Consider the following 54,852-nt stretch of genomic DNA (forward strand, 5'->3'; position numbering starts at 1 on the left):
CTATACGCCGCCCGGCCCGATGCCGGGCATGTTTGCCGTGGCTGGCAGCCTGTTCGGCCTGTGGCTGCAGCAGACGCGCTTCAAGCCCGAAGAACTGGAACTGGCGGCGTCCGAATCCGTACGCAGCCGCTTCATGCTCGCGCCTGTACGATATGAGGCCACCACGCGATTGACCGGCGCTGCTGCGATCTGCGGCGGTGGACTGGGCGGTTTCGCCGCGTTTCTCTCGCAGATTTATCGCCTGCATGATTTCCAGCTCGGCCGTCGCAACATGCAGCGTTTCCTGGCCGAGCATTTCACGCTCGATGCGGCCAATCCGGTCTTCGGTGACTGGATCAGAAACAACATTCAGGTTGCACAGGGCTGGCTCGACCGCGATGGCGAATTCCCGATCATCCCGCTCTGCGGAACGGCGCGGGAAGAAGTGCAGCCCTATCCTTGGCCGGCCGGCGTGCCGCTGGCCGAGGAATGCGCGCCGCTGATCCGCGGGCGGCTTGAGGTGATGGTGCCGATGCTGCTGTCGGAAGCCGTGGCCGGCATGGACAAGGCAGCCATCAGCCGCGGCGGCTGGTGGCGTGCGTTGCTCCGGCTGCTGATGCGTCTGATATTGATTCCGGTGCAGTGGATCGCGGCGCGCTGGCTGATCGCGCGCGGGCGGCGCATGGTCGATAACCAGATCGCGGCTTTCAGGAAGGACTGGAAGCTTTAGCGGGTTTGAGGATCAGGCCGAGTGCCAGCGCCACCAGCGCCAGCGCTGCGAATTCCGGCCATTGCGGCTGCTCGCCCAGCATCAGCATCGATGAGAAGACGCCGACCACCGGAATCATCAGCGTCGACAGACCGCTGATGCCGGCCGGCAGGATGCGCACCAGCACGTTCCAGGCCCAGTAGCAGAAGACGAAGCAGATGCTGGCGTTATACAGCGCCGCCAGCCAGGGACCGGCGGAATACATGAACCAGCGGTCCATCTCCAGAGTCGGCGCCATGATGAAGATCGGGATGCCGCCCAGCACCATCTGCCAGCCGACGAACGGCACGGCGGTCATTGGCACCTGCCACAGCTTGGTCAGCAGCGTGCCGATCGCCCAGCAGATCGCCGCCATCAGCACCAGCACCACGCCCAGCGGCGCGGTGGCCATCGCCTGCCATTCACCACCGATCAAAACTATAAGCCCGGTGAAGCCGATGCCCAGGCCAGCAAGTTTCCAGCCGGTCAGGCGCTCGTGCAGCACGAGCACGCTCATCGGTACCAGCCACAGCGGCATGGTGAAGGCGAGGATGGTGGTGCGGCCGGCCGGCAGCATGCTGAGGCCGTAGAGCACGAAGATGTTCCAGCCGGCGATGTTGAACAGGCTGATCCAGACCAGCTTCCACACATAACCCGTCGGAATGCGCATCGGCATGCGTTTCCAGATGGCGATGGCGAACAGGCCGAGTGCACCGCCGCCCAGGCAGAAGGCGCGGAAGGTGAAGACCGGCATTTCGGCCAGCGCGATCTTCATGATCGGCCAGTTGATGCCCCAGAAGAAGGTGAGCAGCGCCAGCAGGCCGAGCGAATAGGCGGAAATGCCTTGCTGCGCGACGCCGGTTTTGGCGTCGGTGGAATGATCGGTCATGGGCGAGGCGGCTATCCGTTTGTGTGCGGATGAGGCTAGCGTGCTCGCCTGTCCAAGACCAGCAGGCCAGGACCGGCAGGCTAGAGAATCCCCAACACCTTTTCCGGCGGGCGGCCCAGCACGGCCTTGCCGCCATGCACGAAGATCGGCCGTTCCAGCGCCTGTGGATGCGCGGCAATGGCCTTGACCAGGGCGGCATCGCTGGCATTCACGTCGATGCCGGCCTCGGCGGCTTCCTTGCGGCGCAGCACGTCCTTTGCGGTCAGGCCCATCAGCCCGAGCAGGCGCTGCAACTCGGCGGCGCTGGGCGGCGTTTCGAGATATTCGACCACCTTGGGCTCGATGCCGCTGGCCTTCAGGATTGCTAGGGCCTGGCGCGATTTGGAGCAGCGGGGATTGTGATAAAGGACACTGTCAGCCATGAGACCCGGCTCCTGTCGCCGTAATTTTGCCAAGAATGGTGTATTAACCGGCACTTAGCGAAAATGGCAAGAGTTGCAATTTGATGACTGCTTGTTAAATAGGATGGCATGACCGGTCACTGGACGCTCGACGATATCCCCTGGCAGCAGTTCGACCCTACCAAGGTCGATCCCGAACTGCTGCGCGCGGTCAAGGCCGCCGCCCTGGTCGAGCATAACGCCGACGACTATGTCACCTATCTCTGCAATGTCTTCGCCGATGATCCGGCCTTCTGCGCGCTGGTGCGGCAATGGGGCATCGAGGAACGCCAGCATGGCGCGGCTCTGGCGCGCTGGGCCCAGCTGGCCGATCCCGCCTTCGACCCGGCCGAGGCCATGCGCCGCTTCACCGATGGCTATCGCCTGCCGCTGGACACCACCAGTTCCGTGCGCGGCAGCCGCAACGGCGAACTGGTCGCACGCTGTGTGGTGGAATGCGGCACCTCCAGTTTCTATACGGCGATCCGCGATGTGACCGAGGAGCCGGTGCTGAAACAGGTGGCCGGCAAGATCGCGTCCGACGAATTCCGGCACTACAAGCTGTTTTACGACCACCTGCAGCGCTACCAGCAGCAGCATCCACTGTCGCGCCTGCGCCGGTTTTTCATCGCGCTTGGCCGCATGCAGGAGGCCAGCGACGATGAACTGGCCATGGCCTACTGGTGCGGCAATGGCTGCCAGGGCGAATACGACCGGCACAAGCAGAGTGCTGCCTATGAGCTGCGGGCCAGCCGTGTCTATCGTTTCGGTCATATCCAGCGCGGCCTGAGCATGGCGCTGAAGGCCTGTGACTTCGATCCGCAGTCGCGATTCAGCCGGTTGTTCGCCGGGGCGATCTGGCGAATCATGCAATGGCGACTGCGTCGCCTTGCGATTGCCGCCGCATAATCCGGGATCTGGCGGCTCCGTCCCTTGCCTGAACAACACATCAGGCTAGTATTTCCCGCATGACCGCTCCGGCTGACCTGCCGCCTCAGGGACCGATTTCGGAAGCCGATCTCGATCCCCGTCTTGCCGAGCTGCTGACTTACTGGCGCGCTAGACGCGCCATACGCGGCAGCGGCCGCCGCTTTCCCGCACGCGCCGATCTCGATCCGCTCGACATGCGCGGCATGCTGGGCAACATCAACCTGATCGATGTCGTGCGTGAGGAAGGACGGCCGGCGCCGCGCTTCCGCTATCGCCTGTTCGGCAGCGAATTCGTTTTCTATCATGGCGGCGATCTCACCGGCGTTTGGGTCGACGAGATTCCGAACCCGGTCTACCGCGAGCAGCTCAGCGGGCTCTACATGCATGTGGTGCTGACTGGCTCGACTCCGATGGTATCCTACGACTATCTGCTCGAAAGCCGGCGGCACCGTTTCCAGGCCGTGATCCTGCCACTGGCCACCGATGGTGAGACAGTGGACATGATCCTTAGCAGCGGCTTGCCGGTTGGCGTGTACTAGGCGCGACGGCTACTGGGGCGGCAGATCGTCGAGCCAGCCGGCGATCAGTCCGATGACATCCGCCTCGCGCGGCTCTCCGAAAATAAAATGGCTCAGGTCCGGAATCTCGCGATAGACGGCGCGGCCGGGATAGCGTGCCGCCACCGCGCGGCAGGCCGCCGGCGGTGTCACCTTGTCGTCGCTGCCGGCGACGACCAGCATCGGCCCCTGCACGCGATGACTGGGCACATGACTGCTCGCATGCCAGTCCAGCCACCATAGCATCGTCTCGCCCAGCACGCGGCCGGACTCGGGCACCAGGCGGGCGAAGATGTCGCGCTGCAACGCTGGCGGAATACGATCCATCGACTGCGCGGCGGCGATCTTGAAATCCGGCGGGATGCCTTTGCGCCAGACATCCATGCCGCCCTTCCACAACAGGCCGGCGGCATTGTCGATCTGGCTCCGGCTGCGCGGCATGCTGCCCCAGGGTGCGACCGGTGCCAGCAGCACGGCAGCACGCACCAGATTTCTGGCGGCGAGCTGCTGCGCCAGCAGGCCGCCCAGCGAATGGCCGATCACCACCGGCGGTCCATGCGGACCGGGCACGAGGCCATGAATTTCGTCTTCGAGGAAGCGGCGATAGTCGGCCAGACCCTGACGGGCCAGGTCGGAGTGCGGATCAGCGCCGGCATACTCAGTGCCATGGAAGGGCAGGTCGGGCGCGTGGGTCTTCCAGCCGCGGCGGTTGAGCTCGGTACGCAGCCGCTCGAACATCCATCCGCCGGCAAAGGCTCCATGCACCAGCAGGATATCGCCCTTGCTCATGCCCGCCGCCTTTCTGCTGCGTCAGGTGCGGACCCGATCGGCGAATTCAGCGACGATCAGTTCATAGATCGGTCGCTTGAACGGCACGATCAGGTCGGGCAACTGGCGGAATGGCAGCCAGCGCCACTGGTTAAACTCTGGATGCGCGGTCTGGATGTTGATGTCGCTGTCCTGACCCTTGAAGCGGGCGAGATACCATTTCTGGCGCTGGCCGCGATACTTGCCCTTCCACACCTTGTCTACCAAGTCGGGCGGCAGGTCGTAGGATAGCCAGCCGCGGCTTTCGGCGATCACCTCGGCCAGATGCTGCGGCACGCCGATCTCTTCTTCCATCTCGCGCAGCGCGGCCTGCAGCGGGTCCTCGCCCGCATCAATACCGCCCTGCGGCATCTGCCAGGCTTCGGCGGTCTGGTCGATGCGCTGGCCGACGAAGACCATATCCTGCGCATTCAGTAGCGCGATGCCCACGCCGTCGCGATAGGGCCGTGCCTCGATGGTCATGAACTCACTCTGGTGTCTGGCGATTGGCGATGGCAGAGATGGGTGCGAGCGCGATGCCACGGGCATCCAGCTTTTCCGACCAGGCCAGCAGGCGGTCGAGGCTGATCGGATAGGGCAGGGCAGCGCCGATGGCGACGCCGCTGGCCTTTGCCGTGCGCTCCAGTTCTTCCAGGCGCGCATCGATCAGCAGCGCGGTCGGTTGCACGTCGATCTGGCGGTTGACGAAGGCATAGACGCCGCCGCCCTCGCGCACCACACGAGCCGCGACGCTGCGTGGGGCCACGCGGGTATCGACGAACATCAGGCCGCGATCCTTCAGCCGCAATGCGATGCCGCGCATATGATCGGGCGAGGAGGTGTATTTGCCACCCATCAGATTAGTGAAGCCGATATAGCCGGTGGCGCGCGCCAGCAGCCAGTCGATGCGACGGTCGTTTTCCTGATCGCTCAAGGAAGTCAGCAACGTGTAGGGGCCGGGATCGCTGGCCGGATAATCGAAGGGTTCCATCGGCAGGCCGAGCAGGACTTCGTGGCCGCTGATGCGAGCCTTTTCCACCTGGGCGGCCAGATCGGGCGCGTAAGGGTTGAAGGCGAAGCTGATCGCCGGCGGCAGGCGCTCGGCTGCGAGTGCGGTGAGCTGCGCGTTCAGGCCCATGTCATGCAGCACGATGGCCAGTCGCGGACGGTTCGCCGGCTCGGCATAGGGGCGCGCATAGGCGCTCCAGGGCTGACGGCCGTCGCTGCCGATCCTGGGGATGGGCCCGCGCGGCGACATCTCTGTCAGTGTCGGATCAGGGGCAACGAGAAGGCCGCTGGGCAGGCGGCCGACATCCGGCGGCGGCGCGACGGCGGCAGCCTTCTGGTCGGGCGCGAGGCGTGCTTCGGGTGGTAGCGCCATGCGGGCGACAGCGATGATGACTTCCGACCCCGGCAGCGAGGTGAACTTGTCGCTGGTGGTGACCAGCCAGCCGCCGGCGGCAGCCAGCACGAACAACACCATGGTCCAGGCCGCCAGCAGCAGGCGGCGGTTCACGGTCTTGAGGTCGCCACGCAGGAAGGGCGGCCACAGGATCAGGCCGAGGATGTGGAAGAGGCCGGCGATCTTGTGCTTCATGCCGCGCCGACGCGGCGGCGGATGATGCGCGTCTTCGTCGGTGCCGGTTATGGTCTGCAGCAGGTCGGCGTCGTCATGCTCGGCAGCGACCGGCACGACGGGCTTCTTGCGGAACAGACGGCCGAACAGGCCGGGCTTCGGCGGGTCAGCCGCCGTGCGATCGTCGGGATCGGCGTGAAGTTTGGCCATTGCGGTGTCTCAGCCTTCTGCTGATCCGGACCGCAGGGTCACTTGCGAGCGGACGGCTTGGGCGGCGCGCGCAGCGCTTCCATCGCAGCCTGCAGCACCAGGTCCGGACCGTCCTGTCCCGGCGTCGGCACGGCGGCCGGCGGCGTGACGGTGTTGGTCGGGGCGGTCTGCGGCTTGTCTTCCTCGGTCTCGCGCGTGCCGGTCATCTGGCGGCGCTCTTTCAGTGCCGCGGCGATCTGGCGGTCGCGCTCGTTCCAGGCTTCGACATCGGCGCTGATGCCGACCTTGTCGATCGACCGGCCCGACGGCGTGAAATAGCCCGCGGTGGTCAGCTTCATGCCGCCGAACTCGCCCAGCGGAATCATGGTCTGCACCAGGCCCTTGCCGAAGGTGGTATTGCCCACCAGCACGGCGCGGTGATGATCCTGCAGCGCGCCGGCGACGATTTCAGAGGCCGAGGCCGAGCCGCCGTTGATCAGCACGGCCATCGGCTTGCCATCGGCGACATCGCCGCGCTTGGCGTTGTAGCGCTGGCCTTCATCGGCCGTGGCGCGCAGCGCGCGGGTGGAGACGATCTCGCCCTGGTTCAGGAAGCTGTCCGAGACCGAGATGGCCTGATCCAGCAGGCCGCCCGGATTGTCGCGCAGGTCGACGATATAGCCCTTCAGTTCGGGGCCCATCTCGCTCTTCAGCTTGTCGATGGCGGCGACCAGGTCCTGGGTGGTGTGTTCGTTGAAGGACGAGATGCGCAGGTAGGCGAACTCGCCCTCGCGGCGCGAGCGCACCACGCGGGTCTTGATCACCGCACGGGTGATCTTGATGTCGAAGTTCTTGGCCGCGTTGTCGGCGCCACGGCGCACGGTCAGCACGATGTTGGTGTTCGGCGCGCCGCGCATCTTCTCGATCGATTCCTGCAGCGACTTGCCCATCACCGGCTCGCCATCGAGATGGGTGATCAGATCGCCCGGCAGTACGCCAGCCTTCTGCGCCGGCGTGTCGTCGATCGGCGACACCACCTTGATCAGGCCGCTTTCCTGCGTGACCTCGATGCCCAGCCCGCCGAATTCACCACGGGTCTGCACGCGCGCTTCCTGGAAGCTGCGCGGCGGCATGTAAACCGAATAGGGGTCGAGCGAGGTGAGCATGCCGTTGATGGCGTGCTCCATCAGCTCCTCGTCCTTGGTTTCCTTGTAGTAGTCGTTGCGGACGCGCTCGAAAATCTCGCCGAAGAGATTCAGCTGCCGATACGTTTCATTGGCCTGCAGGTTGCCCACCTTGCTGGGGGCCGCGAACAGCGCGACTGATCCCATCAATGCAAAAGCACAGACGCCACCGAGGAGGAAATTGCGCATCAGCCGCTTACCTTTCTGTCGCCCGAGGCCAGCCAGGGCAGGGGGTTTACAGTTTCACCCTTGCGCCTCAGTTCGAGATATAGGACGGGTTTGTCGCCTGGGGAGTTGCTTAGCAGGCCAACCGGCTCTCCGGCGAGAACCCATTGACCGACCGCGCGGTCGATCCGTCCAAATCCCGCCAATAAGCTATGGTATCCACCGCCATGGGCGATAATCAAGAGTTGCCCGTAACCGCGGAACGGTCCGGCAAACATCACTTTGCCGTCAGCCGGGGCGATCACCTGGGCGCCGGGGCGGGCTTCGATGCGCAATCCGCGTAGCGGGACACCGTTTTCGTCCGACTGACCGAAGCGTCCGGTGATGCGTCCGCGGGCCGGCAGGGCGGCGCTGCCCTCCAGGGCGGCATAGGCCTCCGGCGGGTCGGGACTGGTGCTGCCGCCGCCTTTGGCGGAGGGAATCTTGCGGGCCGCCTCGGCTGCCCGGCGCTCGGCATCCCGGCGTTCCTGCTCCAGCAGGCGGTCGACCAGGGCGCGCAGATCCTTGGCCTGGGCGGCCAACTGGCCCGCCTTTTCCCGCTCGGAATCGCGCTCTTCCGCCGTTTGTGCGGCAGCGGCATGGGTTTCGGCCTGCAGGAATTCCAGGTCCCGGCGCTCATGGTCGAGCTGGGTTATGGCGCGGCCCAGGCGTTCCTGCTCGGCCGCCACCCCCTGGCGCAGGCGGGCCAGCCGGGTCAGTTCGGTCTTCAGGCTGGCGGCCCGGTTTTCGATCTCCGGCACCAGGGCGGCCATCAGCTGGCTGGCCCGGACCATGTCGAGTGCGGACCCGGGTGCCAGGACCATCGCCTCGGGCGGCTGACGGCTGAGCTGCGCTAGGCTGGCCAGCGTCTGCGCCAATTCGCCGCGGCGGGTTTCCAGGGCTTCGCCGGCCGCTTTCTCGTCCTGAAGCAGCCCGGCCAGCTTGTCCTCGCTCTGGGAGACCAGGTCTTCCTGGGTCTGCAGCTTGCGGGCAGCCGTCACCAGCTTCTTCTGAAGGTCGCGCTGCTTCTGCGCCAGCTTGGCCGCTTCCTGGCCCAGCTCGCGTTCACGGTCGCGGCTTTCCTGCAGGCGCTTCTGCACGTCCTGCAACTGCTGCTGCGGGGCATTTGTCTGGGCAAAGCTGCTCGCCGGCGCGCTCAGCGCCAGGCCGGTGAGCAGGAGAAGCAGTTTACGCAAGGCGGCGGGCAGTCTGCTGGTTGTTGGCGGAAGCGGAAGACGGCGTGGCGAGGATGCGGCCGGTCATGTCTTTGGGTTGCGGCAGCCCGAGGAAATGCAGCAGCGTCGGCGCGATGTCGCACAGGCGGCCATCGCTCAAGGCATAAGCATCCGTGCGCGCGCCACCGGTCAGCAGCAGCGGCACCGGATTGGTGGTGTGCTGCGTATGCTGCTGGCCGCTGCTGCGATCCATCATCTGTTCCAGGTTGCCGTGATCGGCGGTGATCAGCAGCACGCCGTCCATCTGCTTCACGGCGGCTTCCACCTTGGCGATGCAGGCATCGATGGTTTCGGCCGCCTTGATCGCCGCCGGCATCGAACCGGTATGGCCCACCATGTCGGGGTTGGCGTAGTTCACGATCACCAGATCGTATTTGCCCGATGTAATGGCGGCGCAGAGCTTGTCGGTCAGTTCCGGCGCCGACATCTCGGGCTGCAGGTCATAGGTCTTCACCTTGGGCGATGGTACCAGGATGCGGTCCTCGCCCTTGAAAGGCTGCTCTTCGCCGCCATTCATGAAGAAGGTGACATGCGCGTATTTCTCGGTCTCGGCGATGCGCAGCTGGGTCTTGTCGGCCTGCGCCAACACTTCACCAATCGTGTTGGGATAGCGCATCGGCGCATAGGCCGTGGCCAGAAACGCATTCAGCGCGGTCGAATATTCAGTGAGGCCGACCGCGCCGGCAAACTTGACGACGCGATTGCGATTGAAGCCGTCGAAATGCGGATCGAGCAAAGCGGTAAGGATTTCGCGCGCGCGGTCGGCGCGGAAATTCGCCATCAGCACGCCGTCGCCGTCCTTCATGCCGGCATAGCCGACGAGTGCCGTGGGGCTGATGAACTCGTCATTCTCATCGGCCGTATAGCCCTGGTCGACAGCAGCTTCCGCCGTCTGTGCGCTCTTGCCTTTGGCATCAACGACGGCGTCGTAAGCCTGGCTCACGCGCTCCCAGCGCTTGTCGCGATCCATCGCGAAGAAGCGGCCCGACACGGTGGCGAATGCAATGCCATCCACGCCGTCGATCAGCTTGCGGAAAGCGCTGAGAAAACCCAGTGCGCTTTTCGGCGGCGTGTCGCGGCCGTCGGCGAACATGTGAATCTTCACCGGCACGCCGGCCTTGGCGAAAATCTTCGCCACCGCGGCCATGTGATCCTGATGCGAATGCACGCCGCCATCCGACAGCAGGCCGAGCAGATGCAGTGCGCCCTTGCTTGCCTTCAGGGTCGCGATGAGTCCGGTCAGTGCCGCGTTCTGTGCCAGTGAGCCATCTGCCACGGCATTGTCGAGGCGGCCGAGATCGGGCACCGCGATGCGGCCGGCGCCGATATTCATATGGCCGACTTCGGAATTGCCCATCTGGCCATCGGGCAGACCGACATCGCGGCCGGACGTACCGACCTTGGCGAACGGGCGGGTTTCCAGCATGCGGCGGTAATTGGGCAGGTTGGCCTGGGCCAGGGCATTGTCGGCCGGATCGTCGCGCAGGCCCCAGCCGTCGAGGATGCACAGGACGACGGGCTTACGGTTGCTATCGGTGCTCTGGGTCATGGCGGATTTTAGCGATTCTTCAGGGTATTGAGGGCTTGCGTCTTACATAGCGCAGACCGGCTCGTCCGTCACGCCGGCCTTTCCGAAATCACGCCCCTAATCGCGGTGATAAGGATGGCCGGTCTGCAGGCTCCAGGCGCGGTAGAGCTGTTCCAGCAGCATGACCCTGGCCAGCAAATGCGGCCAGGTCATGGCGGAGAGCGACAGCGCCAGCCGGGCCTTGGCCACCAGGGTGGCATCCAGCCCGTCGGCGCCGCCGATCACGAAGGCCACATCCTGTTCGTCATGGTCGCGCCACTGGGTCAGCAGCTCGGCGAAATGGCGACTGGAGAGGCTTTTGCCGCGTTCATCCAGCGCGACGATCACAGCGCCCTTGGGCAAGGCGGCCAGCAGCAGGTCGGCCTCGCGACTTTTACGGTCGGCCACGCTGCCGCCCTGCTTGCGGTCTTCGACTTCGCGGATGGTGACGGGCCAGGGCAGCCGCTCACGATAGCCCTCGATCAGGCTCTGGGCGGCATCATGCTTGGCGCGGCCGGCCTTGCCGACGCAGGCAATGGTGATTTTCATGGCGTGATTATCATGCCGCCAGCCTGACGCGCCGGCGGCATGGTTTCAGTCTTCAGGCCGCAGCCGGTTCGGGGATCGTCGCACCGCCCCACATCTTTTCCAGATTGTAGAAGCTGCGCACTTCCGGGCGGAAGATATGCACCACGATGTCGCCGGTATCGATCAGTACCCAGTCACCCACCGCCTTGCCCTCGGCGCGTACCTTGCGGCCGGTTTCCTTGGTGATGCGCTCGACCAGATGTTCGGCGATGGCGCCGACCTGGCGCGAGGAGCGGCCCGAGGCGACCACCAGGTAATCCGCGATCGAGGATTTGCCGGTCAGGTCGATCGAGACGATGTTCTCGGCCTTGTCGTCGTCCAGCGATTTCAGGATCGCCTGATGCAGTTTCAGCACGGCAGGCGGGATGGTGCTCTTCTTCGCTGCCGGCTTGGATGCAGCCTTTTGGGTTGCGGCCTTAGACGCAGCTTTGGGAGCGGCGGTCTTTTTTGCGGTTTTCGGTTTGGGGGCCGCGTTCTTTGCGGCGGTTGCCATCGCGGCCTGGGTGACCTTGGTCATCACCGTCTTCTTGGCCGGGGCGCGCTTCGGGGCCGATTTTGACTTGCTGGCAGCGGCCGGCTTCTTGGTGCCGGTCTTTGGGGCCCCGGTCTTTTGAGCGGCTGTGGTGCTCTTGGATTTAGTGCCGGCCTTGGGCTTGGACCCGGCGGCCGCAGCAGCGCCTTTGCGCGTCGTCTTGGTTGCGATGGCTCGATCCTCCTGAACAACACCCGTGATCAGGCGGCCGGACTGCCGCCCGAATCGGTGACAGTCTATCGCGACTCGGGTTATCCGACAATGAAAGTCCTGTGACCGCCCGCTAGATATCAGAAATAGCGCAGCCAAAGATAGACATGGCTGATCGCGATGCTGACCAGCATCATCGGGAAGGCATAAAGCGTGTAGGTCAGGAACCGGAAGGGGATGCCGTTGCGTTCAGCGATGCCGGCCACAGTCAGATTGGCCGAGGCGCCGATCAGCGTGCCGTTGCCGCCCAGGCAGGCGCCCAGCGACAGCGACCACCACAGTGGCCCGATCATCTCCGGGCCGCCAAACGACGGCGCCATGCTCTTGATCAGCGGGATCATGGTGGCGACGAAGGGGATATTGTCGACCACGGCCGACAGGATGGCCGAGGCCCAGAGGATCGCATAGGCGGTAAGGTTCATCTTGCCGTCGGTGGCATGCACCAGCCAGTCGGCCATCAGATGCAGCAGACCACCGACTTCGACGCCGTGCACCACCATGAACAGGCCGATGAAGAAGAAGATGGTCACCCATTCGACTTCATTGAAAGTCTCGACGGCCTTTTCCTGCTGGGTCGACGGTGGATGGCCATAGTGATCCAGCATCATCAGCACGGCGGCACCCAGCATGGCAATGCTGCCCGGTTCCAGATGCAGCGGCCGGGCCAGCACGAACGTCACCATCACGGCGCCGATCACCACCAGCGACTGCTTCAGGAGCGGCCAGTCCTTGATGCAGTCGCGTGGCGTCATCGCCATCACCTTGGCCTTGTCGCCGGCCACGGCCTGCATCTTGCGGCCCCAGACCATGTGGGTCATCACCAGCTGCGCCGCCATGACCACGACGACGACCGGCGCCAGGTTGATGACGAAATCATTGAAGCTGAGGTCGACCAGCGATCCGATCAGGATGTTCGGCGGATCGCCGATCAGCGTTGCGGTGCCGCCGATATTGGAGGCGAAGATCTCGGCAAACAGGAAGGGGTACGGCTCGATCTTCAGTTCGCGCGTGATCGCGAGCGTCACCGGCACGATCAGCAGCACGGTGGTGACGTTGTCGAGGAAGGCCGACAGCACGGCCGTGGTGACCGACAGCATCAGCAGCATCAGCCAGGGTTCGGCCTTGGCGCGCTGGGCCGACCAGACGCCGAGATATTCGAACATGCCGGATTTGCGCGAGATCGCCACCAGGATCATCATGCCGGTGAGCAGGAAGATGGTGTTGAAGTCGACACCGCGAATCGCCTCGGCCTGATCCAGCACGCCGACCACGATCATGATGAAGCCACCCAGCAGGGCCAGCACGGCGCGGTTCATGCGCTCGCTGATGATCAGGGCGTAGACCACCAGCAGGATGCCGGTCGAGACCCACATCGGATTCAGGCCGAACAGGACATTCGGCACGAAGGTTGCGGCGTCGGAACCGTGCATTGCTTCCCCCCTGAGGAATGCTTGATTGTGGATCGTTTATGCCGGGCCATGCCGCTGAAGGCAAGGCGGTCCCCATCAGGACCGTTTCACATAGTCGGCCACCGGCTCGTCATGGCCGGCTGGGTCCTGGTGGATGATCACCTGTGCGCCGGGAAACAGCTGCAGCACTGCAGTTTCGATCTCGTCGGAAATCTTGTGCGCTGCACGCAAGGTGATGTCGGGGTCGAGTTCCAGATGGAACTGGATGAAGGCCTGGTTGCCGGCCAGCCGCGTGCGCAGGTCATGCGCCGCGCGCGCCTGCGGGTGAGCGCGCACGACACTCAGGATGCGGTCGCGATCCGCATCGGCCATCTCACGGTCCATCAGGATGTCGAAGGCGCCGCGCAGGATGTCGACGGCGCTTTTCGCGATGACCGCCGCTACGACCAGCGCGCCGGCGGCGTCGATCCAGGCAAGGTCTGGCTGGCTGGCCAGCAGCAGGGCGGCGATCACCGTGATGTTGGTGGCGAGATCGCCAGTGTAATGCAGGCGGTCGGCGGCGACGGCGACCGACCCGGTGCGCTGCATCACGCTGCGCTGATAGATCACCAGTGCAGCTGTCAGCAGGATCGAGAAGACCATCACCGCGATACCGGCAGGCGCCGCTTCCACCGGTTGCGGATGGCGCAGGCGGCCGACGGCTTTGACAATGAGGAAGGCGGCCGATCCGGCGATCAGCAGTCCCTGCGCCAGGCCGGCCAGCGCCTCCGCCTTGCCATGACCGAAGCGATGCTCGTCATCGGCCGGCGTCAGCGCGTGACGCACCGCCAGCATGTTGACCAGCGAGGCCAGTCCGTCGATGGCGCTGTCGAACAGCGAGGCGAGCAGTGCGAGTGAGGGCGTGTGCAGCCAGGCCGCCAGCTTGGCCGCGATCAGCAGCAGCGCGACGATGACAGACGCGAGCGTCGCCCGTCGCATCAGCCGTGCTTTCTCGGCGGGATCGGTGGCGATAAAAGCCTGCGTCGCCACGGCCCGGCTCAGGGATAGAGATGCGCGGTGGTCCAGGGCGCATCCACGTTGCTGCGCCGGTAGACCAGACGATCATGCAGGCGGAACGGCTTGTCGGCCCAGAACTCGACATAGGTCGGCGCGATGCGGAAGCCCGACCAGTAAGCCGGGCGCGGCACCTCGCCGATGGCGTATTTCGCCGCGTATTTGGCGACGGCGGCCTCGAGCGCGAAGCGGCCTTCCAGCGGCCGCGACTGCTGCGAGGCCCAGGCGCCGATGCGGCTGTCGCGCGGCCGCGAGGCAAAATAGGCATCGGCCTCTGCCTCGGTCACCACGCTCACCTGGCCGCGGATGCGGATCTGGCGGCGCAGGCTTTTCCAGTGGAAGACGGCAGCGGCCTGCTTGTTGGCCAGCAGCTCGGTGCCCTTCTGGCTTTCGAAATTGGTGTAGAAGACAAAGCCCTGCTCGCCATGATCCTTGAGCAGCACCATGCGCACGTTCGGCAGGCCATCGGCATCGGATGTGGCCAGCGCCATGGCGGTGGGATCATTCGGCTCGGCCTTGGTGGCTTCATCCAGCCAGGCGGCGAATTGTGCGAAGGGCGCGGCGTCGGTCATCGGTGCGTCTCATCCTCAGGCGCAGGAAACAGCCGGAGCGGCCGTGAACCCTGACGCAATGATACCTAAACCCTGCCGCAATCCCGCCGCAATCCCCGGCCAGATTTTCCCTGTGCCGGATTATCGGCATATCTCAGGGGTCCAACCATCCATGAACGCCATTTCCCTCCGCCCGTCGAAGCCTGTCCGGCCCCGCCGCCTTGCGTCGATTGTCGCCGCTGTCGGCATCCTCGGCATGCTGGCCGCCTGCGCCAATGACAGCGGCCCGAAGCAGAATGTCGGCACCGTGCTCGGTGGCGTCGGCGGCGCTGTCGCCGGTTCGGCTTTCGGCAAAGGCTCTGGCCAGCTGGTCGGCGTTGCTGCCGGTACGCTGATCGGCGCGCTGCTCGGCTCGGAAGTCGGCAAGTCGCTCGACAAGGCCGACCGCACCTATATGGAGCGCGCCAACCAGCGCGCCCTCGAAACCACGCCGTCCGGCACCCAGGTCTCCTGGCGCAATCCCGATAGCGGCAATGCCGGTACCATCGTACCGCAGCCGGCCTACCAGGCTCCGGGCGGTGAATACTGCCGCGAGTTCCAGCAGACCATCCAGGTCGGCGGCGAGACCAAGCAGGGTTACGGCACCGCCTGCCGCCAGCCCGACGGCAGCTGGAAGATCATGCACTAATTTCCCCCGGCGCCCCCCCCCCCCCGCCGGGATTGAGTAGTCGCGTATTTCTTTTTCCTTCCCCCCAGACTCAGCGGCGTGTTCCCCCGAACACGCCGTCTTTTTTATGGCGCATTAACCGTTCCGGCCTAAAATGGCCCGGTCCGGACCGCAGAAGCGGGGCCGGCGTGATGTTGCAGGAGGAGACCAAGAATGGTCGCCGATATTGCCAGCGCAGGCGCATCGCCTGCCGCTCTCCAATCGCTCATGGCCGCGCGCGACGCGCTGGCCAGTTTCGCCGCTCCCCGCCAGAAGACCGAGGCCGAACAGAATCTCGACCGGATTCTGACCGACCTGAAATCCAGCAAGGGCAAGGCGGCCAAGGAAGCGGCGCGCCGCAAGCTCGAACAGCTCAAGGCCAAACTGGAGGCGCTCAAGCTCGCCGCCGGTTCGGCTGCCGCCACCGGTGATGCCAAGCTGGCGCGCAAGGTCGCGAAGGATATCCGCGATGCCGCGCGCGAACTCGGTCGCGCCCTGGCTGCCGCCGGCGAAGGTGCGGGCGCAGGGGCTGGCATCGCCATGGTGTCGGCAGCCGGAGGCGCCGCCGCCGCTCCGAAGGCCGATGCCACTGCCGCGCCGGGTACTGATCCCGCCGTCGATCCGGCCGCGAAAGCCGCCGGCGAGCAGGCCAAGGCCAACCCAAGTGGCAGCACTGGCGGCGATGACGATCTCGCCTCGCTGAAAAGCGAAGCCGCCGCCCTGGCCAGGGAATTGAAGAAGATCATGCGCAAGCTGCGCGAGACCGGATTCCACCCGCTTGACCCGAAACAGCGGGCAGACATGGAAAAGATGTTCCGCGAGGCCGATGGCGAAATCGGCGGCCTGATAGCGGCTTCCGCCCCCACGCCGGGCATGACGGTGGACGTAAACGCCTGAGATGTGTCGATTTATTAATTAACCACGTTGGGCCCGATCGGGGGTAAAGTGCCTCCATCGATCCTCCAGGAGGCCAGAATGGTCGCCGAAATCTCCGGGAAAACTGTTCCCACCGCCCTGGCGGCCGCGCAGACGACGACGGCCAAGCCCGCACGCCCGAAAACCCAGGCCGAACTGACTCTCGATCAGGTGCTGACCGACCTGAAGGGCAGCGATGGCCGTTTGGCCGAAGCCGCTGCGCAGAACAAGCTGGCACAGGCGAAAGTGAAGCTGGAAGGGCTGAAGCTCGCTGCCGGTTCGGTGGCGGCAAGCGGCGACGGCCGCTGGGCGCGCCAGGTGGCCAAGGACATCCGGGATACCGCCCGCGACATCACCCGCACGCTTTCTGGCCTGCGCGGTGCGGCTGAAAAGCCGGCCACCGATGCGACGACAGCAACCCCCGAAGTACGCGAGACCGCGGCCCAGTCGGCGGCACGCCAGATCCGCGCCCTCGAGGGCCTCGATGGTCCGGGTGGCGCGGGTCAGGTCAGCATCGACAGCGCCGATCTCGCCGACCTGAAAAGCGCGGCTGCCGATGTGGCACGCGACCTGAAGGCCGTGATGAAAAAGCTGCGCGTGACCTCGCAGAATCCCTTTGTCGAGGATCGCGACCGCGGCGAGATGGAAAGAATGTTCGGCGCCGCCGACCGTGAACTGGCAAGCCTGCGCAGCGCCTCTGCGCCCATCGCCGGCATGAAGATCAATATCCGCGCCTGAAATCTGGGCCTTCAGGCTTTCCCGACGATCACCGCCGCATTGACGCCGCCAAAGCCGAAGGCATTCGACATCGCATAGTCGATGCTCTTGCGTTGCGCCTTGTGCGGCACCAGGTCGATACCGGCGCAATGCTCGTCCACCGCATCCAGGTTGCGCGTCGGCGGCAGCAGGCCGGTGCGCACAGCGAGCGTGGCATAGATCGCCTCCACGGCGCCGGCTGCGCCCAGCAGGTGGCCGATGGCGGATTTGGTCGACGACATCGCCACGCTGTTCAGGGCTTTGGCGAACACCGTCTTCACCGCGCTGATCTCGGCAGCGTCGCCCACTGGCGTCGCCGTGGCATGGGCATTGATGTAGCCGATCTGTGACGGCTCCAGCCCGGCCTGTGCCAGTGCGATCTGCATGGCGCGCCGTGCACCGGCACCGTCATCGGGCGGTGCCGTGATGTGATGCGCATCCGCAGACGTACCGTAGCCGACGATGCGCCCCAGAATCTCTGCGCCGCGGGCTCGTGCATGCTCTTCCGACTCCAGCACCAGGATGCCGGCGCCTTCGCCCATGACAAAGCCGTCGCGCGCGGCGTCGAATGGTCGCGAGGCTTTTTCCGGCTCGTCGTTATGAGCGGTGGCGAGCGCGCGTGCCGCGCCGAAGCCGGCCAGACTGACGCGGTCGATGCAGGCCTCCGCCCCGCCGGCGATCATCACATCGGCATCGCCGGCGCGGATCAGTCGCGCGGCGTCCCCAATGGCCTGCGCGCCGGCCGCGCAGGCCGTGACCGGACAGCCGAGCGGCCCCTGCAGGCCGAAGCGGATGGAGACCTGACCGGCCGCCAGGTTGCCGAGGAAGGAGGGGATGACGAAGGGTGACAGTTTGCGCGGGCCGGCGCGTTCCACCGTGCGGGTCGCCTCGGCAATGGCCGGGAAGCCGCCGATGCCGGTGGCGATGATGCAGCCGGCACGATCGCGCGCGGCTTCATCCTGCGGCTGCCAGCCCGACTGCGTGACGGCCTCGGCGGCGGCGGCCAGCGCGAAATGGATGAAGCGGTCCATCTTGCGACGGTCTTTGGGCGGCGCGGCCGTTTCCGGATCGAAGCCGCCCTCGGCGTCATCGCCGATGTCGGGCACGATGCCGGCGACTTTGACGTTGAGATCAGACGTATCGAAGGCGGTGATGCGGCGCAGGCCGGATTGCCCGGCCGTCAACCGGGCCCAGTTGATGTCGACGCCAGCGCCCAGCGGCGTGACCAGCCCCATTCCGGTAATGACGACGTCGCGCATGGTTTCCGGGTCTCCAAAAATGATGTATATACATATAATGGTGCTACAGCTAATATCGCCCTCACCTGTTTGCAAGAGGCGTGGAACGGGTTATTCAATTGGGTATGACCCGCAGCAGACGCGCCGATACCGCCGAGACTGCCTTCCAGCAACTGCTGGATCAGGGCTGCACCGTGCTGCGCCTGCAGAACACGGCCAGGCTCGCGGCTCAGCTCTATGCCGGCTATTTCGCCCAGGTCGATCTCACCGCGCCGCAATTCGGCACGCTGGCCTATCTTCATCGCGACGGCGTCCATTCGGTCGGCACGCTGGCCGAGGCGGTGCATGCCGACCAGACCACGCTGACGCGCAACCTGCGGCTTCTGGAACAGCGCGGCCTGATCACGCAGACAGTGGCTGCTAATGATCGCCGCCGCCGGGAAATCCGCCTGACGCCGGAGGGGCGGCGGGTGTTGCAGAGGGCGCTGTTGCAATGGCAGAAGGCGCAGGCGGCGCTGATCGAAAAGATCGGCAAAAGCCAGACGGCGGATTTGCATCGCCGGCTGGACGACATTCTGCCCAGGATAAAGTGACCCGCATCAAATAGGGAGCCGCCGATGCTGACACCCGTCTTCGACCTGGAAGTGCATGTGGCTGCCCCGCAGAGCATCGGTCGCGATGCCGCCGGCGAGAAGCGCTGCGTGCCCATCACCGGCGGCAAGGTCAGCGGCCAGATCAGTGGTGCGGTGCTGCCCGGCGGCGCGGACTGGCAGGTGCTGCGTTACGATGGCCTCGCCGATCTCGATGCGCGCTACATGCTCAAACTGAACGCCGGTGCACAGGTGGAAGTCTGGAGTCGCGGCCTGCGTATCGGCCCGGCCGAGGTGATGGCGAAGTTGGCGCGCGGTGAAGCAGTCGATCCATCGGCCTATTATATGCGCACCGCGATGCGCTTCGAGACGGCAGCGCCCGATCTGCAGTGGCTGGTGCAGAGGCTTTACATCGGCATCGGCGAGCGTCGTCCGGACGCCGTGCTGCTGAAAGTCTTGTCTGTCGACTAGGCTGCGGCGCGCAGGATGCCGCGGATGCGCAGCAGCAGGCCGTGCTCGTCGGTCACCGCCTGCGCGATGGCCTCGCGCCGTGTTTCACCATCCAGCAGGCGGAACTGCACCTCGCCGGCGACCGCACCATAGCGCAGCCGGTGATAATGGTTGCGCACCGCTTCGCGGTCGTCGGGATGCACCTGGTCGAGCCAGGCAGCTAGCGCCGCCGGACAGGATTGCGGCGGCAGGCCCAGCAGGCGGTAAGTCTCATCCGACCAGGAAACATGGCCGGTCCCCGCATCCCAGTTCCAGAAGCCCAGGCCGATCAGCTGCTGCACGGCGGTGAAGTCGGCCGATTGATTCCGGTATTCGCGCTCCATTTCACGATAGCTGGTTTCGGCGGCGGTGCGGGCGCGATCCAGATCGCCGATCAGCTCGGCATGGCGCAGCCGCAGCACGACGCTTATGCGTTCGCGCTTGTTGTTGATCTGCGCGCAGAAGCACATGGCCACCAGCAGGATGACGCCGAAGAAGGCCATGATGATGGTGCTGGGTTCGCCGAACAGGAAGCCGCGCGCAAAAAACGGCGCCGACATGGCGATCATGAAGGCATAGAAGGACGGCAGGTGCACGGCGCGCGTGTTCAGCGTGCTGGTGGCAAGCCCGGCCCAGGCCACCGACAGCGCGGCCTGCAGGGCGAAGTCGCCCGGCGGATAGGCGAACCAGCCCAGCAGGCCCCAGGTGCTGCCGGTCAGCGCGCAGCCGATGGCAAAGCGCAGGCCCCAGTCCGGCCGCATGGTATCGGCGCGCAGGTCGAAGGCGTTATGGCTCTCGGTAAAGGCGTCGCGCAGGCGATCCATGTACAGCGTGGTGCCGAGATACAGCACGGTCAGGCCGGCGATCTGCCACCAGGCCAGATAGTCACGATAGATGACGAAGGCGCCGAACAGCATCGGGATCGGCGCATAGCGGGTAGCGAAGCTGTTCTGGTACAGCCGTTCGATCAGGACGACATCAACCTTGGGGTCACTGCTCTCGAGCAGAGACTCATCGTCTTCCAGCAGCCGTTGCAACAGCCCGGCCGGCACGCTTGATGATTGATCCTGCACCCACGCCCCCATGCGCGGCATGCCCGATCCGCGCGGCGGGCACACGCTATCACCCGCAGAACGGCACAGGCCAGCACGAAGCTGGCCTGTGGGACGAATGTCTTGTGGAAAACCGGCCATTCCGTGGTGCGGAATGGCCGGATGATTGGTTCAGTTGTTCAGCGGTGCCGGGATCAGTTCGGCGCGCAGTTTCTGGCGCAGCACGTCGATCGGTACCAGCTTGCCTTCCACCTGCATGTGCCAGAACACCCAGCCGTTGCAGGCGCTGGCGCCCATCACATGCGCGCCCATCTTGTGGATGGAGCCGCTGGCATCACCGGTGCTGAGGCTGCCGTCGGCGCGTACCTTGGCGGAAAACCGCCGCGAAGGATCGACCAGCACGGTGCCGGGTTGCAGCAGGCCGCGTTCGACCACCCAGCCGAACGGGATGCGCGGTTCTTCCTTCTTGGACCGGGTTACATCCACATCATCGGCGGCCGCAGGCTGCACGGTGGCGATGCGGCGCTCGGCTGCCTTGGCATAGGCGACCTCGCGTTCGATGCCGATGAAGCGGCGGCCCAGACGGCGCGCCACGGCGCCCGTGGTGCCGGAGCCGAAGAAGGGATCGAGGATCACATCGCCCGGTTTGGTCGAGGCGACGATCACCCGATGCAGCAGGGCTTCGGGCTTCTGGGTCGGATGGGTCTTGGTGCCGTTCTCGCCGCGCAGGCGCTCGCCGCCCGAGCAGATCGGGATCAGCCAGTCAGAGCGCATCTGCAGGTCTTCGTTCAGCGCCTTCATGGCGTCGTAGTTGAACGTGTAGCCGCGCGCATTCTGGTCCTTCGAACACCAGATCAGCGTCTCATGCGCGTTGGTGAAGCGCTTGCCGCGGAAATTCGGCATCGGGTTGGTCTTGCGCCACACCACGTCGTTGAGCATCCAGAACCCCAGGTCCTGCAGCTGCGACCCGAGGCGGAAGATGTTGTGATAGCTGCCGATCACCCAGATGGTGCCGTTCGGCTTCAGCAGGCGCTGGGCGGCCTGCAGCCAGGCCTTGGAGAATTTGTCGTATTCGGCAAAGGACGCGAACTTGTCCCAGTCGTCGTCGACCGCATCCACCACGCTGTCATTCGGCCGGCGCAGTTCGCCGGTGAGCTGCAGGTTGTAGGGCGGGTCGGCAAAGATGCAGTCGATCGATTCCGCCGGCAGGGCGTTCATCTGCGCGATGCATTCGCCCAACAGGATCTTGTCCAGCGGCAGGTCGGGATGCGGCACGTTCTGGGCCAGTTCGGCCTTGGGCGCCTTTGCCAGCAGCGGGCGGGTAATCGCAGCCTTGGCGCGGCTTACGGTCGCGGTGCGCTTCGCATCCGGACTGGTGCCGACGAGCCTTAGGTGACCCTTGCGAAGCCCGGCCTTGTTGCGGGACTTGCTGGTCGGATCGGTAAACGTCGGCGCCATGTGCGGATCATCCCCCTAAAACGATCCGCAAGTCATTAGATTCTTTAGGTGTTTAATTGGTTAATACTAAATCTAGAGTCAGTTGATCCCTGACAGGCGCAAAACCTAGTCTGTGGTGTTTTGTGACACCGGCGGTTTTCAGTCCGGCCTGATGCGCAGCGGTGCCGTAGCCCATGTTGCGGTCCCAGCCATACTGGGGATAGCGCAGGTGCAGCTTGGCCATGGCGCGGTCGCGCGTGACCTTGGCGATGATCGAGGCGGCGGCGATCGACATGCTCAGGGCATCGCCACCGACCACCGCGGTGGCAGGGCAGCCGATGGTCTTCGGGCAGTGGTTGCCATCGATCAGCGCATGATGCGGCGTGATGCGCAGCGCGGTCACCGCGCGGCACATCGCCAGCATGGTGGCATGGAAGATGTTGAGGCTGCCGATCTCGGCCACGCTGGCGGCGCCGATGCCGATATGGGCATGGCCGGCGCGGGTGCCGTCCATCAGCGTCTCGAACAGCAGGTCGCGTTTCGCGGTGCTCAGTTTCTTGGAATCGTCCAGGCCGCCCCAAAGTGCCTTGCGGCGGCGATCCAGAATGACGGCGGCAGCGACCACGGGTCCGGCCAGCGGGCCGCGCCCGGCCTCGTCCACGCCGCAGACCAGCCCGCCAGCGGGATCGGCCACCTTCAGCTCTATCGCGAAATCCGGCATTCCAGCCGCTCCCCCGGCGCCCTGCCAAGCTTCTGCCACGAAGCGGCAGTATAGAATGGCCGGGATGAATGAACTAGGCCGGCCGTCTTGCCCCGCTCCACGGGCCTGTGAAAAACTCTGGAAAATCGCGCGAGGAACCCAGACATCATGAGCGCCCTGCCGCAGGCTGCCCCGCCCAAGGATTCCGATGGTGAAATCCTCACCCGGCGCGAGGGCGCCATCTTCCTGATCGGCCTGAACCGGCCGGCCAAGATGAACGGCTTCACGCCGAAGATGCTGACCGAGCTCGCTGCAGCCTATACCGCCTTCGAGCATGACGCGGACGCGCGCGTCGCCGTGCTCTATGCGGAAGGACCGCATTTCACCGGCGGCCTCGACCTGCCCAAGGTCGCGCCGCTGATGAGCAAGGCTGACAACGACCTGCTGGTCGGTGCCGACCAGATCGATCCCTGCAACAACCGCGCGCCGTTTCGCAGCAAGCCGGTGATCGCGGCGGTGCAAGGCATTACATTCACCATTGGCATCGAATTGATGCTGGCCGCTGATCTGGTGATCGCCAGCAGCGACTGCCGTTTCAGCCAGCTGGAAGTGAAGCGCGGCATCATGGCGACAGGCGGTGCCACCATCCGCATGGTCGAGCGCGCCGGTTGGGGCAATGCGATGCGCTACCTGCTCACGGGTGACGAATTCGATGTCGCCACCGCCGTGCGGTTCGGCTTCGTGCAGGAGGTGACCGAACCCGGCGCGCAGCTGGCCCATGCGATGAAACTGGCGCAACATATCGCCGACCAGGCGCCGCTCGCCGTTTTGGCCACCCTGCGGAATGCGCGGCTGGCCGTCGAGGAAGGCCCGGATGCGGCCGTGAGGGATTTCCGGCCGACCCAGCGCGCACTGATGGCCAGCGAAGACGTTAAGGAAGGGGTCGCCAGCTTCGTCGAGCGCCGGCCCGCGACATTCAAGGGAAAATAGTCATGCATCATTTCATCCTCGCTCTCACCGCCATTGTCGCGCTCGGTGCAGCCGCGCCTGCACCGGCACAGATTTTCATGTCACCCGAGGATGCCAAGAAGCTGGGTACCCAGGAGCATCCGAAAATCCTCAAGGAGTTCGGCGGTGTCTACGAGGATCCCAATATCGGTGCCTATGTCGCCGGCATCGCGGGGCGGATTGCGGGCCAGTCGGGCCAGCCGGCCTCGAGTTTCACCTTCACGGTGCTGAATTCGCCGGTCGTCAATGCCTTCGCGCTGCCCGGCGGCTATGTCTACATCACGCGCGGCACGCTCGGCCTTGCCAACAACGAGGCGGAAGCCGCCGGCGTGCTGGGTCATGAAATCGGCCATGTGATCGCGCAGCATTCGGAAAAGCGTTACGACAAATCGATCTTCACCAATCTGGGCGTCGCCGGTGCCTCCATTCTCGGTTCGATCTTCCTCGGCTCGGGCGCGGGCGATCTGATTGGCCAGGCCGGTCAGGTCGGGGGTGGCGCGTATCTCGCCAGCTTCAGCCGCGAGAACGAACTGGAAGCCGATACGCTGGGCGTGAAGATGCTGGCGCGCGTCGGTTATGCACCCGATGCGCAAGCGGCTTTCCTGCAATCGCTCAGCAACTACAGCGGCCTGGAAAGCAAGAAGGCAGGCCAGGCCGGCAAGGATCGCATGAACGATCTGTTCGCCACCCATCCCGGTGGGCCGCAGCGCGTGAAGGAAGCGATGGCGGCGGCGAAAGAGTATCCCAACAGCCCGGTCTATCGCCGTGACGAGTATCTGGATCGCATCGACGGCATGATCTACGGCGACGATCCGAAGGAAGGCGTGGTGCGTGGCAATACCTTCACGCATCCCGACCTGCGGCTCAGCTTCTCGGTTCCCAACGGCTGGCGCATCGCCAATACCAGCAATGCAGTGGTGGCCATCGGGTCGGGCGGTCGCCTGCAGTTCGATATCGAAGGCGACAAGAAAAAGGTGCAGGCTTCGCGCAACGCGCTGGATTACATGACCCGCATCTGGGTGCCGAACCTGCGGTTGAGCAATGCGCAGGCGACCACGGTCAATGGCATGCCGGCAGCGACGGGTTCGGCTCGCATCCAGCAGAAGAGCGGCTCGGTTGATGCCCGCTTCTATGCCGTTGGTTTTCCGACCGATGACATCCTGCGCTTCGTCATCATGGCGCCGGCCGGCAGCCTGGGAAAAATCGAGCAGGCCGCGATCAGCAGCATCAATACGCTCAGGCATCTGAGCGAGTCAGAGGCCAAGGCGACCAAGCCGGTGCGGCTGAAGGTGGTGAGGGTCGGCAGCGGCGATACGGTGGAGAATTACGCCAAGAGCGCGCCGCTGGGGCAGTATGCGGTCGAGGAACTGCGCCTGTTGAATGCCCTGGGCCCCAACGAGCAGCCCAAGCCGGGTGAGCGCTTCAAGACAGTCGAATAAGGCTTACTGCGGCACGCCGCGAAAGGCGTGCTGCAGGTGCGGACTGTCGCCGAGCTGCCGGCGCAGGCGCGACAGCGCCTGGTTCTCGAGCTGGCGCACGCGTTCTTTTGAAATGCCCATATGCGCGCCGATCCGCTCCAGCGTGATCGTGTGATCGGTGAAGAAGCGTGCTTCCAGGATGCGACGTTCGCGTTCAGGTAGCGCGGCCAGCGCCTCGCCCAGCCAGCGGCGCTTCAGCGCGGCATCGCGGCGGGTGATCGATATCGCTTCGGGATCGGGACGGTCGTCCACCAACAGGTCCTGCCAGCTGCTTTCGCCATCCTCGCCGATCACGGCATTCAGAGAGCGGTCGCTTGCCGCGAGCCGGCTTTCCATATGCACGATGTCGCCCTCGCTGATCTTGAGCTGCCGCGCCAGACGGCTGCGGCCTTCGGCGGTCAGCGTTTCGCGGCCGCCCTGCTCGATGCGGGCGCGCAGGCGGCGCAGGTTGAAGAACAGTGATTTATGCGCAGCCGTCGTGCCGGTGCGCACGATCGACCAGTTGCGCAGCACGAAATCCTGGATGGCGGCGCGGATCCACCAGCCGGCATAGGTGGAGAAGCGCACGGCGCGCGACGGCTCGAACCGGTTGGCCGCCTGCAGCAGGCCGAGATTGCCTTCCTGGATCAGATCACCCATCGGCAGGCCGTAATGGCGGAAGCGCACGGCGGCCGCGATCACCAGCCGCATATGCGGCGCGACCAGGCGCTGCATGGCGGTGTGATCGCCTTGCTCGCGCCAGCGCTGGGCCAGGCTGATTTCCTCGTCCACGCTTAGCAGCGGCAGCCGCATCGCATGCCGCACGAAGGCGCGGTCGCCGGACTCGGTGCTGCGGCTGGTGCCGCTCCTGACAGAATGGCGGGTCGTACTGGCGGCGGAAACGCTGTCTGGTGTCATGGCAGCCTCGCGAGGTCTGCCCTTTCTACGTCGGCCACAGACGGCCGGATCACCGGAATCCCGGCGATAAAGCGCTCGTTACTGAAGCGGGATGCCCTGGCTTTGCTGCACCGGCGGACGCCAGGGGCCGGCGATGTTGCAGGCCAGGAAACGGGCGATCCCGCCATCTGCGCCGGCCAGCGGCAGGGCGATGCGCTGCCAGGATTCCACCGCCACATGGGGCGGCGGGAAATGATGGGTAAAGAAGGGCTTCTTCTGCAGCCAGGCAGCGCGGTAGAGCGCGCGGAAAAACACCGACACGTAATTGCCGCCATCGATTTCGGAAATGCGCCGGCCGGTCATGTCGCGGCCATAGGTCTCGGCCACCTTGGTGCCATAGACGCGGAAGCGGCCGTCCCAGCCGTCATCCAGCACATCGATCAGCACCACATGGCCCAACGCCGGCTTCAGGTCGAACGGCGACACCGCCTCGGCCAGCGGCACTTCCGTCTGGCCCTGTTCGCGCAGGCGATCCCAATATTCGATTATAAAGCGCATCGGTGCGCTCTCGGTAACCGCTGTGGTTGGGGACCAGATCAGGCTTTCAAGCCGCGCCTCATGGGCGGCGAAATAGGCTTTCAGATCCGGTTGCCGGTCTGCCAGCAGCAGATCGACCAGCTGCTCCATGGCGGGCGAAGACATGCGCGCATGGTAGCGGCGTCGGGGGGGCGTGCAACCGTCAAAGGGTTACCAGAGGCGGAAATCCGCCTCAGATCGCAAAACTTTCAATGACCGCGCCATCCAGGGAGAAGCAGGCGACGTTGAGCGGGCCGCCGAATCCGGCGCCGCCGTCCAGACAGCAGGTAAAGGCGTCCAGATGGGCGCCTTCGCCGCGCGGGTTGCCGCCGCTGATCACCCGCCGGAAGCCGGCATAGGGTTGGCTCAAGGCCCGGAAGCCCGGCGATCCCCACCACAGATGATCGGCCTGGGCCGGCAGCGGCACGGTCGGATCGATGCCGGCATGCACGAACAGCAGCTCGCCGCCCTTCGTATATGCCGCCCGGCGGAAGGCGCCGAACAGGTCGTCATGGCCGGGATGTTTGCGGATTGCAGCCCGGAGCGAATTGGTCCAGCGGCTGATGCCCAGCGCACCCTCGCGCAGGATGCCCGACACCTGGCGCGGATCGACGCCATAGCCGCGCAGCACCGGCTCCAGCCCGTGACGCAGCATCCAGTCGAATACCTCGCCCGGTCCGGGCGCGAACTGGATCTGCAAAAGCTTGCGCCACATCTCTTCCTGCGCGCCGCGCAGATAGGCGATGTCTTCGGGGATGGCGCCCGGCATGCAGAGGAAGTCGCGGCGGAAGCTCAACAGTTCGTCCAGCGTCTCCACCACGGCACCGCCATGGCCGATCATGTTGCCGAGATAGACGAGGCGGTCGCCGGGCAGCAGCCGGGCCGCCAGTTCGTTATGGGCCTCGCGCAGCTTGGCGGCTTCGGCATGGATGGCGGCAATGGCCCAGACGCGACGCGCCTGGCCCAGCACGGCAAAGGCTTCGGTGCCGGAGGCAGCGGGCTGCGTCACCGCGGGCGCGGCTTTTGGTGTGGGTTGCGTGCTGAGATGCGGCGCGGACAAAAGCGATTCCGAATCGGCCAATGAAAAACGGGTCCGGCAACCGAGGCTACCGGACCCGACTCGTAAAGCGAAGTCAAAACAGCAACGAAAAGACGAAAAGCCCCGTGACCTTTTCGCGCCGGCCTGAATGACCGCCAGTCTGAAGAGGAACCTGTCAGGCGACCTTCAGAATCTTTTCCAGCTTCTTCACGGCTGAATCCTCGTCGATGCGCTCGACGGCGGCCAGCTCGCGGATCAGGCGGTCCATGGCGGATTCATAAATCTGCCGCTCGGAATAGCTCTGGTCGGGCTGGCCGGCATTGCGATGCAGGTCGCGCACGACTTCGGCGATCGAGACCGGATCGCCGGAATTGATCTTGGCCTCGTATTCCTGGGCGCGGCGGCTCCACATGGCGCGCTTGATGCGGGCGCGACCCTTCAGGGTATCCAGTGCGGTGCGCATCTTCTGCGGCGAACTGAGCTTGCGGATGCCGACCGAGTTCACCTTGGTCAGCGGCACGCGCACAGTCATCTTGTCGCGCTCGAATTCCACCACCATCAGGTCCAGCTCGAAGCCGGCGATCATCTGGCGCTCGATGCGCAGAATCTTGCCCACGCCATGGGTCGGATAGACCACATGGTCGCCGGCGGCGAAGTCGACCTTCACCTTCGACGGCACCGGTTTCAGCGGCATCATCTTGTTGGACTGCGGCGGCTGCTTGGGCTCGGCGCTGGCCGGACGCACCGGCTGCGGCAGCGGACGTGTCGGCGGCGCAGACACCGCCATCACCCGGACCGGACCGGTCGGCTTGGGCGGCGCGACGGGCGCGGCGGCAGCCTTGCCCTTGCCACCCTTGACGGGCACGGCAGGCGCCGCAGCTTTCGCGGCGGGCTTGGTTTCGGCCTTCTTGGGCGCAGGCGCGGGGGCCTTGGCGGCGGACTTCGCCGGCGCGGCCGCCTTCGGTGCCGGCTTCACGGGCGCGACAGGCTTCTTGGCCGGCGCGGCCTTGGGTGCAGGCTTCGGCGCGGGCTTGGCCTTGGCCACCGGCTTGACCGGGGCTTTCGCCTTCACCGGCTGTTTCTTGACGCTGGCGGCCTTGGCGGCCGGCTTGCCCGCTTTCGCGGGCGCAGCCTTCGCAGTCGTCTTCTTTTTCACTGGGGCCTTGGTCACTGAACCACCCTCGCTAGATCTCATAACAATCCGAACCCGCGGCGGCCCCCGAACCGAATACGCTTCCGTCAGGCCCGCGAGGGTCCTTGCGAATACTTAGCGTTGGTCGAAACCCGATACGCGAACGCAACCCAAAGCTGTAAAGTGCCTTCCTCACCAAGACACTCATGCAGTCCGGAAGCCGTTCGTCCGGCCGCCTATGTTTGGCAACCGTGGTTATTGTTCCGTTACGAATATACCACAGCGCAGGCCCGAATGACAGCGCGGATAGGGTCTTACGGGCAGTTCAGGTTGCCCGCGCCAGTGGAAAAGGCCTGATTTTTCGCGCTGAAGCCGCCGGGCGGCTTCCGGGACGGACCGGCGTTTACTTATTGCCGGCGCCGGGGTTCGGGCTGAAATGCTCTTTGAACTTGTTCTCGACGCCCTTCCAGGCATCGGCATCGGCGGGGGCGTCACCCTTGCGCGTGATGTTGGGCCACTGGGCGGCATACTCCCGGTTCATCTCGACCCACTGCTCGGCCCGGCTGTCGGTATCGGGCAGGATGGCCTCGGCGGGGCATTCCGGTTCGCAGACGCCGCAGTCGATGCATTCATCGGGATTGATGACCAGCATGTTCTCGCCGACATAGAAGCAGTCGACGGGGCAAACCTCGACGCAGTCCATGTACTTGCACTTGATGCAACTCTCATTCACGACGTAGGTCATCGGCGGAACCCTGAGGGAAGCTGGTTGGTCTCGAAATACGCGGGCCGCTTAATATGGGGCAGCGGCGGCGCGTCGGGTAGCATAGGCACTCGCCACGGTCAATTGTTCGTATACTAACGATAGTCCGTCAACCGAATTCTGCTGCTGAATCAGCCCTCCAAATTCTACGGAATGAGTTCGTAGGTTGCCTGCGCTTCGGGCGCCGGTCCGCGCCGTTGTGGCAGATGCAGCACCTTCACGACTTTCACGGCATCCGGCAGCGGCAGGGTGACGACATCGTTCACCCGCACCAGGGCATGCGGCTTGTCGACCGCGCGGCCGTTGATGCGGATGCGGCCCTTGCTGGCCAGCTTCTGCGCGATCGCCCGCGTCTTGCAGAAGCGGGTGAGCCACAGCCATTTGTCCAGCCGTAGGGCATCGGGTGACTCAGTGTCGTGGTCGGTCATGCGGCGCGACTATAGCGCGGGCGGATCGCCGATCCAGAGGCAGGCTATGCCGCGACCGCCGTGGTCGTCTCCGACAGCCAGCCGATCACCTGCCGCAGCGCCTCGATGCGCGTGGCACCATCGCCGCGCGCCTGGCGATACAGCGTCATCTGCTGTGCCGCCGATGTGCCGCGCGTGAGGATGGTGCGCGCATGCTGCACTTCCTTCACGCAGTCCAGGGCCTCGGCATCCTCGGCGATCAATGTCAGCAGGTTGTCGATCACATCGGCAAACGGCACCAGCCGCTTTTCATTGAAGTCGATCAGGCCTTCGGTGGTACCGTAACGTTGGGCGCGCCAGCGGTTTTCCTCGATCAGCAGGCGTGTATGGTTGCGCCAGATGCCATTCAGCTCTGGCACGCGCTGCAGCGCGCGGATCAGGCAGCGATAGAGCGCGGCGATGCATAGCGTGTCTTCCATATGCGTGCAGGAATCGCCGATGCGCAGTTCCAGCGTGGGGAAACGCACGCTCGGGCGGATCGCCCACCACACGTGACTGGCGTCTTCAATGACGCCGGCCGTCACCATGGTGTCGATCAGCTCGTTGTAGTCGGCCAGGTTGACGAAAAAATCCGGAATGCCGGTGCGCGGCAGTTCGTCATAGGCGGCGAGGCGATAGCCCATCAGGCCGGTCGGCCGCTTGCGCCAGAAGGGCGACGAGGTGCTGAGCGCCAGCAGCGTGGGCAGAAAGGGCAGCACGCGGTTCATGATGTCGATGCGCACATGCGGGTCGGTGACCTCGACATGGATATGCATGCCGCACATCATGTTGCGCATGGCGAGAAATTTCAGGTCGTTGGCCAGCTTGGCATAGCGCGGCTTGTCGGTCGGCGTCTGCTCGGACCATTCCGCCATCGGATGCGTGCCGGCGGCAAACACCTGCAGGCCGAATTCGGCGCAGGTCTGCTTCAGCGCGCTGCGATACTGGGTCAGGTACTGACGGGCGTCCTGCAGCGACTGGCAGACCGGAGTCACGACTTCAATCTGCGACTGCAGCAGCTCAGGCGTCACCTGCTCGCCCAGCAGGCCGCGGGCGCGACGGATCAGCGCCTTGGGCATCCGCGAGATGGCATTCTTGCTGTCTTGCTCGGCCAGGAAATACTCTTCTTCGATGCCGAGGGTGTAAGCGGCGCTCATACGCGCTCCTTGTTCTTGCACTAGGTTGTGATCAGGCGGACGGGTCTGCTAAACGCCCCAGAGTGCAAAAAATCCCCGAAGACTGCCGCGCTGCAGCAACGGATTGCGGCGGCTTTGTGGCATTTGTGCTGGCTCTCGCCCGCACCGACCTTGTAAAAACGAGGGCAGGCGGGGAGATAAAAATGCTGCAGGCCATGGTGGGCGTGGATACGCGACGTGCGACTTTTCTGGCGCTTTGCGCGGCCTTCTTTTTGTCCGGCTTTGCCGCCCTGATCGACCAGATCGTCTGGCAGCGCATGCTGGGGCTGTTCGCCGGTTCCGATGCGGTCACTGCCGCGCTGGTGGTCGGCGCTTTCCTGCTGGGTCTCGGACTGGGCAGTCTCGCATCTGGCGCTGTCACAGATCGGCTGGGCATGCGCACGGCGCTGATCGGCTTCGTGCTCTGCGAGATCGGCATCGGGCTGTTTGGCCTGGCCAGCCGCGCCTTCATCTATGATTTTGTCGTGCAGGTGGTTGGCCCGCTGGTGCCGCATCGCTGGGGCATCTTCGCCGTCTGCTTCGCCGGCATCCTGATTCCCACCATGCTGATGGGCGCGTCGCTGCCGCTCTTGGCCAAGGCCGCCGTGCATTCGCTCGATGATGCTGCCGCTCGCATCGGCTGGCTCTATGGCCTCAACACTTTGGGCGCGGGCCTGGGTGCGCTGCTCGGCGGCTGGTGGCTGATCGGCACGCTGGGCTATGAGAACTCTTTACGCGTCGCCGCCGCTTTCAACCTGGTGGCGGCGCTGATCGGCCTGCTGCTGTGGCGTGGCGAGACTGTTGCGGCGCCGAAGCCGCGTGATGTCATGGCGCCGGCAACGGCCGCCACCGGCTTCGGCTTCGCCACCTGGGCGATCCTGGTCTTCGTGTCGGGCTTCGCCATCGTCGCGCTGGAAATCCTGTGGGTGCGCGTCGCCGGCGTGATCGCGCAATACACCGCCTACAGCTTCGCCACCATCCTCGGCAGCTTCCTGCTCGCCGATGGCCTTGGCATGGTGATCGGCGCGGTCTGGCTTAAAAAACTGAAAGACACGCGCGCCGCCTTCTTTGCCGTGCAGGCCTTCGCCACGCTCTATGCGCTGGCGTCGATCTACGGCGTCTATGCGCTGGCCGGCGCCGACTGGTGGGAAAGCCTGCTGGCAGCCGAGACCACGCGTCATTACGGCTGGCCGCTCGCCATCGCGCTGCTTGTCACCGTGCTGCTGGTGGCGCCGCCGTCCTTGCTGCTCGGGATTTCCTTCCCGCTGGCGCAGCAGGCCGTGCAGACCGATCTCAGCCGTCTGGGCTGGCGTGTTGCGGCTGTGCAAGTGGCGAATATCCTTGGCAACGCGGCCGGCAGTCTCGCCACCGGCCTCGCGGCGCTGCACTGGCTCGGCACGGCCGGCACGTTGAAGCTGGTGGCCTTGCTGGCCGTGGCGCTGCTGCTCTACTGGAGCTATGCCGCCTGGCGCGAACAGCAGTCGAGCGCCTGGCGCGGTGCGGCCTCGCTCGCGGCCGTGCTCACCGTTGTGGTGGCGCTGTTCCCGGGCAATGCGCAATTCTGGGGCCGCCTGCATCAGGCAGCCGAGCATCACGAGATTCTGGTGGCCGAGGATCGCTCAGGTCTTGCGTTGTTCCGGCTCAGCGACGACGGCAGTGCCAGTCCCTTCTTCATCCAGGGCTTCACCCAGTCGAAATGGCCGTTCCTGGTGGAGCACGCCTTCCTTGGCGCGGTCGGACCTTTGCTGCATCCCGCACCGGAAGAGGTGCTGGTGATCGGATCGGGCAGCGGCGGCACGCCGTTTGCGGCCGGCGTCAATCCGGCGACACAGCGCGTGCGCGTGGTCGAACTGGTCGGGCCGGTATTCCAGGTGCTGCGTGATTTCGCGGTGCGCGAGCCCACCTCCGCCATCGCCAGCCTGTTGAAAGACCCGCGCTACGAATTCGTCGTCGGTGACGGCCGCCGCGCCATCTTTGCCGCCGACCGGCGCTACGACGTAATCCAGGCCGATGCGATCCTGCCGGAATCCTCGCATAGCGGATTGCTGTATTCGCAGGAATTCATGCAGCTGGTGCTGGCCGCGCTGGATGACGACGGCATCTATGTGCAATGGGGGCCGACCGAGCGCAGCGTCGCGACTTTCTCCACTGTTTTCCCGCATGTGGCGATGCTGCAGCCTTTCCCGGTGCTGATCGGCTCGCGCCAGCCGCTGCATCTGGACCATGCGCGGCTGGACAAGCTGTTCGCGCTGGCCGAGACGCGACGGCATTTCGCCCTGGCCGGCATTGATACCGCCGCGGCCGACCGGCTGTTCCGCGATGCCATCCTCACGCCGGCGGCGCCTTCTGTGGCGGGACAGCGCATGCTGAATGCCGACCTGTTCCCGCGTGATGAATATTACATCAACAACCGCCTGGGCGCGGCGACGGTGACGCCGGCGAAACCGGGGACCTGACACCTGTCAGGGCACGCGGGAATCAAGCGCTGAATTCGTGGTCTCCCGTTGCGCCGCCGCTGGCGCCTGCGAAACCGTTGCGATAGCCTTCCCGCCATGACGGACCGCCAACGCACACTCATTCTCACCGGCGCCAGCCGTGGCATCGGACATGCCACCGTGAAGCGCTTCTCGGCCGCCGGCTGGCGCGTCTTCACCGTCTCGCGGCAGCCCTTCTCCGAGCATTGCCCCTGGGAGGGTGGTGCCGAGAGCCATGTCGAGATGGACCTCAACGACATCGACGCACTGCCCAAGCAGATCGAAGCGCTGAAAAAGCGCCTGCCCGACGGCAAGCTGGATGCGCTGGTCAACAATGCCGCCATCTCACCCAAGGGCCCCGGCGGTTCGCGGCTCGGCGTGCTGGACACCGATTTCAAGACGATGCTGCATGTCTACAACGTCAACCTGTTCTCGGTGGCGATGCTGGCGCGCGGCTTCTTCCCCGAGCTGAAGGCGACGCAGGGCTCGATCGTCAATGTCACGTCTATCGCCGGCGGTCGTGTGCATCCCTTCGCCGGCATGGCCTATGCGACCTCGAAGGCGGCGCTCGCAGCCCTTACCCGCGAGATGGCCGGTGAATTCGGGCCGCATAACGTGCGGGTGAATGCCATCGCTCCGGGCGAGATCGACACCGCGATCCTGTCGCCGGGCACCGACGAGATCGTGCGCCGGGACATCCCGATGCACCGGCTGGGCAAGCCGGAAGAGGTGGCCTCGACCATCTATTTCCTCTGCACCCAGACCTCGTCCTACGTGAACGGCGCCGAAATTCACATTAACGGCGGCCAGCACGTCTAAAAGTCCGGCCAGGACTTGTTATTTAAAATCCGGTGGATTAGCCTGAAGCACATCCCGGCCGCGTGATTTCAGGCCGGTTCCGTATGGTTTTTACTGGAAAACCGAGGAAACCGTGCTCAAGGGCAAACGTATTCTGCTGGTCATTTCAGGCGGAATCGCTGCGTACAAGGCGCTGGAGCTGATCCGTCGCCTGCGCGAGCGGGGCGCCAGCGTGCGCTGTGCCATGACCCGCGCTGCCGAGCAGTTCGTCACCCCCCTCAGTGTGTCTTCGCTCAGCGGCGAGAAGGTCTCCATCGATCTCTTCTCGCTGACCGACGAAGCCGAGATGGGCCATATTGAACTGTCGCGCGATGCCGATCTCGTCGTGGTCGCACCGGCCACCGCCAATATTCTCGCGCGCATGGCCAGTGGTCTGGCCGACGACATGGCCACCACGCTGCTGCTCGCCACCGACAAGCCGGTGCTCGCCGCGCCGGCGATGAATGTGCGCATGTGGTATCACCCGGCCACCCAGCGCAATGTCGAGCAACTGAAGACAGACGGCGTCGCTTTCGTCGGGCCGAATGACGGCGAGATGGCCTGCGGCGAATTCGGTCCCGGCCGCATGGCCGAGCCGCTGGAGATCGTCGCCGCCATCGAGGCGCAGTTCGGCAAGCCGTATCCGAAGCATCTCGGCCTGGTGAAGCCGGCATCGCAGACCGTGTCGCCGCTGAAGCAGGACCTGAAAGGCCGCAAGGCCATCGTGACATCCGGTCCGACGCATGAAGCCATCGATCCAGTGCGCTACATCGCCAACCGCTCATCGGGCAAACAGGGCCACGCGATTGCGGCGGCGCTCGCCGCGCGCGGCGCAGACGTGACGCTCGTAACTGGCCCTGTCTCGCTGCCTGATCCGCCGGGTGTGAAGACCGTGCATGTGGAAGCAGCACGCGACATGTTCTCGGCCTGCTTCCTCGACCTTCCTGTTGATATTTTCGTTGCCGCCGCCGCCGTCGCCGACTGGCGCGTAGCAGTGGAGGCGCCGCAGAAGCTGAAGAAAAGCGGCGATCTGCCGCCCGCGCTGAAGCTGGCCGAAAACCCTGACATCCTGCGCGCCATCGCCACCACCGACAAGAAGCGCCGTCCGGCGCTGGTGGTCGGTTTTGCCGCCGAGACCGAAACCGTCGTCGCCCATGCGCAGAAGAAGCTGGCCGGCAAGGGTTGCGACTGGATCGTCGCCAACGATGTCTCGGAAGGCACCGGCACCTTTGGCGGTGACAGCAACACCGTGCATCTGGTGACCACCGGCGGCGTCGAAGATTGGCCGCGGCTGACCAAGTCCGAGGTGGCGGCCCGTCTGGCCGAGCGCATCGCACAGCATTTCGCCGATCCGAAATCGAAGCCCGTCCTCGTGAAGAAAGGTTCGTGATGACCCGTCCCATTCCCCTGCATGTGCCGATCAAGCAGTTGCCGCATGCACAGGGCCTGCCGCTGCCGGCTTATGCCACGGAAGATGCCGCGGGCCTTGATCTGCTGGCCGCCGTTGCCGACCCGGTGACGCTGCAGCCGGGTGAACGCAAGCTGGTGCCGACCGGCATCAGCATCGCGGTGCCGCCGGGTTTCGAGGCGCAGGTGCGTCCGCGCTCAGGGCTGGCGCTCAAGCAGGGCGTCACGGTGCTGAATTCGCCGGGCACGGTCGATGCCGATTATCGCGGCGAGGTCGGCGTCATCCTGATCAATCACGGTGATAAGCCTTTCGTGGTCAATCGCGGCGAGCGCATCGCCCAGATGGTGATCGCCGCCTACAGCCGCGCCGAATGGGTTGCGGTGGCCGAACTGCCCGAGACGCAGCGCGGCGCCGGCGGGTTCGGTTCGACGGGTGTCGCCACACCGAAGACAGCAGCAGGAGAGTAAGCCATGTTGAAATGCACGCGGCGCACCATGCATGCGCTGGAAGCGGTGGTGGATATCGCCTTTCATGCGCGTCCCGAACCGGTGCAGTCCAAGGATATCGCCGGCCGCCAGAATGTGCCGCAGCGCTATCTGGAACAGGTGATGCAGCATCTGGTGCGTAACGGCATCCTCAAGGGCGTGCGTGGTCCGCGCGGTGGCTATACGCTGGCGCGCGAACGTCGCCGCATCACGGTGGGCGAGGTGGTGCGCATCGTGTCCGAGCTGGATGCCGAGGGCGAGGAGGATTTCATCGCCGGTTCCGAGCTGGGCAAGCGCACGGTGCAGCCGATCTGGGAGGAATGCCAGCTGGCGATCCTGGCCCGTATCGACACCATCACGCTGGAAGACCTGTGCAACCGCGCCGAGACCAGCGGTTTCGCGGCGGCGCTGGAAGGCGCCGACAACTTCGCCATCTGATAAACAACCGTACCAAACGGGAGAACGCCATGACCGAGGCGAAGAACAGCATCCGTCATTTCAACGCGCCGCGCGGCCGCGTCTATGACTCTATCGTCGACACCATCGGCGCCACGCCGCTGGTCCGTATCAACCGCCTCGCGAAAGAGGCTGGCGCCAAGGCCGAGCTGCTGGCCAAGCTGGAATTCTTCAATCCGCTGAATTCGGTGAAGGATCGCATCGGCATCGCCATGATCGAGGCGATGGAACGGTCCGGCAAGCTGAAGCCCGGTGCCACCATCGTCGAGCCGACCTCGGGCAACACCGGCATCGCGCTGGCTTTCGTCGCCGCCGCCAAGGGCTATCGTCTGATCCTGGTCATGCCGGAAAGCATGTCGCTGGAACGCCGGAAGATGCTCAAGTTCCTTGGCGCCGAACTTGAACTCACGCCACCGGGCCTTGGCATGAAGGGCGCGCTGGCGCGGGCCGACGAGCTGATCAAGGAAATTCCCGGCGCGGTGATCCCGCAGCAGTTCGAGAATCCGGCCAATCCGGAAATCCATCGCGGCACGACGGCGGAGGAAATCTGGGTCGATACGGCCGGCAAGGTCGATGTGGTGATCTCGGGCGTCGGCACCGGCGGCACGCTGACCGGCGTGGGCAGTGTGCTGAAGCAGAAGAAGCCGTCGGTGCGCATGATCGCGGTCGAGCCCGAAGACAGTCCGGTCATTTCGGGCGGCAAGGCTGGCCCGCACAAGATCCAGGGCATTGGCGCCGGCTTCATTCCGGGCAACCTGGACACCAAGCTGATCGACGAGATTATCACCATCGGCAACGAAACGGCCTTCGAGACCTCGCGCAAGCTGGCGCGGCTGGAAGGCATTCCGGCCGGCATCTCCTCGGGTGCGGCGATCGCCGCCGGCCTGGAGGTCGCAGCCCGCGCCGGCATGGAAGGCAAGACTGTTGTGGTGATCGTGCCGTCGTTTGCCGAACGCTATCTGTCGACGGCGTTGTTCGACGGCCTGTAAGTGTTCGACAAGGACGAACTCGAACGCTACTCCCGGCACATCATCCTGCCGGAGATCGGTGGCGCGGGTCAGCAGAAGCTGAAGGCCGCGCGCGTGCTGGTGATCGGCGCCGGCGGGCTGGGCTCGCCGCTGCTGCTGTATCTGGCGGCGGCCGGCATCGGTATGCTGGGCATCGTCGATGACGACACGGTGTCGCTGTCCAATCTCCAGCGCCAGGTCCTGCATGGCACCGATGATCTCGGCCGCAGGAAGACCGACAGCGCCATCGTCGCCCTGCAGACACTCAATCCGCATGTGCGCATCGCGCCGCATGCCGAGCGGCTGACGGCGGAGAATGCCGATGCGTTGATCGGCGCCTATGACATCATCGCTGATGGCAGCGACAACTTCGACACACGCTTCCTGGTCAACGACACTTGCTTCCGCCTGAAGAAAACACTGGTGACGGCGGCGATGCTGCGCTTCGACGGCCAGCTGTCCACCTTCAAGGCGCATCTGGGCGCACCGCATCCCTGTTATCGCTGCGTCTTTCCCGAGCCGCCGCCGCCGGGCAGCGTGCCGGCCTGTTCCGAGGCCGGTGTGCTCGGCGCGCTGGGCGGCGTGATGGGCAGCCTGCAGGCGCTGGAGGTTGTGAAAGAACTGCTCGACCTGGGCGATAGCCTGTCGGGTCGTTTACTGCTGTATGATGCATTGCGCGGCGATGTGCGCACTGTGAAATTGCGCCGCGATCCCCTGTGCCGCACCTGCGGCACATAATCGTTCCTTGGGCCACTTGCGGTGCATGTATCGCGCAATCGTCAACATGGCGATGATGCATCCGTTGATATGAGGATCCAGGGTGATCATCAGGGCTACACCGGACATGCAGATAGACTATCTGAAGCAGGAAGCACATATCGCGATTATTGCCGGTTGGCAGCATGCCGAGTTTGGTTATCTCAATCCGTCCATCAGTCTTGAGCATCGCAAGAGCAGGCTGCAGGACTCCCTTCAGCAGGCAGGGCTTCCGATGGCCTTTGTAGCGCTATCCGCAAATGGCGTACCGATGGGGGCGGCCGGCATCCTGCCAGGAACGATCACGCATAGGCATTTGACGCCCTGGCTATCTTCAGTGGTGGTGCCGCCAGAGCATAGAGGCAGAGGGATTGCCTCCGCCCTGTCGCTCAGGGCTTTGGCCGAGGCAGCCCACCTGGGTTTTGAAACTCTGTATCTGTTCACGCCTCGCAATGAATCGCTGTATGCCCGTTTAGGGTGGGAAACCTTCGATCGTGTGATGCATAACGATGTGCCGCTTGCGATCATGGCGCGGACAACGCGCTGAGCGGCCGCGAGTCACTCCAGCCAATTACGCATGTATGATGCATCCTGTGGTGCTGCGCGCACGGTCTGGCTGTACCGCCTCGGGGATTGCCGCACCTGCGGCTGACAATGAGACGCAGACAGTCTCTGCGCTCGACGCCGTGCAGGGCCTCGCCTAGCATGGGCGCGGCATGGGGCAGTCAGACAGTAACGGGGAAGAGGGTGGCGAGGTTGCCGGACCGGGTGTCTGGCCCAGCCTTACCGAACCGCGCCTGAAAATTTTTCTGCAGCATTGGGCTGAGCGTCGTGTTGGCATCACCATGCCGCGCGGCGCCATCGATCCCACCGTCCTGCGATCCTGTTTGCCCGATGTCTGGCTGTTCCGCTATCACGCCGACGAGGATCGTTTCGTCTGCACGCTGGCGGGCGAGCAGGTGAACGAAGCCTGGGGCCAGAGTCTGATGGGCAAGACACCGCAGCAGTTCATGCCGCCCGACAGTGCGGCCATCGCGCAGAATATTTATCGTCGCATCGCGCTGACGCCGGCGCTGCATGTCAGTCATCGCCGCATCGCGCCGGCCGGCATGCAGGAAAAGTCGGCCGAACGCCTGGTGGTGCCGCTCAGCGATCACGAAGGGCGGCCTTACGGGATTTTCGGGCTTTCGGTGTATCATTACGACCCGCTCACGCAGTCCGCGCACACGCCCTATGTCGGGCATAATGTGACATATTTCCCCTGCGCCACGCTGCCGGCAGACTGGTCCTGAACGATGAATCGCTCGCCCTGGAGGGCTATTGTTTGCGCGACCCCAGCGTCGCTTAAATGGCCTGTTACATCGCCAGTCCGTGGGAGATTAGTATGGCGGCTCAGGCGTTTCCGATGACCGAGACCCGCGAATACGCGATTGGCCCGAAGGGCGAGTGGCCGCTGCTGGTCGACCCGCGGTTCCGCGACATGCTGCGGCACTGGGTGGAAAAGCGCGAAGGCCTGATGACACCGCGTGCCGCCATCGATCCGCTGGCGATCCGCCATTGCCTGCCGAATGTCTGGATTTACCAGTATCTGCCGGCTGAAGACGATTTCCTCTGCACGCTCTCGGGCGAGAAGGTGAACCAGGCCTGGGGCGGCAGCCTGATGGGCCGCCGGGTCTCGGAATTCATGTCCCCGGAGATGAACCGGCTCGTGCCGCCGCTCTATCACCGCATGCTGTCCATGCCGGCCGTCCAGGTCAGCCGCCGCCGCATCACCCCCGCCGGCTCGGTCGAGCAGAGCGCCGAGCGCCTGATCGTGCCGCTCAGCCATTCCGATGGCTCGCCTTACGGTGTATTCGGCATCACCCTCTATTTCCTCGGCCAGCTCCCCCAGATCACCAATCCGGTCGATATCCAGGGCCAGGTGACCCTGTATCCCTGCGCCGACCTGCCGGCCGGCTTGCCCTGATCAGGCCGTCCCGGCCGGCCTCTCCAGCCCCTTCTAATGGTATGATGTGGCAGATTGTCGCAGCCACTAGTCCCGCCCCGGGTCTCATGGGCGGGCTGTAACTGGCATGCTCCGGCTTTCGGTAATAGCCCAGAAAAACCCTAGTGTTACAAAGGGCTTGATTTGGCAAATGCGATCGATTCTCAAATCTGTCCAAGGGCCTCCGCGCCTTGACGCCCGGTACCCCTGTTTCTATGGTGCCGGCGCTTTCTGGGGGCGGTTTGCTCTTCTGGCGCCGGAGCCTTGTGCATGGCTGAACAGGATAAGACCCCTCCCGAGAGCAGCGGACTATCGGATCCGGCCCCCCATCACGAAGCCTTGGCGCGTCTGGGGGAAGGTCTGAATACGGTGCGCGAGCGGAAGGCAGTCGAGGCGGCCAATCGTCGTCCGGATGCCGACCCCCGCGCGATGCGTGCAGTCGGCAAGGCCTGGTCGCTGGCCATCGAGATGGTGGCGGCGGTGGGCGTGTCGGTCTTCATCGGCTGGTGGCTCGATCGCTGGCTGGGCACGGCGCCGTGGTGTCTGCTTGTCTTTATTCTGCTGGGGGTCGCCACGGCCATGTGGTCAGCGATCCGCACCGCGATGATCATGCAGCGCAGCCAACTGGCGGAAGCCGAAGGCGACGCGAAGAAGACGGAAGGGAAGTGACAGTGGCTACCAGCCCGCTCGATCAATTCAAGGTCAAGTGCATCGCCTTCTGCGGTGAAGGCGGCCAGTTGCAAGCCTTCTCCTTCACCAATGCCTCGGCCTTCATGGTCCTGGCCGTGATCTGCGCTACTATTTTGATGGTCTACGGTGTGCGTCAGCGCAGCCTGGTTCCGGGTCGCCTGCAGTCGGTGGCCGAGCTGACCTATGAATTCGTCGCCAACATGGTGCGTGAAAACGTCGGCCCGAACGGCCGTCAATATTTCCCCTTCATCTTCACGCTCTTCATCTTCGTTCTGTTCACCAACATGCTGGGCATGATGCCCTACAGCTTCACGGTGACCAGCCATATCATCGTCACCTTCGCGCTCGCGATGCTGGTCTTCCTCGGCATCACGCTGATCGCCATTGCCCGCAACGGCATCCATTTCTTCACCCACTTCATGCCGGCCGGCGTGCCGATGTGGCTGGCGCCGATCATCGTGCCGATCGAGATCATCTCGTATCTGTCGCGTCCGATCTCGCTGTCGCTTCGTCTCTGCGCCAACATGCTGGCGGGTCACACCACGCTGAAGGTCTTCGCCGGCTTCATCATCTCGATGATCGGCATGGGTGGCGTGCTGTCGGCGTCGGGCATCCTGCCGCTGATCATGGTGACCGCGCTCACCGCTCTCGAATTCCTGATCGCTTTCCTGCAGGCCTATGTCTTCGCGATCCTGACCTGCCTGTACCTGGCCGAAGCGGTCAACATGGAACACCACTGAGTTCAGTTCTTTAGTTCAACCAAAACAGTTCAAACCTAGAAAGAAGGATGAGTATCATGGATCTTGCTGCAGCAAAGATGATCGGTGCCGGCATTGCGGCGATCGGCATGGGCGGCGCGGCGATCGGCGTGGGTCTGATCTTCGCGAACTTCCTCAACGGCGCTCTGCGCAACCCGGGCGCTGCCCCGAAGCTGTTCGGCAACCTGATGCTGGGCTTCGCCGTGACCGAAGCGCTCGGCATCTTCGCGCTGCTGATCGCCCTGCTGATCCTGTTCGTCTGAGTTAAATGCCTCAGCTCGATACAGCCACTTTCCTGCCCCAGCTCGTCTGGCTGGTGATCACCTTTGCCCTGCTCTATGTGCTGATGGCAAAGCTGGCACTGCCGCGCGTGGCTGACATCGTCGAGGGACGCCGCGCGCGTCTCGAAGGCGATCTGGCAGAGGCTGCGCGGCTGAAGACCGAGACCGAGGCGGCGATCGCCCAGTACGAGCAGGCGCTGGCTGTTGCCCGCGCCAAGGCTCAGGCGATCGCAGGCGACACCCGGTCCAAGCTAGCCGCTGACGCGGCTGCGCTGCGGGCCAAGGTGGATGCCGAGATCAGCGAAAAGACCAAGGCGGCGGAAGCCAGCATCAACGCAGCCAAGCAGCAGGCGCTCGCCTCGCTGAAGTCGGTTGCTGTCGATGCGGCGTCCGATGTCGTCGCCCGCCTGAGCGGCGCGGCACCTGCCAATGACGCGGTCACCGCCGCCGTCACGCAGGCCCTGGCCACCAAGAACTGACGAGAGACAGCCATGCTGCACGATACGTCATTCTGGGTCACCGTCGCGCTGGTCCTGTTCCTCGCTCTGGTCGTTTACCTGAAGGTGCCCGGCAAGGTGGTGCAGCAGCTCGACGAGCGCGCCGCACGCATCAAGCGGGAACTGGAAGAGGCCGAGAAGCTGCACAAGGAAGCGCAGGCCCTGTTTGCTGAGTATCAGCGCAAGCAGGCCAATGCCCTTCGCGAGGCCGAAGAGATCGTCGCCGCGGCGCAGGCCGAGGCGAAGGCTCTGGTGGCTTCGGCCGAAGCCGATCTGAAGACCAGCCTGGAGCGTCGCCGCAAACAGGCCGAGGACAAGATCGCCCAGGCCGAAAAGCATGCGCTGCAGGATGTGCGTGATACCGCGGTCGAGGTGGCGATTGCCGCCGCTGGCCAGGTGCTGTCGCAATCGCTGCAGGGTCCGGCTGCCGCCACCCAGATCGATCGCGCGATCAGCGATGTGAAGGCCAAGCTGGCTTAAGCATCAGCGCATTCCAAGAGATCAAAAGGGCCGCAGCGATGCGGCCCTTTTTCGTTGCGTCTGTAATGGCAGGAAATAGGCGCGTCAGATGACGCGGCAGTAGATGCGGTAAAGCCGGATCACGTTGGCGTCCATGGCGCTGAGGCGGATGGCCCAGTGCTCGCCCTCGCTGATCGCCCATTCGCGCTCGTTCTCGTCCATCGACTTGCCGCGCAGCTTCACTTCCTCGGCGTATTTGCCAAAGGACTCGATCACCGATTCCTTGAGTTCCTCGGTGACGTCTTCCATGTAGCAGATGATGAAGTTCAGGCTTTCCAGCTCGGCCTGCAGGCCTTCCGGCGTCAGCAGGTGCGGCTTCACCGGCTCGCGCTCCCACCAGACTTCATAGACGCGGCTTTCCGGCGAGCCGGTCAGCAGGAAGTCGGTGAACATCAGCTGGCCGTTCGGCTTCATCGCGGCGCGGATCTTGGCCAGCAGCAGACGCTTGTCCTGCACGCTCATCAAGCCGTCCTTGGAGACGAAGATGTCGATGCTCTTGCGCTTGAACTGCAGGCTGTCCAGCGGCGTGGTCTTGATATTGATGCGCTGCTTCACGCCCTGGCTCTTGGCCATGTTGATGGCGGCTTCGCTCAGGTCGGGATCGGGTTCGTAGGCGTCGATCCACAGATTCTCGCGCGCCATCATGCGGGTCATGCCGCCCATGCCGCAGCCGATCTCGGTGATCGACAGATTGGGATTGAGGCCCAGCGGCATGATCAGCGGCCGCATCAGCTCTTCACCGCCGGGCGTGTTGAAGCCCTCGCCGAAAAGGATTTGGGCGATCTGCTGACGCCGCGGCGTCCATTTCTCGATGGTGGGGACTTCCTGCGGAACGTCTTCGGCCTCGGGCAGAAGTTCCTGGGGCTTGGTGGTGAAATCCTGGACCATGTGACGCATCACATAGTCGTCGCCATGCCACCAGGCGCGAAGCTTATCGCGCCAGCTGATGTCGACAACGCCGTCCTCAGAATTCTCCTTGGTCACCAAAGCCGTATCCGCAGTTCTTCACGTCATACCCCTGTAACAGCGGCCTGGTTGATAAACCGTTTCTGGCCACCGGGCCGATGTACATGGGCGGGCCCGTTCGACCGGGTCCTGTGGATAAATCTGGCGTAGGGGATGCGCATAAGCAAGCGCCCGCTGATGAGGCGGGCGCTTGAGTCTTGGTAACCTATACGAAAGGCAGAGCTTTTCAGCCCCTGCCGCCTTAGCGGCGGCCGGCCATGCGCTCGGGCAGCAGGTCGCGCACGCGGCGACGGGCTTCGGTGTCGCGGATGCGGGCCGACTGGGCCGTGGTGATCAGGCGCGGCGCTGGCGGATTGGTCAGTACCGTGACGGGATCGGTCAGCAGGTTATCGGCCAGCTGCTTGATCTCGGCGGGCAGCGTGGTGGCGAACACGATGGTCTGACGCTCGGTCGGCGCGGCCTCGAAGATGGCGCGCAGCTCGTTGGTCACGCCCAGTTCGAGCATGCGATCGGTTTCGTCGAGCACCATGATCTCGAGCTTGTTCAGCTCCAGCTGGCCGGCATTGATCAGTTCGACCACGCGGCCGGGCGTGCCGATCAGGATGTCGATGCCGCGGCTCATGGCCTGCGCCTGCGCCGCCTTGCCCGGGCCTTCATAAACGGTGGCCTGGCTCAGGCGCACGAAGCGGCCATAAGCGCGGAAGCTTTCCTGGATGTGCTGCACACGCTCGCGCGACGTCGTCAGGATCAGCGCGCGCGCCTTGCGCGGGCCGGCCGGATGACGGTCGATCGACAGGTGCTGCAGGATCGGCAGGGTGAAGGCGACGGTCTTGCCGGCGCCGGCTTCAGCCTGGCCCAGCAGGTCGCGGCCCTGCAGAAGATGCGGAATGGCTTTCGCCTGGATTGGCGTAGGCGCGACATGCTTTTCAGCCGTCAGGGCCCGCTGGATGGGTTCAACTAGGTCGAGCTGCGAGAATTGGACGGTGTTCAACATCGATCTGCAATCTTGGGTCACGCGGCGGGTCCGACGTCGGACGGGGCACCGTTGCTCTGGTCCGAGGCGACAATTCCACCCTGTCCGGCAGCGCAGAAGCCAGCGCGGCGGCGAGGGGAGAGGCTTGTCACGGAAGCCAAGGCTGTTACGGCGGCGTCCGGCGGGGGTACCGCGAACCCGCGTGATACTAGCGGCCGTTCCCTGTTTTGCAAGCGCGAAACCTCTTGATGCGACAATCACGCCCAACGGGTGGAAACGGGCGGTTTTCCTGGGGTTCTGATGTTTGCTGATATGGGTAAAACTTCTTGGATATTCAAGATGATCATGGCTGTTTTGCACAATTGGCGGGGATAAGCAGTCAGGACGATCACTGTGGGGGATTCTTCCCGCTCAACGGGTATCCAAAAGGGTGATCCGGGCGACTCGCGGCCCCCGTAACCAGGGGCAAAAGGGGATTGCGGAAGGCCTTTCAGGCCAGACTCAGGCCGGACTCGACCCCTGGCGCCGTGGCGGCCGGGCAACAGGGCGGCCGGGAGCCTCCGAAGCCCTGAAAAGCTTGGTAAAAGCCGGCCAAAGCGGCTTGCCAAGGGGCGGCCGGGTCGCTACAAACCGCCCCTCGTATCGGGCGTTCCGGCTGAAGGGCTGCCGAGTTCGCCTTGAAAGATCACTCCATACCTATCGGAGGTTTTGAAATGCCCAAGTTGAAGACCAAGAGCTCGGCCAAGAAGCGCTTCAAGCTCACGGCTACGGGTAAGGTGAAGCGGGCCCATGCGGGCAAGCGTCACGGCATGATCAAGCGCACCAACAAGCAGATCCGGAATCATCGCGGCACCGCCGTGGTGTTCGAGGGTGATGCGCGCAAGATCATCAAGAACTACCTGCCCAACGCCTGAGTCTGAGGAGATACTGACATGGCACGTGTTAAGCGGGGCGTTACCGCCCATGCCCGCCACAAGAAGGTCCTGAAGGCTGCCAAAGGCTATCGGGGTCGCAATTCCACCGTCTTCCGCGTCGCGATCGAGAAGGTCGAAAAGGGACTGCAGTATGCGTTCCGCGACCGTCGCGCCAAGAAGCGCAACTTCCGCTCGCTCTGGATCCAGCGCATCAATGCCGCTGCCCGTGAGCAGGGCCTGACCTACGGCCGATTTATCAACGGCCTCGCGCTCGCCGGCATCGAGATCGACCGCAAGGTTCTGGCTGATCTCGCCGTCCACGAGCCCGAGTCCTTCAACGCCCTGGTGGCGCAGGCCAAAGCGGCCCTGCCTGCTACGGCGGCCTGATCGGCCCGCACTCGCCAGTTATTCAAAGCGAACCGTTTGCGAAGGGGGCCGTCACCACGGCCCCCTTTGTTTTGTCTGCTTCATAAGAATAGACCTGAGGAACGATGACCGAGATCGCCCGACTGGCTGCTGAAACCGAAAGCGCCGTCACCGCCGCGCAAAACCTGGATGCGCTCGAAGACGCCCGCCTCGCCGTGCTGGGCAAGAAGGGCTGGCTGTCGGCCGCGCTGAAAGAGCTCGGCACGCTGGCGCCCGATGACCGCAAGGCGCGCGCGCAGACCCTGAATGAAGTAAAGGATCGTCTCACCACGGCGATTGAAGCGCGTAAATCCGCGCTGGCCGATGCGGCGATCAATGTGCGGCTGAAAGCCGAAACGCTCGACATGACGCTGCCGGTGGGCGACAGCGCCGAGCAGACGGGCCGCATCCATCCGGTCAGCCAGGTGATCGACGAGATCACCGAGATTTTCGCCGCGATGGGCTTCAGCATCGCCGAAGGCCCGGATATCGAGGACGACTTCCACAATTTCACCGCGCTGAACATGCCGGCCGAACATCCGGCGCGTCAGATGCAGGACACCTTCTATCTGCCGCAGCGCCAGGACGGCGAGCAGATGGTGCTGCGCACGCATACCTCTCCGGTGCAGGTGCGCACCATGCAGGGCGGCCCGCCGCCCTATCGCATCATCGTGCCGGGCCGCACCTATCGCAGCGACTACGACATGACCCACACGCCGATGTTCCATCAGGTGGAAGGTCTGGTGATCGACCGCGCCACCCATATGGGCCACCTCAAGGGCGTGCTGACCGAATTCTGCAAGGCCTTCTTCGAGACCGACAAGGTCAAGATGCGCTTCCGCCCCAGCTATTTCCCCTTCACCGAGCCGTCGGCCGAAGTCGACATCAACTGCTCGCGTGAGGGCGGCGTGCTGCGCGTGGGCGAGGGCGACGACTGGCTGGAAATTCTCGGCTCCGGCATGGTCAACCCGAAGGTGCTGCAGCATTGCGGCCTCGATCCCAATGAATGGCAGGGCTTTGCCTTCGGCATGGGCATCGACCGCATCGCCATGCTGAAATACGGCATCCCCGATCTGCGCGGTTTCTTCGACGCCGATCTGCGCTGGCTCAAGCATTACGGCTTCGTGCCGCTCGACCTGCCCACGCTGGGCCAGGGGGTCGCACGATGAAGTTCACGCTCGCCTGGCTTAAAACGCATCTCGAGACCGACGCTCCGCTCGACCAGATTTCCGCCAAGCTGACCAGCATCGGCCTGGAAGTCGAAGGCATCGAGGATCGCGCCGCCATCTTCGCGCCCTTCATCGTGGCCGAAGTGAAAAAGGCCGAGCAGCATCCCAATGCCGACAAGCTGCGGGTCTGCGAAGTCTTCAACGGCACCGAAACCTTCCAGGTCGTTTGCGGTGCGCCGAATGCGCGCGCCGGCATGAAGGGCATCTTCGCGCCGGTCGGTTCGACCGTGCCCGGCACGCAGCTTTTCTTGAAAGCCGCGAACATTCGCGGCGTGGCCTCGAACGGCATGCTCTGCTCCGAACGCGAGATGGGCCTGACCGACGAACACACGGGCATCATCGACTTGCCGCTCGACACGCCGCTCGGCGCGCCGATGGCCAAGGTCTTCGGCCTTGATGATCCGGTGATCGAAATCAAGCTGACGCCCAATCGCGGCGACTGCCTCGGCATCCGCGGCATCGCGCGCGATCTGGCCGCTGCCGGCCTCGGCACGCTCAAGCCGCTGACCGTGCCGGCGATCCCCGGCGCCTACAAAAGCCCGATCGGTGTGAGCTTGAATTTCCCGGCCGGTGCCGAAAAGGCCTGCCCGATTTTCGTTGGCCGCCATATCCGCAAGGTGAAGAACGGCCCCTCGCCGGCCTGGCTGCAGCAGCGCCTCAAGGCCATCGGCCTGCGTCCGATCTCGGCCCTGGTCGATATCACCAACTTCTTCACCTACGATCTCGGCCGTCCGCTGCATGTCTTCGATGCGGCCAAGGTCACCGGCAACATCACGGCACGTCTGGCAAAAAGCGGTGAGAAGCTGCTGGCGCTGGATGGCAAGGAATACGCGCTGGATGAGACGATCACCGTCATCGCCGACGATGCGGGCCCCGAGGGTCTGGGCGGCGTGATGGGTGGCGAGCATTCCGGCTGCTCGTTTGAGACCACCGAGGTCTTCGTGGAATCCGCCTGGTTCGATCCGGTGCGCACCGCCACTACCGGGCGCAAGCTCGGCATTCATTCCGATGCGCGCCATCGCTTCGAGCGCACCGTCGATCCGGCCTTTGTGCGGCCGGGCATCGAGGTGGCGACGCAGATGATTCTCGAACTCTGCGGCGGCGAGCCGTCCGAGGTCGTGCAGGCGGGCACGGAGCCCGACTGGAAGAAGACTGTCACGCTGCGGCCCACGCGCCTGCTGGGCCTGGTCGGTTTCGACCTGCCGGTGGCCGTGCAGACCCAGATTCTGGAATCACTTGGCTTCGGTGTGACCAAGACCAGCGACGTCCTGTCGGTCTCTGTGCCCTCCTGGCGCCCCGACATCGATGGCGAAGCCGATCTGGTCGAGGAAATCGCGCGTCTTCACGGTTTCGATGCGATCCCTGCAGAACCGCTGCCGCCGCTGCGCGCCGTGCCGCAGCCGGCGGTGTCGGCATCGCAGCGTCGCGTACGTCAGGCCAAGCGCGCCCTGGCTGCGCGCGGCCTGGTCGAGGCCGTCACCTATTCCTTCATCCGCAAGGCCGAAGCCGAAGTCTTTGGCGGCGGGCAGGACAGCCTGCTGCTGGTCAATCCGATCAGCGCCGACATGGATGCCATGCGGCCCTCGATCCTGCCGGGTCTGATGGCCGCCACCAAGCGCAACATGGATCGCGGCACGGCCGATGTGATGCTGTTCGAGGTCGGGCCGCAATATGCCAGCGTCGACATGGATGGTCAGGCCATGGTTGCCGCCGGCATCCGTCGCGGCGCCACCGGCGCGCGGCACTGGCGCGAGCGTCCGCGCAGCGTCGATGCCTATGATGCCAAGGCCGATGCGCTGGCCGCGCTGTCGGCGGCCGGCGTGGACACTGCGCCGCTGATGGTCATGGATGGTGCACCCGACTGGTATCATCCGGGCCGGTCGGGCACCCTGCGCCTTGGTCCGAAAACCATTCTCGCCGCGTTCGGCGAACTGCACCCGCGCGTGCTGAATGCCCTCGATGTGAAGGGGCCTCTCGTGGGTTTCGAGGTCTATCTCGACCGCATTCCGGCCAGCCGCGCCAAGCCCGGCGTCCGCACCAAGCCGGCCTTGAAGCTGTCGGAGCTGCAGGCGGTGGAACGCGACTTCGCCTTCATCGTCGATGCCGCCACGCCGGCCGACACGCTGCTGAAAGCCGTGCGCGGTTCCGACAAGGCGCTGATCACCCGCGTGTCGGTCTTCGACATCTTTGCCGGTCAGGGCATCCCTGAGGGCAAGAAGTCGCTGGCGATCAGCGTGCGGCTGGAACCGCAGGCGCAGACGCTGACTGACGCCGAGATCGAGGCGGTGGGCAAGAAGATCGTCGCTGCAGCCGAAAAGGCCTGCGGCGCCGTTCTGCGCGCGTAAGTCTCGCCATGCTGGTGCTCGGCGTTCATTCCGGTTGGTCTGACGCCGGCGCCGCGCTCTTTGATGGTTATGACCTGCTGGCCGCCGTGCCGCTGTCCCGCATCAGCGGCGTGGCGCGCGATGGCGGGCGGTTGCCTGTGGAAGCCGTCGGCGAATGCCTCGACATTACAGGCGTGCGGCCCGACGCCATCGGTGCGCTGGCGTTGTCGCGCGGCGTCTTTCCCGGTCGCTATTACCGCAGCCTGTCGCTGCCGCGCCGCGTCACCCGTTCGCTCAGTCATCTGCTCGGCCGTGATACGCCGATCAACCTGAATGATCAGGTCCGGAGCCGCAATGTGACGCCGGAAAGCCTGCTCGATCTCGGCATGCTGGCCGGCGGGCTGGGGCTCAACCGCCATATCCCGGTGCATCTCTATCGCCACCATACGGCGCATGCGCTGCTCGGTTTAAGCACCGCCACCTGGCGCGACGGTCTTGTCTTCACCGCCGACAGCGGCGCCGACGGCATCGCCTATGCCGCCCAGGTCCTGAAATACGGCCGGCTGGCCAGCTATTACGCCGACGAGGCCGATGCGGCGCGTGGTGCAGCCTCGCTCGGCCATCTGGTCGATCTCGCTGTTGCCGGGCTCGATCTGCCCGATGCGGCCGCGCTGTTCGCGCTGGCCATGCAGGGTGAGCCGGTTTTCGCCCAGGCGCTGCATGCCCATGTGCGGGTCGATGCCGATGGCCATATCCTTGCCGACTTCGCCGCCGATGGCGGGGTCGACCGCTGGTTCCGCCGCCTGATCGAGGGCCAGCCGCCGGCACTGGTCGCCGCGTCCCTGTTCAAGCTGCTGGCCGATATCTTCGCCATGGCGATCACCCGGCTGCTGCAGCGGCATGAGCTGAAGAATATCGCACTGGGCGGCAGCCTGTTTTCTGATCCGCGCCTGCTGCATGCGCTGCAGGTGCAACTGCCTGCCGATATCACCATCACGGCGCATGCGCCGCCCGACGATTCAGCGCTGCCGCTGGGCGGTGCGCTCGATGTGCTGCTGCAGCGCGACGGTCTGGAAAGCTGGCTCAATCTGCGCCGGCCGCTGCAGGAGGCGCCCTGGGGCCGCGACTATGTCGCCGATATCGATCCGGTGCTGGCCAATGGCGGCTGCCGTCTGGTCAGCCGCGAGCCGGTGCGGGCTGCCGCGGCGCTGCTGCATGCCGGCAAAAGCGTCGCCTGCTATGGCCGGCGCGGCATCGGCGCTACCGGCGGGGCGTCTCGCACGATCCTGCTCGGCGGCGCGGTGCCCGGCGCCGTTGCCGCCGCGAATACGCGGCTCGACCGGCCGGCCTTCATGGCGCCCGTGTTGCTGGCGCTGCCCGATGCCTTGCCCGATCTGCTGCCCGACATGGCCGGCCGCGATCCGGCCGTGGCGCAGCTGCTGGCCGAACGCTGGCGGCCGCAACTGCAGGGCGCGCTGGGGTCTGGCCTGCGGCTGCAGGCCCAGGCCATCGACTCTGAGGCGCAGCCGCTGCTGCATGATCTGCTGGTCGCCTACAAGCAGCTGTCCTGGTTGCCGGCGCTGCTCGGGCTGCCCATGCAGATCGGTGCGGAATCCATGCTGGACGATCCCGGTGGCGCATTACGGCTGCTGCGCGAGGGCCGTGTCGACTATCTCGTCACCGAACACGCGGTCTGGGAGAAGGTTTAGGCGCCTTCGACTTCCGTCACGCCAATCTCGGTGACGCTGGTCAGGCCGGTCCAGCGGTCGAGTTCCTCATGCAGGGCGCGGATGCCGATTTCCAGCTTGCCGTAGAGCATGGTCTTGTTGGCGCCTGACTGCATGCCGATCTGCGCCTGCTCCGAGATATACAGGTCTTCCGACTGGAACACGCCGCCCTCGATCAGGTCGAAGCTGCGCTGCCAGTGGTCGCGTTCCTTCTCGTCGCGCGGCGCATGCGGCGTCAGCATCACATGGCTGAACATCACCTCGTCGGGCGCGCTGGGATACATGCTCAGCAGGCTGGTGTAATCGGGGCTGAGCACCAGAATGGTATTCGGATAGAGCATGTAGGCAAAGGTCGAGTGCCGCCGGCCGTCCCAGGCGCTTTCCGGCAGTCCCGGCACTTCCTCGAATTCGGTACGGGGAAGAAGCGTGCGCAGATGCGGCCCGATGCGATCGACCACGGCGGCATTGTCGCGGAAGAAGCCGGCCAGCGTGTTCTTGTGCAGCCGTACCACGTGATAGGCCTCCAGGAAGGCATCCATCACCAGTTTCCAGTTGCACTTGCGCACCGTCACCGCGCGGGCGAAGGCCTGCATGCCGCCAAAGCCGTGCACGGCCAGGTCCTGCTCCACGCCGGCGAGGAAGGGATCGAGCGCCATCGGCGGCGCATCCGGATCGACCAGGCCGAAGATCACGCCTTCGCGCACGCCGACCTGGATCGGCGTCAGCCCGTATTGCGATTTGTCGAGACCGGGGAAGCCCTCCTCGAGCGGCACATGCTTCAGCCGGCCATCGAGATCGTAGACCCAGTTATGATAGGGGCAGGTGAACTGGCTGCGCTTCTGAACATCAGCCGTTCCGTTGCTACCCGCGGTATTATTGCAAAGGCGCGTGCCGCGATGGCGGCAGACATTGAGGAAGCCGCGGATCTGCATGTCGCGGCCGCGCGCCAGCAGCAGCGGCTGGCCGATGATGTCCAGCGTCAGGGTGTCGCCGGCCTTGGGCAGCATCGCCTCATGGCCCAGCACCAGCGGCGCCTTGCGGAACACATGGCTGATCTCGCGCGCATACCGCTCATGCCCGGCATAGACCTCGGGCGTGATATGGAAGGGGCGTTCGGGCAGGCCATCGGTGCAGGCGATGCTGGGTTCGTTCACCATGGCCAGCAGGCGGCGGAACTGTGCGAGATGCGGGGCGTAGTCCATCCCGACGTTTTCACTCCCGTGACGTTTCTGGTTGATGTCAGGGAAGCACAGACGGGACGAAATGCAAGGGTATATAGGTTGTCGTTACGTCAACACTCTTTAATGAGGCGTCACCCTAGGGCTTGTCCCTAGGATCCATCCAACTGGCCGAACTTCGGAACGACGGGATGGACCCTCGGAATAAACCCGAGGGTGACGGCTTTTCTCTTATCATGGGCGTTTTCGCATCTGCTAACATGGCAGCATGATGCCGATCAGAATCATCCTCGCTCTGTTTGCCGGTCTGCTCGTGGGAAGTTGCACGCCGCTGGAAACAGTGAAGATGTGGCGTGTTACGCTGCCGCAATCGGAAGGCCCTGCGATCCAAAGGGATATGGGTGAGATTGACCGGGTATTTCAGGCCATGAAATTCAGCGGGCGCCCTTTATCCTTCAATGCCTGTCGTGCTCCCGGGGAGGATGATCCATTCCTGTATCGGGTTGGCTATCAATCTCAGGAGGCTCCGCGTGACTTTCTCGCCACAGTTCTGGTGCGTCCGCCTGCAAAGGTTATCGAGATCGTATTCTCTTCCTGGCCAGATAGCTTCGACCGGGTGGCCCGTGCGGATATCTCGGATTTTGAAACTGGGCTGAAAGCCACTTTTGGTGAGCGTTTGACGTCATTCAGCGTGCGGAAATTGGCAACCTGCGAATACTGAGAGTTAAGCCGTCTCGCCTAACTGCGCCCAGAATTCCTCGGCCCGGGCATTCAGCCGCGCCTTGGGGCGGTAAAGCCGGATTTCCATTGGGATGTCCCAGCTCTCATCGCCGGCGCGCACCAGTTTGCCGTCGGGGCCAAGGTCCTCGGCCAGCAGCGACAGCGGCGACCAGGCGATGCCGCGCCCGTCGACGGCCAGCGTTTTCAGCACCACGGCGACATGCGAACTGAAGACAGGTTTGAGATGCGCGGCGCAGCCGTTCTGCGCCCAGCTCGCCGCCACGATCCGCCCCATGCCGGATTCTTCGCTGAAAGCCAGATGCGGCAAAGGCGCGTCGGCCGTGCCGGGCAGGGCATACCGCGGCGCGCCGGTGGCGTCGTCATGGATGCTGACCGGCACCATCACATCCTGGCCCAGCGGGATCGACTGGAAGTCGTTTGGATTGAGCCGCGTTGCGGCGGCCGGATGATGGTGGCAGAGCAGGAACTGCGCGCGGCCCTGCAGCATGATGCGTTCGCAGCCCTGCATGCTGTCGGCCACCAGGCGGATCGCAGCCGGCGAGACGGCGGGGCCCAGTCGGCGCAGCCAGTCGGGGAAGAAAGTCAGCGCCAGCGCGCTGGTGGCGGCGAATTTCAGCGAGGAGGCGGCATTGGCGGCTTCCAGCGCCTCCTGCCGGCCCTGCAGCAGGCGGCGCAGCGTCTCTTCCGCCACCGGGCGAAAGTCCTCGCCGGCCGCCGTCAGGCTGATGCGATGGGTGTCACGGTCGAACAGCGGCGTGCCGACCCAGCGCTCCAGCGCCGAAATGCGGCGGCTGAAGGCCGGCTGGGTGACATGGCGCGCCGTCGCCGCTCGCGAAAAGTTCATCTGCTCGGCCAGGGCCACGAAATCTTCCAGCCACGCAATTTCCATGGGATTTCGGCACCTGCGTTATGCATACTCGACATGAAACGAGGCCGCACCGGCATTGGCATAGACTCCGCCCGCCGCTGTAGGGTCGTTTCCCCATAAGATTAAAAAGAAATTCAGGAGGAAACCATGCGTTCAATCGCTTTTGCGGCCGCCGCCGCTATGCTCGTTTCTGGTGTGGCCGGTCATGCTGCAGCGCAGAACTGGCCGACCAAGCCGATCACCGTCGTCGTGCCCTATGCCGCCGGCGGTCCGACCGACACGGTGGCGCGCCTGACCGCGCTGGGCCTGTCGCGCCAGCTCAACAACCACACCGTGGTGGTCGAGAATGCC

The 54,852-nt window shown here is 64.6% G+C and carries 60 protein-coding genes (2 of these 60 cut by a window edge); 32 read left to right on the forward strand and 28 right to left on the reverse strand.

From position 1 onward, the window contains the following. On the forward strand, positions 1–709 hold the 3' portion of the coding sequence (locus tag AC1RRE_RS03965) for a hypothetical protein (RefSeq protein WP_492979791.1). 1,073 nt of this gene lie to the left of the window's left edge; the window shows 709 of its 1,782 coding nt (coding positions 1,074–1,782); its start codon lies off the left edge, out of view; the stop codon is at positions 707–709. On the opposite strand, the gene AC1RRE_RS03970 is transcribed toward AC1RRE_RS03965, so the two are convergent. Continuing rightward, complete coding sequence (locus AC1RRE_RS03970; RefSeq protein ID WP_492979792.1) at positions 687–1,616, reverse strand: DMT family transporter; 930 nt, start codon at positions 1,614–1,616, stop codon at positions 687–689. The two genes, AC1RRE_RS03965 and AC1RRE_RS03970, sit on opposite strands and share 23 nt — an antisense overlap. Before the next feature lie 80 nt (positions 1,617–1,696). Then, positions 1,697–2,038 (reverse strand): arsenate reductase (glutaredoxin), encoded by a 342-nt coding sequence (arsC, locus tag AC1RRE_RS03975; protein WP_492979793.1) that lies wholly within the window; start codon positions 2,036–2,038, stop codon positions 1,697–1,699. Positions 2,039–2,146: 108 nt separating this feature from the next. Here arsC and AC1RRE_RS03980 point away from each other — a divergent pair, with 108 nt between their 5' ends. Together AC1RRE_RS03980 and AC1RRE_RS03985 are read left to right on the forward strand one after the other, a co-directional pair. Further along, positions 2,147–2,965 carry a ferritin-like domain-containing protein gene (locus tag AC1RRE_RS03980; protein ID WP_492979794.1) on the forward strand — a complete coding sequence of 273 codons (819 nt, stop codon included), beginning with the start codon at positions 2,147–2,149 and terminating at the stop codon, positions 2,963–2,965. 59 nt (positions 2,966–3,024) lie between these two features. Next, positions 3,025–3,525: a PAS domain-containing protein gene (locus AC1RRE_RS03985; RefSeq protein ID WP_492979795.1), complete on the forward strand. Its 501-nt coding sequence runs from the start codon at positions 3,025–3,027 to the stop codon at positions 3,523–3,525. Positions 3,526–3,534: 9 nt separating this feature from the next. Here the strand turns inward: AC1RRE_RS03985 and AC1RRE_RS03990 are convergent, their stop codons facing one another. The 11 genes from AC1RRE_RS03990 to pdxH form a co-directional block, all read right to left on the reverse strand. Next, positions 3,535–4,332, reverse strand: coding sequence for an alpha/beta hydrolase (locus AC1RRE_RS03990; RefSeq protein WP_492979796.1), 798 nt, complete (start codon positions 4,330–4,332; stop codon positions 3,535–3,537). A 21-nt stretch (positions 4,333–4,353) separates the two neighbouring features. Then, the gene (locus AC1RRE_RS03995) at positions 4,354–4,833 is read right to left on the reverse strand and encodes an RNA pyrophosphohydrolase (RefSeq protein WP_492979797.1); all 480 of its coding nucleotides are present in this window, start codon (positions 4,831–4,833) and stop codon (positions 4,354–4,356) included. 4 nt (positions 4,834–4,837) lie between these two features. Beyond that, positions 4,838–6,136, reverse strand: a complete 1,299-nt coding sequence (locus AC1RRE_RS04000) for a divergent polysaccharide deacetylase family protein (RefSeq protein WP_492979798.1) — start codon at positions 6,134–6,136, stop codon at positions 4,838–4,840. Positions 6,137–6,174: 38 nt separating this feature from the next. Further along, entirely contained in the window at positions 6,175–7,488 is a 1,314-nt protein-coding gene (locus tag AC1RRE_RS04005; RefSeq protein ID WP_492979799.1) for a S41 family peptidase, read from the reverse strand. Further along, positions 7,488–8,699: a murein hydrolase activator EnvC family protein gene (locus AC1RRE_RS04010; RefSeq protein WP_492979800.1), complete on the reverse strand. Its 1,212-nt coding sequence runs from the start codon at positions 8,697–8,699 to the stop codon at positions 7,488–7,490. Before AC1RRE_RS04010 ends, AC1RRE_RS04005 begins: the two co-directional genes overlap by 1 nt. Next, complete coding sequence (gene gpmI, locus AC1RRE_RS04015) at positions 8,692–10,287, reverse strand: 2,3-bisphosphoglycerate-independent phosphoglycerate mutase (RefSeq protein ID WP_492979801.1); 1,596 nt, start codon at positions 10,285–10,287, stop codon at positions 8,692–8,694. Before gpmI ends, AC1RRE_RS04010 begins: the two co-directional genes overlap by 8 nt. A gap of 96 nt (positions 10,288–10,383) precedes the next feature. Beyond that, positions 10,384–10,854, reverse strand: coding sequence for a 23S rRNA (pseudouridine(1915)-N(3))-methyltransferase RlmH (locus tag AC1RRE_RS04020; protein WP_492979802.1), 471 nt, complete (start codon positions 10,852–10,854; stop codon positions 10,384–10,386). Positions 10,855–10,906: 52 nt separating this feature from the next. Then, positions 10,907–11,410: a ribosome silencing factor gene (rsfS, locus tag AC1RRE_RS04025; protein ID WP_492979803.1), complete on the reverse strand. Its 504-nt coding sequence runs from the start codon at positions 11,408–11,410 to the stop codon at positions 10,907–10,909. Between the two features lie 305 nt (positions 11,411–11,715). Beyond that, a complete protein-coding gene (locus AC1RRE_RS04030) occupies positions 11,716–13,065 on the reverse strand; it encodes an ArsB/NhaD family transporter (protein WP_492979804.1) in 1,350 nt (449 codons plus the stop codon). Between the two features lie 75 nt (positions 13,066–13,140). Then, positions 13,141–14,073 (reverse strand): cation diffusion facilitator family transporter, encoded by a 933-nt coding sequence (locus AC1RRE_RS04035; RefSeq protein ID WP_492979805.1) that lies wholly within the window; start codon positions 14,071–14,073, stop codon positions 13,141–13,143. Positions 14,074–14,081: 8 nt separating this feature from the next. After that, positions 14,082–14,669, reverse strand: coding sequence for a pyridoxamine 5'-phosphate oxidase (pdxH, locus tag AC1RRE_RS04040; RefSeq protein WP_492979806.1), 588 nt, complete (start codon positions 14,667–14,669; stop codon positions 14,082–14,084). Between the two features lie 151 nt (positions 14,670–14,820). On the opposite strand from pdxH, the gene AC1RRE_RS04045 reads away from it, so the two are divergent. The 3 genes from AC1RRE_RS04045 to AC1RRE_RS04055 all read left to right on the forward strand — a co-directional run bounded on the left by AC1RRE_RS04045 (position 14,821) and on the right by AC1RRE_RS04055 (position 17,007). Continuing rightward, the gene (locus AC1RRE_RS04045) at positions 14,821–15,336 is read left to right on the forward strand and encodes an RT0821/Lpp0805 family surface protein (protein WP_492979807.1); all 516 of its coding nucleotides are present in this window, start codon (positions 14,821–14,823) and stop codon (positions 15,334–15,336) included. A gap of 192 nt (positions 15,337–15,528) precedes the next feature. Further along, positions 15,529–16,251, forward strand: coding sequence for a DUF4175 family protein (locus AC1RRE_RS04050; protein WP_492979808.1), 723 nt, complete (start codon positions 15,529–15,531; stop codon positions 16,249–16,251). 78 nt (positions 16,252–16,329) lie between these two features. Beyond that, entirely contained in the window at positions 16,330–17,007 is a 678-nt protein-coding gene (locus AC1RRE_RS04055) for a hypothetical protein (protein WP_492979809.1), read from the forward strand. Between the two features lie 11 nt (positions 17,008–17,018). On the opposite strand, the gene fabF is transcribed toward AC1RRE_RS04055, so the two are convergent. Next, on the reverse strand, positions 17,019–18,284 hold the full coding sequence (gene fabF, locus AC1RRE_RS04060) for a beta-ketoacyl-ACP synthase II (protein ID WP_492979810.1): 1,266 nt from the start codon (positions 18,282–18,284) through the stop codon (positions 17,019–17,021). 104 nt (positions 18,285–18,388) lie between these two features. Here fabF and AC1RRE_RS04065 point away from each other — a divergent pair, with 104 nt between their 5' ends. Beyond that, entirely contained in the window at positions 18,389–18,856 is a 468-nt protein-coding gene (locus AC1RRE_RS04065; RefSeq protein WP_492979811.1) for a MarR family winged helix-turn-helix transcriptional regulator, read from the forward strand. Between the two features lie 24 nt (positions 18,857–18,880). Beyond that, positions 18,881–19,324 (forward strand): DUF3237 domain-containing protein, encoded by a 444-nt coding sequence (locus AC1RRE_RS04070; protein WP_492979812.1) that lies wholly within the window; start codon positions 18,881–18,883, stop codon positions 19,322–19,324. Here AC1RRE_RS04070 and AC1RRE_RS04075 read toward each other — a convergent pair. From AC1RRE_RS04075 to rnhB, 3 genes are all read right to left on the reverse strand, one after another. Continuing rightward, on the reverse strand, positions 19,321–20,436 hold the full coding sequence (locus AC1RRE_RS04075; RefSeq protein ID WP_492979813.1) for a PAS domain-containing protein: 1,116 nt from the start codon (positions 20,434–20,436) through the stop codon (positions 19,321–19,323). The two genes, AC1RRE_RS04070 and AC1RRE_RS04075, sit on opposite strands and share 4 nt — an antisense overlap. Before the next feature lie 129 nt (positions 20,437–20,565). After that, entirely contained in the window at positions 20,566–21,612 is a 1,047-nt protein-coding gene (locus AC1RRE_RS04080) for a site-specific DNA-methyltransferase (protein ID WP_492981330.1), read from the reverse strand. Positions 21,613–21,904: 292 nt separating this feature from the next. After that, positions 21,905–22,552, reverse strand: a complete 648-nt coding sequence (gene rnhB, locus AC1RRE_RS04085; protein ID WP_492979814.1) for a ribonuclease HII — start codon at positions 22,550–22,552, stop codon at positions 21,905–21,907. A 147-nt stretch (positions 22,553–22,699) separates the two neighbouring features. Here rnhB and AC1RRE_RS04090 point away from each other — a divergent pair, with 147 nt between their 5' ends. Continuing rightward, the gene (locus tag AC1RRE_RS04090; RefSeq protein ID WP_492979815.1) at positions 22,700–23,521 is read left to right on the forward strand and encodes a crotonase/enoyl-CoA hydratase family protein; all 822 of its coding nucleotides are present in this window, start codon (positions 22,700–22,702) and stop codon (positions 23,519–23,521) included. Positions 23,522–23,523: 2 nt separating this feature from the next. Continuing rightward, the gene (locus AC1RRE_RS04095) at positions 23,524–24,978 is read left to right on the forward strand and encodes a M48 family metalloprotease (RefSeq protein WP_492979816.1); all 1,455 of its coding nucleotides are present in this window, start codon (positions 23,524–23,526) and stop codon (positions 24,976–24,978) included. 3 nt (positions 24,979–24,981) lie between these two features. Here AC1RRE_RS04095 and AC1RRE_RS04100 read toward each other — a convergent pair whose 3' ends face one another. From AC1RRE_RS04100 to AC1RRE_RS04130, 7 genes are all read right to left on the reverse strand, one after another. After that, positions 24,982–25,914, reverse strand: coding sequence for an RNA polymerase factor sigma-32 (locus AC1RRE_RS04100; RefSeq protein ID WP_492979817.1), 933 nt, complete (start codon positions 25,912–25,914; stop codon positions 24,982–24,984). A 78-nt stretch (positions 25,915–25,992) separates the two neighbouring features. Continuing rightward, positions 25,993–26,595 carry a PAS domain-containing protein gene (locus AC1RRE_RS04105; RefSeq protein ID WP_492979818.1) on the reverse strand — a complete coding sequence of 201 codons (603 nt, stop codon included), beginning with the start codon at positions 26,593–26,595 and terminating at the stop codon, positions 25,993–25,995. 67 nt (positions 26,596–26,662) lie between these two features. Beyond that, entirely contained in the window at positions 26,663–27,529 is an 867-nt protein-coding gene (locus AC1RRE_RS04110) for a hypothetical protein (RefSeq protein WP_492979819.1), read from the reverse strand. Between the two features lie 154 nt (positions 27,530–27,683). Beyond that, positions 27,684–28,202 carry a CarD family transcriptional regulator gene (locus AC1RRE_RS04115; RefSeq protein ID WP_492981331.1) on the reverse strand — a complete coding sequence of 173 codons (519 nt, stop codon included), beginning with the start codon at positions 28,200–28,202 and terminating at the stop codon, positions 27,684–27,686. Between the two features lie 841 nt (positions 28,203–29,043). Next, the gene (gene fdxA, locus AC1RRE_RS04120) at positions 29,044–29,385 is read right to left on the reverse strand and encodes a ferredoxin FdxA (protein ID WP_492979820.1); all 342 of its coding nucleotides are present in this window, start codon (positions 29,383–29,385) and stop codon (positions 29,044–29,046) included. A gap of 164 nt (positions 29,386–29,549) precedes the next feature. After that, positions 29,550–29,831, reverse strand: a complete 282-nt coding sequence (locus tag AC1RRE_RS04125; RefSeq protein ID WP_492979821.1) for an RNA-binding S4 domain-containing protein — start codon at positions 29,829–29,831, stop codon at positions 29,550–29,552. Between the two features lie 44 nt (positions 29,832–29,875). Next, positions 29,876–31,006 carry a carboxylate-amine ligase gene (locus AC1RRE_RS04130; protein WP_492979822.1) on the reverse strand — a complete coding sequence of 377 codons (1,131 nt, stop codon included), beginning with the start codon at positions 31,004–31,006 and terminating at the stop codon, positions 29,876–29,878. 182 nt (positions 31,007–31,188) lie between these two features. Between AC1RRE_RS04130 and AC1RRE_RS04135 the strand changes: the two genes are divergently transcribed. From AC1RRE_RS04135 to AC1RRE_RS04205, 15 genes are all read left to right on the forward strand, one after another. After that, the gene (locus AC1RRE_RS04135; RefSeq protein ID WP_492979823.1) at positions 31,189–33,480 is read left to right on the forward strand and encodes a fused MFS/spermidine synthase; all 2,292 of its coding nucleotides are present in this window, start codon (positions 31,189–31,191) and stop codon (positions 33,478–33,480) included. Positions 33,481–33,576: 96 nt separating this feature from the next. Then, on the forward strand, positions 33,577–34,317 hold the full coding sequence (locus AC1RRE_RS04140) for an SDR family NAD(P)-dependent oxidoreductase (protein WP_492979824.1): 741 nt from the start codon (positions 33,577–33,579) through the stop codon (positions 34,315–34,317). A gap of 112 nt (positions 34,318–34,429) precedes the next feature. Continuing rightward, positions 34,430–35,725 carry a bifunctional phosphopantothenoylcysteine decarboxylase/phosphopantothenate--cysteine ligase CoaBC gene (gene coaBC, locus AC1RRE_RS04145; protein WP_492979825.1) on the forward strand — a complete coding sequence of 432 codons (1,296 nt, stop codon included), beginning with the start codon at positions 34,430–34,432 and terminating at the stop codon, positions 35,723–35,725. Continuing rightward, positions 35,725–36,210 (forward strand): dUTP diphosphatase, encoded by a 486-nt coding sequence (gene dut / locus AC1RRE_RS04150; RefSeq protein WP_492979826.1) that lies wholly within the window; start codon positions 35,725–35,727, stop codon positions 36,208–36,210. Before coaBC ends, dut begins: the two co-directional genes overlap by 1 nt. Before the next feature lie 3 nt (positions 36,211–36,213). Continuing rightward, positions 36,214–36,666 carry an RrF2 family transcriptional regulator gene (locus tag AC1RRE_RS04155; protein ID WP_492979827.1) on the forward strand — a complete coding sequence of 151 codons (453 nt, stop codon included), beginning with the start codon at positions 36,214–36,216 and terminating at the stop codon, positions 36,664–36,666. 29 nt (positions 36,667–36,695) lie between these two features. After that, complete coding sequence (gene cysK, locus AC1RRE_RS04160; protein WP_492979828.1) at positions 36,696–37,673, forward strand: cysteine synthase A; 978 nt, start codon at positions 36,696–36,698, stop codon at positions 37,671–37,673. Further along, positions 37,674–38,429 carry a HesA/MoeB/ThiF family protein gene (locus AC1RRE_RS04165; protein ID WP_492979829.1) on the forward strand — a complete coding sequence of 252 codons (756 nt, stop codon included), beginning with the start codon at positions 37,674–37,676 and terminating at the stop codon, positions 38,427–38,429. A 106-nt stretch (positions 38,430–38,535) separates the two neighbouring features. Then, on the forward strand, positions 38,536–38,994 hold the full coding sequence (locus AC1RRE_RS04170; RefSeq protein ID WP_492979830.1) for a GNAT family N-acetyltransferase: 459 nt from the start codon (positions 38,536–38,538) through the stop codon (positions 38,992–38,994). Between the two features lie 169 nt (positions 38,995–39,163). After that, positions 39,164–39,739, forward strand: a complete 576-nt coding sequence (locus AC1RRE_RS04175; protein WP_492979831.1) for a PAS domain-containing protein — start codon at positions 39,164–39,166, stop codon at positions 39,737–39,739. Positions 39,740–39,852: 113 nt separating this feature from the next. Next, the gene (locus tag AC1RRE_RS04180) at positions 39,853–40,413 is read left to right on the forward strand and encodes a PAS domain-containing protein (protein WP_492979832.1); all 561 of its coding nucleotides are present in this window, start codon (positions 39,853–39,855) and stop codon (positions 40,411–40,413) included. A 288-nt stretch (positions 40,414–40,701) separates the two neighbouring features. Further along, the gene (locus tag AC1RRE_RS04185) at positions 40,702–41,100 is read left to right on the forward strand and encodes an AtpZ/AtpI family protein (protein WP_492979833.1); all 399 of its coding nucleotides are present in this window, start codon (positions 40,702–40,704) and stop codon (positions 41,098–41,100) included. Positions 41,101–41,102: 2 nt separating this feature from the next. Beyond that, complete coding sequence (locus AC1RRE_RS04190) at positions 41,103–41,861, forward strand: F0F1 ATP synthase subunit A (RefSeq protein WP_492979834.1); 759 nt, start codon at positions 41,103–41,105, stop codon at positions 41,859–41,861. A gap of 56 nt (positions 41,862–41,917) precedes the next feature. Continuing rightward, positions 41,918–42,142 carry a F0F1 ATP synthase subunit C gene (locus tag AC1RRE_RS04195; protein WP_341978682.1) on the forward strand — a complete coding sequence of 75 codons (225 nt, stop codon included), beginning with the start codon at positions 41,918–41,920 and terminating at the stop codon, positions 42,140–42,142. A gap of 5 nt (positions 42,143–42,147) precedes the next feature. Next, on the forward strand, positions 42,148–42,639 hold the full coding sequence (locus AC1RRE_RS04200) for a F0F1 ATP synthase subunit B family protein (protein WP_492979835.1): 492 nt from the start codon (positions 42,148–42,150) through the stop codon (positions 42,637–42,639). Positions 42,640–42,651: 12 nt separating this feature from the next. Continuing rightward, positions 42,652–43,137 (forward strand): F0F1 ATP synthase subunit B family protein, encoded by a 486-nt coding sequence (locus AC1RRE_RS04205; protein ID WP_492979836.1) that lies wholly within the window; start codon positions 42,652–42,654, stop codon positions 43,135–43,137. Between the two features lie 84 nt (positions 43,138–43,221). Here AC1RRE_RS04205 and AC1RRE_RS04210 read toward each other — a convergent pair whose 3' ends face one another. Both AC1RRE_RS04210 and AC1RRE_RS04215 read right to left on the reverse strand, forming a co-directional pair. After that, positions 43,222–44,160, reverse strand: coding sequence for a class I SAM-dependent methyltransferase (locus AC1RRE_RS04210; RefSeq protein ID WP_492979837.1), 939 nt, complete (start codon positions 44,158–44,160; stop codon positions 43,222–43,224). Between the two features lie 223 nt (positions 44,161–44,383). Then, positions 44,384–45,136 carry a DEAD/DEAH box helicase gene (locus tag AC1RRE_RS04215; protein ID WP_492979838.1) on the reverse strand — a complete coding sequence of 251 codons (753 nt, stop codon included), beginning with the start codon at positions 45,134–45,136 and terminating at the stop codon, positions 44,384–44,386. Between the two features lie 692 nt (positions 45,137–45,828). On the opposite strand from AC1RRE_RS04215, the gene rpmI reads away from it, so the two are divergent. The 5 genes from rpmI (at position 45,829) to AC1RRE_RS04240 (ending at position 51,696) form a co-directional block, all read left to right on the forward strand. Then, positions 45,829–46,029 carry a 50S ribosomal protein L35 gene (gene rpmI, locus AC1RRE_RS04220; protein WP_144068321.1) on the forward strand — a complete coding sequence of 67 codons (201 nt, stop codon included), beginning with the start codon at positions 45,829–45,831 and terminating at the stop codon, positions 46,027–46,029. Positions 46,030–46,047: 18 nt separating this feature from the next. After that, a complete protein-coding gene (gene rplT, locus AC1RRE_RS04225) occupies positions 46,048–46,416 on the forward strand; it encodes a 50S ribosomal protein L20 (RefSeq protein WP_492979839.1) in 369 nt (122 codons plus the stop codon). A 104-nt stretch (positions 46,417–46,520) separates the two neighbouring features. After that, the gene (gene pheS / locus AC1RRE_RS04230) at positions 46,521–47,603 is read left to right on the forward strand and encodes a phenylalanine--tRNA ligase subunit alpha (protein ID WP_492979840.1); all 1,083 of its coding nucleotides are present in this window, start codon (positions 46,521–46,523) and stop codon (positions 47,601–47,603) included. Continuing rightward, complete coding sequence (gene pheT, locus AC1RRE_RS04235; RefSeq protein ID WP_492979841.1) at positions 47,600–50,008, forward strand: phenylalanine--tRNA ligase subunit beta; 2,409 nt, start codon at positions 47,600–47,602, stop codon at positions 50,006–50,008. The genes pheS and pheT overlap by 4 nt, the downstream gene beginning before the upstream one ends. Before the next feature lie 8 nt (positions 50,009–50,016). After that, a complete protein-coding gene (locus AC1RRE_RS04240) occupies positions 50,017–51,696 on the forward strand; it encodes a hypothetical protein (protein WP_492979842.1) in 1,680 nt (559 codons plus the stop codon). Here the strand turns inward: AC1RRE_RS04240 and AC1RRE_RS04245 are convergent. Further along, positions 51,693–52,916 (reverse strand): aromatic ring-hydroxylating oxygenase subunit alpha, encoded by a 1,224-nt coding sequence (locus AC1RRE_RS04245; protein ID WP_492979843.1) that lies wholly within the window; start codon positions 52,914–52,916, stop codon positions 51,693–51,695. The two genes, AC1RRE_RS04240 and AC1RRE_RS04245, sit on opposite strands and share 4 nt — an antisense overlap. 244 nt (positions 52,917–53,160) lie before the next feature. On the opposite strand from AC1RRE_RS04245, the gene AC1RRE_RS04250 reads away from it, so the two are divergent. After that, entirely contained in the window at positions 53,161–53,613 is a 453-nt protein-coding gene (locus AC1RRE_RS04250) for a hypothetical protein (protein ID WP_492979844.1), read from the forward strand. A 3-nt stretch (positions 53,614–53,616) separates the two neighbouring features. Here AC1RRE_RS04250 and AC1RRE_RS04255 read toward each other — a convergent pair whose 3' ends face one another. After that, positions 53,617–54,522: a LysR family transcriptional regulator gene (locus AC1RRE_RS04255; protein WP_492979845.1), complete on the reverse strand. Its 906-nt coding sequence runs from the start codon at positions 54,520–54,522 to the stop codon at positions 53,617–53,619. Between the two features lie 126 nt (positions 54,523–54,648). Here AC1RRE_RS04255 and AC1RRE_RS04260 point away from each other — a divergent pair, with 126 nt between their 5' ends. Next, positions 54,649–54,852, forward strand: partial view of a tripartite tricarboxylate transporter substrate-binding protein gene (locus AC1RRE_RS04260; RefSeq protein WP_492979846.1) — the 5' portion only. Its footprint extends 777 nt past the window's final position; 204 of the gene's 981 nt are visible here — the first part of the coding sequence; its start codon is at positions 54,649–54,651; the stop codon falls past the right edge of the window.

The sequence above is a fragment of the Ferrovibrio sp. GW821-FHT12D07 genome, assembly GCF_058807275.1.

Bases quoted from the DNA above. Each gene is read 5' to 3' on its own strand.
- AC1RRE_RS04215 (WP_492979838.1), bottom strand. From the start codon at position 45,136: ATGTTGAACACCGTCCAATTCTCGCAGCTCGACCTAGTTGAACCCATC.
- AC1RRE_RS04255 (WP_492979845.1), bottom strand. From the start codon at position 54,522: ATGGAAATTGCGTGGCTGGAAGATTTCGTGGCCCTGGCCGAGCAGATG.
- fdxA (WP_492979820.1), bottom strand. From the start codon at position 29,385: ATGACCTACGTCGTGAATGAGAGTTGCATCAAGTGCAAGTACATGGAC.
- AC1RRE_RS04045 (WP_492979807.1), top strand. From the start codon at position 14,821: ATGAACGCCATTTCCCTCCGCCCGTCGAAGCCTGTCCGGCCCCGCCGC.
- AC1RRE_RS04050 (WP_492979808.1), top strand. From the start codon at position 15,529: ATGGTCGCCGATATTGCCAGCGCAGGCGCATCGCCTGCCGCTCTCCAA.
- fabF (WP_492979810.1), bottom strand. From the start codon at position 18,284: ATGCGCGACGTCGTCATTACCGGAATGGGGCTGGTCACGCCGCTGGGC.
- AC1RRE_RS04130 (WP_492979822.1), bottom strand. From the start codon at position 31,006: ATGAGCGCCGCTTACACCCTCGGCATCGAAGAAGAGTATTTCCTGGCC.
- AC1RRE_RS04100 (WP_492979817.1), bottom strand. From the start codon at position 25,914: ATGACACCAGACAGCGTTTCCGCCGCCAGTACGACCCGCCATTCTGTC.
- AC1RRE_RS04175 (WP_492979831.1), top strand. From the start codon at position 39,164: ATGGGGCAGTCAGACAGTAACGGGGAAGAGGGTGGCGAGGTTGCCGGA.
- AC1RRE_RS04090 (WP_492979815.1), top strand. From the start codon at position 22,700: ATGAGCGCCCTGCCGCAGGCTGCCCCGCCCAAGGATTCCGATGGTGAA.
- AC1RRE_RS03985 (WP_492979795.1), top strand. From the start codon at position 3,025: ATGACCGCTCCGGCTGACCTGCCGCCTCAGGGACCGATTTCGGAAGCC.
- AC1RRE_RS04065 (WP_492979811.1), top strand. From the start codon at position 18,389: ATGACCCGCAGCAGACGCGCCGATACCGCCGAGACTGCCTTCCAGCAA.
- rnhB (WP_492979814.1), bottom strand. From the start codon at position 22,552: ATGCCGGATTTCGCGATAGAGCTGAAGGTGGCCGATCCCGCTGGCGGG.
- AC1RRE_RS04075 (WP_492979813.1), bottom strand. From the start codon at position 20,436: ATGCCGCGCATGGGGGCGTGGGTGCAGGATCAATCATCAAGCGTGCCG.
- AC1RRE_RS03970 (WP_492979792.1), bottom strand. From the start codon at position 1,616: ATGACCGATCATTCCACCGACGCCAAAACCGGCGTCGCGCAGCAAGGC.
- arsC (WP_492979793.1), bottom strand. From the start codon at position 2,038: ATGGCTGACAGTGTCCTTTATCACAATCCCCGCTGCTCCAAATCGCGC.
- pdxH (WP_492979806.1), bottom strand. From the start codon at position 14,669: ATGACCGACGCCGCGCCCTTCGCACAATTCGCCGCCTGGCTGGATGAA.
- AC1RRE_RS03980 (WP_492979794.1), top strand. From the start codon at position 2,147: ATGACCGGTCACTGGACGCTCGACGATATCCCCTGGCAGCAGTTCGAC.
- AC1RRE_RS04095 (WP_492979816.1), top strand. From the start codon at position 23,524: ATGCATCATTTCATCCTCGCTCTCACCGCCATTGTCGCGCTCGGTGCA.
- AC1RRE_RS04080 (WP_492981330.1), bottom strand. From the start codon at position 21,612: ATGAACGCCCTGCCGGCGGAATCGATCGACTGCATCTTTGCCGACCCG.
- AC1RRE_RS04180 (WP_492979832.1), top strand. From the start codon at position 39,853: ATGACCGAGACCCGCGAATACGCGATTGGCCCGAAGGGCGAGTGGCCG.
- AC1RRE_RS04170 (WP_492979830.1), top strand. From the start codon at position 38,536: ATGCAGATAGACTATCTGAAGCAGGAAGCACATATCGCGATTATTGCC.
- AC1RRE_RS04200 (WP_492979835.1), top strand. From the start codon at position 42,148: ATGCCTCAGCTCGATACAGCCACTTTCCTGCCCCAGCTCGTCTGGCTG.
- AC1RRE_RS04155 (WP_492979827.1), top strand. From the start codon at position 36,214: ATGTTGAAATGCACGCGGCGCACCATGCATGCGCTGGAAGCGGTGGTG.
- rplT (WP_492979839.1), top strand. From the start codon at position 46,048: ATGGCACGTGTTAAGCGGGGCGTTACCGCCCATGCCCGCCACAAGAAG.
- AC1RRE_RS04115 (WP_492981331.1), bottom strand. From the start codon at position 28,202: ATGCCGCTGAAACCGGTGCCGTCGAAGGTGAAGGTCGACTTCGCCGCC.
- dut (WP_492979826.1), top strand. From the start codon at position 35,725: ATGACCCGTCCCATTCCCCTGCATGTGCCGATCAAGCAGTTGCCGCAT.
- AC1RRE_RS04205 (WP_492979836.1), top strand. From the start codon at position 42,652: ATGCTGCACGATACGTCATTCTGGGTCACCGTCGCGCTGGTCCTGTTC.
- AC1RRE_RS04105 (WP_492979818.1), bottom strand. From the start codon at position 26,595: ATGTCTTCGCCCGCCATGGAGCAGCTGGTCGATCTGCTGCTGGCAGAC.
- AC1RRE_RS04125 (WP_492979821.1), bottom strand. From the start codon at position 29,831: ATGACCGACCACGACACTGAGTCACCCGATGCCCTACGGCTGGACAAA.
- AC1RRE_RS04055 (WP_492979809.1), top strand. From the start codon at position 16,330: ATGGTCGCCGAAATCTCCGGGAAAACTGTTCCCACCGCCCTGGCGGCC.
- cysK (WP_492979828.1), top strand. From the start codon at position 36,696: ATGACCGAGGCGAAGAACAGCATCCGTCATTTCAACGCGCCGCGCGGC.
- AC1RRE_RS04250 (WP_492979844.1), top strand. From the start codon at position 53,161: ATGATGCCGATCAGAATCATCCTCGCTCTGTTTGCCGGTCTGCTCGTG.
- AC1RRE_RS04245 (WP_492979843.1), bottom strand. From the start codon at position 52,916: ATGGACTACGCCCCGCATCTCGCACAGTTCCGCCGCCTGCTGGCCATG.
- AC1RRE_RS04000 (WP_492979798.1), bottom strand. From the start codon at position 6,136: ATGGCCAAACTTCACGCCGATCCCGACGATCGCACGGCGGCTGACCCG.
- pheS (WP_492979840.1), top strand. From the start codon at position 46,521: ATGACCGAGATCGCCCGACTGGCTGCTGAAACCGAAAGCGCCGTCACC.
- pheT (WP_492979841.1), top strand. From the start codon at position 47,600: ATGAAGTTCACGCTCGCCTGGCTTAAAACGCATCTCGAGACCGACGCT.
- rsfS (WP_492979803.1), bottom strand. From the start codon at position 11,410: ATGACCAAGGTCACCCAGGCCGCGATGGCAACCGCCGCAAAGAACGCG.
- AC1RRE_RS03995 (WP_492979797.1), bottom strand. From the start codon at position 4,833: ATGACCATCGAGGCACGGCCCTATCGCGACGGCGTGGGCATCGCGCTA.
- AC1RRE_RS04005 (WP_492979799.1), bottom strand. From the start codon at position 7,488: ATGCGCAATTTCCTCCTCGGTGGCGTCTGTGCTTTTGCATTGATGGGA.
- AC1RRE_RS04140 (WP_492979824.1), top strand. From the start codon at position 33,577: ATGACGGACCGCCAACGCACACTCATTCTCACCGGCGCCAGCCGTGGC.
- AC1RRE_RS04185 (WP_492979833.1), top strand. From the start codon at position 40,702: ATGGCTGAACAGGATAAGACCCCTCCCGAGAGCAGCGGACTATCGGAT.
- AC1RRE_RS04030 (WP_492979804.1), bottom strand. From the start codon at position 13,065: ATGCACGGTTCCGACGCCGCAACCTTCGTGCCGAATGTCCTGTTCGGC.
- rpmI (WP_144068321.1), top strand. From the start codon at position 45,829: ATGCCCAAGTTGAAGACCAAGAGCTCGGCCAAGAAGCGCTTCAAGCTC.
- AC1RRE_RS04135 (WP_492979823.1), top strand. From the start codon at position 31,189: ATGCTGCAGGCCATGGTGGGCGTGGATACGCGACGTGCGACTTTTCTG.
- AC1RRE_RS04020 (WP_492979802.1), bottom strand. From the start codon at position 10,854: ATGAAAATCACCATTGCCTGCGTCGGCAAGGCCGGCCGCGCCAAGCAT.
- AC1RRE_RS03990 (WP_492979796.1), bottom strand. From the start codon at position 4,332: ATGAGCAAGGGCGATATCCTGCTGGTGCATGGAGCCTTTGCCGGCGGA.
- AC1RRE_RS04070 (WP_492979812.1), top strand. From the start codon at position 18,881: ATGCTGACACCCGTCTTCGACCTGGAAGTGCATGTGGCTGCCCCGCAG.
- AC1RRE_RS04195 (WP_341978682.1), top strand. From the start codon at position 41,918: ATGGATCTTGCTGCAGCAAAGATGATCGGTGCCGGCATTGCGGCGATC.
- AC1RRE_RS04240 (WP_492979842.1), top strand. From the start codon at position 50,017: ATGCTGGTGCTCGGCGTTCATTCCGGTTGGTCTGACGCCGGCGCCGCG.
- gpmI (WP_492979801.1), bottom strand. From the start codon at position 10,287: ATGACCCAGAGCACCGATAGCAACCGTAAGCCCGTCGTCCTGTGCATC.